The sequence below is a fragment of the Massilia suwonensis genome (assembly GCF_042655665.1).
Taxonomy (GTDB): domain Bacteria; phylum Pseudomonadota; class Gammaproteobacteria; order Burkholderiales; family Burkholderiaceae_D; genus Telluria; species Telluria suwonensis.
In genome coordinates this window covers 171259-227760 of the sequence record NZ_JBHSMR010000008.1, presented here as the reverse complement: position 1 = coordinate 227760, position 56502 = coordinate 171259, and the positions used below count along the sequence as shown (strand labels likewise).

Sequence of the window (56502 nt, the reverse complement as noted above, 5' to 3'; positions counted from 1 at the left end):
GCGCGGTGCGGCTGTGCGCCACGTTGATGTGGACGTCGGCGTCGGTCAGCAATTTCGCCAGCGCGCCGCCGTCCTTGCCGGTGAAGGCGACGATGCGCATCTCGCGCTCGAGCGCCGCCTCGACGGCGGCCAGCACGTTGCCCGAATTGCCCGAGGTCGAGATCGCCAGCAGGATGTCGCCGGCCTGGCCGAAGGCCTGCACCTGCTTCGAGAAGATCTCGCGGTAGCTGTAGTCGTTGGCGACGGCCGTCAGGATCGAAGTATCCGTGGTCAGCGCGATGGCGGGCAGCGGAAAGCGCTCGCGCTCGAAACGGCCGACCAGCTCGGCAGCAAAGTGCTGGCAGTCGGCGGCGGAACCGCCGTTACCGCAGGCCAGGATCTTGTTGCCGTTGGACAGGGCGCTGAACATCAGTTCAATCGCCTGCGAAATGGGTTGAGACAGAGCCGCGGCCGACTTCAGTTTCAGGTCGGCGCTCTCCTGGAAGTGAGCGAGGATGCGTTGAGTGTTCATAGCCGACGATTATAGTGTAGTAGGGAGTCCGGGCGGCAAAGCAATGTAAAGTTTGCTTACAAAACCGGAGTGGATTGTCAAACTTGAATCGCGTCGCGCAGCCATTCGAGCTGTTCGCCGTCGATGGCGACGACGTCGAAGCGGCAGGGCGGCACATGGGGCAGGCGCTGCAGGTAGACCTGGGCGGCCTTGACCAGCCTGCGAATTTTCTGGGGGGTGATGCTGGCGGCGGCCCCGCCGTGACGGCGGTCGGCGCGCTGGCGCACTTCGACGAAGACGAGCGACTCGCCATCGCGCATGATCAAATCGATCTCGCCGCCTTTACAGGTGAAATTGGCTGCGACCAGCACCAGGCCGTGGCGGCGCAGGTAGCGCAGCGCGGTCTGCTCCCAATCTCGGCCTTGCGCCTGCTTCTCGGAGAGCTTGAGCGCAGCCATGTCCGCACCGTTTATTTCCAGACGACCGTTTCGTAGCCGACGCCGTCACGGTAGACGGCGGCCGCTTCTTCGCGCTGCAGCGACCAGGCGCCATTGTTCTGGCGGACCGACAGGCGCCCGGTGACGCCGTCCAGCGTGAAATTCGTGCCCGGCTGCTGGGACAGGGTACGCGCCACCTGGAAGGCGTCGATGCCGAGCGCGTACAGGCGCTGCATGTCGAGCGAATCGCTGTCCACGGGGCGCGGATAGACCATCACGGCCGGGTGGTCCGGCTGCACGGTCCAGGGCAGGTCGACCAGGCGCACGCCGTCGAGTTCCGGCACCGACAGACCCGGGGAACGGCCCGGATTGGCCGCCGAGATCGCATAGGTCGGCAAGGAGGTGCCGAGCGCGCTGCGCACCTGGCGCAGGGCGCCGGCGTCGAGTGCGGCGAACACGAGTTCAGGACGGTCGATCGCCAGGCGCGAACGCAGCTCGGCCAGGGCCGTGGCGTCCACATAACCGTCCAGGATCGGCAATTCGGCCGTCGCGTTATTGCGTCCCAAACGGGCCCAGCGCGCTGCAAAGGCGCCGGCGGTGCGCTGCTGCCAGGCGGCTTTGCCGCTCAGCACGATAGCGCGTCCCATCGGATGTTCCTGTGCGGCCCAGTCGGCCACCTGCCGCGCTTCTTCTTCCACCGACAGGCCGACCACCAGCATCTGCGGCGGCAGCGGGCGTTCCGTCTGCGGGTGATTCAGGGCAATGGTCGGTTTGACGACCGCATTGCTGGCGACGATCGCCGCCACGCTCGAGCGCGCCAAGGGACCGACGACGATGTCGTTCTGCTGGGCCGCACGCGCATAGGCTTCCAGGGTCGACTCGGGCGAATCGCCGCTTGCTACCACGTTGACTTCGATGCCGTTGCGGTCGCGCTCGTGGCCGGCCATGAAACCGGCGCGCACGGCCTCGGCGGCCTGGCCGAGGGCGGGCGACTGCAGCGGCAGCAGCAGGGCGATGCGCGCCGTGCCGGCCGCTGGCCGGGCCTGGGATTGCGGCGTGCCGGTGCCCGGATACAATTCCACCGGAGAAGTGCGGGTTTCCGATGCCGGCGGTTCTACCGGCGGCGGCGGCGGCGCGGGTGGCTGCACCCTTGTGTTTGGCTCGGCGGGCGCGCACAATCCGCCCGGTACGCCGCAACCCAGGTCGGGCGGCATCGGGCTGGTGCAGCCTGCCAACATGCCCACCGCGCCGACCGCCAGCAGGCTCCTCATCAGATTTGAATTAAGACTTTTTACGAGCATCGTATCCTCAACATGACCGACAACCAGTCCATCGATATCGCCCAGCTCCCCGTGATGGCCGAGGCAGCTCAACAGTCTTATCCTACAGCAACATTGTATGTGGTGGCCACTCCGATCGGGAACGCCACCGACATCACGCTGCGCGCGCTGCACCTGCTGGCGCTGGCCGACGTGGTCGCCTGTGAGGATACCCGCAAAACCGGCGCCTTGCTCACCCGTTACGGCTTGAACAAGCAGATGGTCGCGGCACATCAGCATAACGAACGCGAAGCGGCCGACAAGCTGATTGCCCGCCTGCGTGCCGGCGAACGTGTCGCTTTGGTGTCGGATGCCGGCACGCCCGCCGTCTCGGACCCGGGCGCGCGCATCGTCGACGCCGTGCGCGAGGCCGGCCTGCGCGTGCTCCCGCTGCCGGGGGCCTCGGCCTCGGTGACCGCCTTGTCCGCCTCCGGCCTGGTCAACGACCGTTTCAATTTTGTCGGCTTCTTGCCGGCCAAATCGAAGCAGCGCGAAGCGGCGTTGCAGGAACTGGTGCGCGAGCCGGCCACGCTGGTGATCTACGAGGCGCCGCACCGAATCGTCGATTGCGTCGAGGGTTTGATGAGCGTGTTCGAGCCGACGCGCCAGGTCGTGTTTGCGCGCGAGCTCACGAAATTGTTCGAAGAGGTGCACCGCTGCCGGCTGGAAGAGGCGCTGGCCTGGGTCAAGGCTGATCAACACCGCGAGCGGGGCGAGTTTGTCGTGCTGGTCGAAGGAGCGACGCTCGAGACCGATGCGCAGGATGCCGAGGCCGAGCGCATCCTGAAAATTTTATTAAGCGAATGCAGCGTCAAGCAGGCCGCGAATTTGACGGCGCAGATTACGGGGCGCAAGAAGAATGCGCTGTATGAGCGGGCCTTGCAGATCAAAGGGGAGGCGTAGGGTGGGCACTCCGTGCCCACGCGGTACGGCGGGTGAATATCGATTGCGCATATGGCGAAGCCGCGACACATCAAGCAGTGAGACGGCGTGGGCACAGAGTGCCCACCCTACGGCTCGCTCACCACTTGCACCCGCTGTCCTTCTTGTCCGCCAGGATTAACAAAGGCCCCAACAACCCTCCCGGCAAACCGTCCTTGCAATCCCTCCGCTTGGCCGCCCCGATCGCCCGCGCCGCGCGCGTTTCCGTCTCCAGCGGTTTATCGGGAAACTGACCGACCGCCGTTCCCTCCTTGGCCGGATCACGCATGTTGGCCAGCGAACGCGCCATCTGGCGCGCCGCTTCGCGGTCGAAGTGCGGCGCCTCCGGCTCGGGCTGCGGCGCCTGCTGCACCGTGAACGGTTCGGGCTGCGCCGGCGCGGAATCGACTGCGATCACGGGCTTCGGCCGCTCGGTTCTCGCACGTGGTGTCGGACGCGGCGCCGGCTGCGATGGTGGCGTCGGCGCGGCCTCCGGCGCGGGCGGCGCCGGCGGAGGCGGCTGCAAGCGCACCGCGATCGGACGCGGCGGCTCCTGCGCTTCACGCCGCCAGCCGTCACGCTGCAGGTTCAGCACCAGCGCGTGCAGCGCCAGCGAGACCGCGATCCCGGCCGCGATGCGCCGCTGCGCCCGCCCCGCATCGTCCTCGAAGACAAGTCCGCCTGTTGCTGCCAGTTTCACAATGCCGTCATCCTTGTTGCACGAAAACTCCACAAATTTCAAACGCGACCTTGACCGATGGGCCTGCAGCGGCTATGATGTGTGTCTTCGGAGTGTAGCGCAGCCCGGTAGCGCATCTGGTTTGGGACCAGAGGGTCCAAGGTTCGAATCCTTGTACTCCGACCAGTATTAAGAAGAAAGCCGACAGCGTAAGCTGTCGGCTTTTTTCGTTTACGTCCGCCGAAAAATGAAGAAAGCGCCCGTCGAATAGCCTTCGACCGGGCGCTTGTGCGTTGGTTCAACCCAGGCGCTTCGCCGCGATCGCATTCCCCGCGCGGCTCGACCCCTTGCGACCGAGCTGCTGCGAGATGAACTGGCCCGCATCAACCACCTGGTCGAGATCGATCCCGGTCTCGATGCCCAGGCCGTGCAGCAGGTACAGCACGTCCTCGGTCGCCACGTTGCCGGTCGCGCCTTTCGCGTACGGGCAGCCGCCCAGGCCCGACACCGACGAGTGGAAAATCTGCACGCCTACTTCCAGGCTGGCGTAGATGTTGGCCAGCGCCTGGCCATAGGTGTCGTGGAAGTGGCCCGACAGCTGCTGCAGCGGGAATTCGCGCGCGGCCGCCAGCATCACTTCCTGCGTCTTGCGCGCGGTCGAGACGCCGATGGTGTCGGCGATGTCGATCTCGTCGCAGCCGAGGTCGCGCATGCGGCGCACCACGTCGGCCACCGCATCCAATGGCACCTCGCCCTGGTAGGGGCAGCCGAAAGCCGTGCTGATGCTGCCGCGCAGGCGCAGGCCGTTGGACTTGGCCGCTTTCGCCACCGGCTCGAAGCGCGCGATCGATTCGGCGATCGAGCAGTTGATGTTCTTTTGCGAGAAAGCCTCCGAAGCCGAACCGAAGATCACGACTTCGTCGGCTTTCGCGGCCAGTGCCGCTTCGAAGCCCTGCATGTTCGGGGTCAGCGCCGAATAGATCGTGCCCGGCAGGCGCGTGATGCGTGCCATCACCTCGGTGCTGGTCGCCATCTGCGGCACCCATTTCGGCGACACGAAGGAGGCCGCTTCGACATTGCTGAAACCGGCGCGTGACAGACGGTCGACCAGCTCGATTTTCACGTCCGCGCTGATCGTTTCCTTTTCGTTCTGCAGGCCGTCGCGCGGACCGACTTCGACGATTTTGACTTTCTTCGGCAGGGTGCTCATCTCAGTATCCCAGGTTGCGGTCGACGATATCGTCCACCGGTTGGCCGCTTTCGAAGGCGGCGATTTTAAAGGCGATCTGGCGTACGGCTTCATCACGCAGGGTCACTGCGGAGATGTGCGGCGTGATCGTGATGCGCGGCTCGTCCCAGAACGGGTGCGGCGCCGGCAGCGGTTCGTTGCGGAACACGTCGAGCGTAGCGCCGGCGATGTGGCCCGAGCGGATCAGCGCCAGCAGATCCGGCTCGGCCACCTGCGCGCCGCGCGCGACGTTGATGACGTAGGCGCCCTGCGGCAGCGTCGCCAGCCGGCGGCGGTCGAGCAGGTTGTTGGTGTCGGGCGTCAGCGGCAGCAGCGAGACCAGCACGCGCGTGCCGCTTAAAAACGCGTCGAGCGATTCGAGACCGGCGAAGCACTCGACGCCCGGTAAATCCTTCGGCGTGCGGCTCCAGCCGCGCACGGGAAAGCCGAAGCCGCGCATGGTTTCCACCACCCGCAGGCCAAGCTTGCCGAGGCCCATGACGCCGACCGTAAAATCTTCCTTCGCATAGCTTGGGAGCGGCGACCACAGGCCATGTCGCGCCTGCTGCTCGTACTCGTCGAAGCGGCGGAAGTAGCGCAGCGTCGCATACGTCACGTATTCCGCCATCTGCACCGCCATGCCGGCGTCGCCCAGGCGCACGAGCGGCACGTCCGGCAGCGACTCGCCGAATTTGAGAATCGCATCCGCACCGGCGCCCATCAGGAACACGGCTTTTACGTGGCCCAGCTGCGCCAGCAGCGCCGCGGGAGGCGCCCACAGTACCGCGTAGTCGCAAGTGCCGAGGGTCTCTCCTTCCTGCCAGCTGAGGGTCTCGGCACCCGGCAGCACCCGCGCGAAGTCCTCGACCCAGCCGCCGGTCTGGCCATCGCCGCGATACAGCAGGATGCGCATTTGTTATGCCGCCTTGAAGGCCAGCAGCGGCGCGCCGTCCGCCACCTGGTCGCCCACCGCGTACAGCACCTCTTCGACCAGGCCGTCCGACGGCGCCGCGATCGTGTGCTCCATCTTCATCGCTTCCATGATCACCAGCGGCTCGCCCTTTTTCACCGTTTGGCCGCCCTCGACCATCACGGCCACGACCTTGCCCGGCATCGGCGCGGTCAGGCGTCCGCCGGCCGCCTCGGCTTCGCCGGCATGCGCCATCGGGTCGTTGTAGGTAAAGTTATGGTGTTCGCCGTTGGTGAACACGTGGAACAGGTCGCCATCGCGGCGCACCGCGCCGTGCATCGATTGCTCGCCGAGGCGGATCGACAGCGTCGCACCGTCATGGCCGCTGACGCTCAAGGGCTGCTTCACGCCGCCGACGTCCAGTTCCCAGCCCTGCGGGTGGTACACCACGCCGACCTGGTAGGCACCGCCTTCGAGACCGGCCGCGTGCTCGTCGGCGAAGGAGAGTTGACGGCGATAGTCGCCGTTCAGGCGCCAGCCCTGCGCCTGGCCCCACGGGTCGGCCGCAACGCGCGAGGCGCCGCTCGAGCGCTTTTTCTCGGACTCGATCAGCGCCACCGCCGCCAATGCCAGCGCACCGGCGGGCGCCGCTTTCGACGGCGGGAACAGGGTCGCGCCGTTACGCTCGATCAGGCCCGTATCCAGGTCGGCCGTCGAGAAGGCCTCGCCTTCCACGAGGCGTTTCAGGAAGGCGATGTTGGTGGCGAGACCGACGATCTGGAATTCGGAGAGTGCCTGCGACAAACGCGCCAGCGCCTGGGTGCGGTCCACGCCCCAGACGATCAGCTTGGCGATCATCGGATCGTAGAACGGAGAAATCGCATCGCCTTCGCGCACGCCCGAATCGATACGCACGCCGGCCGGTTCCACGCCGGCGACGCCGCCCAGCTCGAAGTTCACGGCGTTCGGGGTATCCATGTGGCGCAGCGTGCCGATCGACGGCAGAAAACCCTTCTCCGGATTCTCGGCATAGATGCGCGCCTCGATCGCATGGCCGTGGATGGCCAGTTCGTTCTGCTTCTTCGGCAGCGGTTCACCGAAGGCCACGCGCAGCTGCCATTCGACCAGGTCGGTCCCGGTGATCATCTCGGTGACCGGGTGCTCCACCTGCAGGCGCGTGTTCATTTCCATGAAGTAGAAGGAACCGTCCTGGTTGGCGATGAATTCGACCGTGCCGGCGCCGACGTAATTGACGGCGCGCGCCGCGTTGACGGCCGCCTCTCCCATCGCCGCGCGGCGGTCGAGCGTCATGCCCGGCGCCGGCGCTTCTTCCAGCACCTTCTGGTGGCGGCGCTGCACCGAGCAGTCGCGCTCGTGCAGGTAGACGCAGTTGCCGAGTTTGTCGGCAAACACCTGGATCTCGATGTGGCGTGGGCGCGTTAAATATTTTTCGACCAGGACCTTGTCGTCGCCGAAGGAGCTGATCGCTTCGCGCTTGCAGGAGCCGAGCGCGGCGACGAAATCTTCGCTGCGTTCGACCACGCGCATACCCTTGCCGCCGCCGCCGGCACTGGCTTTCAGCAGCACCGGATAGCCGATGCGGTCGGCCTGCTGGCGCAGGAATTCCGGATCCTGGTTGTCTCCGTGGTAGCCCGGCACCAGCGGCACGTTGGCGCCTTCCATCAGCTGCTTCGCGGCCGACTTCGAGCCCATGGCGCGCATCGAGGAACCCGGCGGGCCGATGAAGACCAGGCCGGCCTGCTCGCAGGCTTCGGCGAATTCCGCGTTCTCGGACAGGAAGCCATAGCCCGGGTGGATCGCCTGGGCGCCAGTGGTCTTCGCCACCTCGATGATTTTCTGGCCGCGCAGGTAGCTTTCCTTGGCGGCGGCAGGCCCGATCAACACCGCCTCATCGCAGACCGCAACGTGTTTCGATCCGGCGTCCGCTTCCGAATACACGGCGACGGTGCGGATACCCATGCGGCGCGCGGTGGCGGCGACACGGCAGGCGATTTCGCCACGGTTGGCGATGAGGATCTTGGTGAACATGCGTTGTCTCGCTAATTTTTTAGTGTTGATCGTATTGGAAAAGCGGGCCTGCGATCAGCAGCCGCAGCTTTCCTTCGGCGCCGATTCGAGCGTCGCCGAGCGGGTTTTCAGGCCCAGTTTCGCCAGCAGCGCGCGGTCGTCTTCCGCTTCCGGATTGCCCGTGGTGAGCAGCTTGTCGCCGTAGAAGATGGAATTCGCGCCGGCCATGAAGCACATCGCCTGCACCGCTTCGCCGAGTTGACGCCGTCCGGCCGACAGGCGCACGCGCGCTTTCGGCATGGTGATGCGTGCGACCGCGATGGTGCGCACGAATTCGAGCGGGTCGAGCGGATCGAGGCCGTGCAGCGGCGTGCCTTCGACTTGCACCAGGTGGTTGACCGGGACGGACTCCGGATACGGATTCAGGTTCGCCAGCTGGGCGATCAGGCCGGCGCGCTGCTCGCGCGTCTCTCCCATGCCGACGATGCCGCCGCAGCAGACCTTCAGGCCGGCGTTGCGCACGCGACCCAGCGTATCCAGGCGGTCCTGGTATTCGCGGGTCGAGATCACGTTGTTATAGAAATCCGGCGCGGTGTCGATGTTGTGGTTGTAGAAATCGAGGCCGGCGTTCTTCAGCTGCTCGGCCTGGCCTTCTTCCAGCATGCCCAGGGTTGCGCAGGTTTCCATGCCCAGCGCTTTCACTTCGCGCACCATCTCTTCGACCTTGGCCATGTCGCGCTCTTTCGGGCTGCGCCAGGCGGCGCCCATGCAGAAGCGGGTGGCGCCGTTGGCTTTCGCCTGGCGCGCGGCGTCGAGCACGGTATCGATGTCGAGGATCTTCTTGGCTTCGACCCCGGTGTCGTAGCGCGCCGCCTGCGGGCAGTAGCCGCAGTCCTCCTCGCAGCCGCCGGTCTTGATCGACAGCAGGGTCGCCAGTTCGACGTCGCCGTCCGGGAAGTGGGCGCGGTGCGCTTCCTGGGCGCGGAACATCAGCTCGTTGAACGGCAGTTCGAACAGGGCCAGCACGTCGGCCAGCGGCCAGGTGGCGTCAGGCCGTTCCTTGATGGCGGCGGTCGGACGGTGGAGGGCGACGGTGTGGGGAGCATTCATAATAATCCTTCAGCTTGTGTTACAGAGCCCGCGTCGACGGCCAGCCCGGCAGTCCCGCGAGATCGATGAATCGGGCCGCATTGGCGGCAGTAGGGTGTTCGAGGCGCGGCACCACGCCCAGCAGCGGGGCCGGGATGCGCGCCTCCAGCGCCTCGATGTTCTCGTCGAAAAAGCGCATGTCCGGGTCCGCCGTGTTCGCGACCCAGCCGGCCAGCACCAGGCCGCGCGCGACGATCGCTTCGATTGTCAGCAGCGCATGGCTGATGCAGCCCAGGCGCATGCCGACCACCAGGATCACCGGCAGGTTCAGCTGCTCGGCCAGGCCGGCGCTGTCGAAGGTATCGGAGAAGGGCACGCAAAAGCCGCCCACGCCTTCGACCACGACGGCGTCCGACGCGGCCAGGATCTCGGCGTAGGCGGCGATGATCGGCACCGGATCGATGGTGACGCCTTCCATGGCGGCCGCGATGTGCGGCGCGCAGGGTTCGCGCAGCATGAAGGGCGTGGTGATGTTTTGCGGCAGGTGCACGTTGCCGGCGGCGGCCAGCATATCGGCATCCTCGTTGTGGAGTTCTCCATCGCGCAGCTCGGCCCCGGCGGCGACCGGCTTCATGCCGCAGGCGCGATGGCCCGCTTCGACCAGTTTATGCAGGATGGCGCTCGAGACCAGGGTCTTGCCGATTTCGGTATCGGTGCCGGTCACGAAGCAGCAGAAGCGGCCGGGAATGCCTTCGGCGGCCAGGGCCTCGCTTGGCGCGCTGACGGGCTTTCCCTCGTTGGCGGTCAAGACGGGTGTGGGCGGAATCGCCAGTTCGACCGCCGGTTCCTGTGGATCGTTGAGGTTCTTGGTCACATGGCCTCCAGTTCGTTCAATGCCGTCACCAGCTGCGCGACTTCATCATGGGTGTGCGCGGCCGACAGCGTGACGCGCAGGCGCGCCGTCCCTTTCGGCACCGTCGGCGGACGGATCGCCGGCACCCACAATCCCTTCGCGTACAGGGCCGCCGCCACGCGCAGCGCCTCCTCGTTCTCGCCGATGAGAATCGGTTGAATTGGCGTGTGCGACTCCGGCCGCTGCCAGCGCGTCAGGCGCAGGTCGGCGTCGAGCTGGGCGATCAGTAGCTCCAGGTGGCTGCGCAGGCCGGCGCCTTCGTCGCTGGTGATGATGTCCAGGCTCGTCAGCAGGGCGTGCGCCAGCGCCGGCGGCGCGGCTGTCGTGTAGATGTATGGGCGCGCGCGCTGGATCATCAGCTCGATCACGCTGGCGTGGGCGGCGATGAAGGCGCCGCTGACGCCCGCCGCTTTTCCCAGCGTGCCGACGTACACCAGGTTCGGCGAGCGCAATCCGAAATGCTCGAGGGCGCCGCGGCCCTGGGCGCCCAGCACGCCGAAGCCGTGGGCGTCGTCGACGAACAGCCAGGCGCCATGGCGTTCGCACAGGGCCAGCAGCTGCGGCAGCGGCGCCAGGTTGCCGTCCATGCTGAAGACGCTGTCGGTGGCGACGATTTTGGTGGCCGCGCTGCTGGCCGCGAGTTGCGCCTCCAGGGCCGCGACGTCGCCGTGCGGGTAGATGCTGACGCCGGCTTTCGCCAGGCGCGCGCCGTCGATCAGCGAGGCATGGTTCAGCGCTTCCGAGAAGATGACGGCATCGCTGTCGCCGCCGAGCGCCGTCAGCACGGCGAGGTTCGCCATGTAGCCGGTGCTCAGGTACAGCGCGCGTGCATCCTCGATGTGCGGGGCGACGAATTCGGCCAGGCGTTCCTCGAGGATGGCGTGGGCGCGGCTATGCCCGCTGATCAGGTGAGAAGCGCCGCTGCCGGCGCCGTACAGCTGGGCGCCGGCACGCAGGGCTTCCACCACGCGCGGATGCGCGGCGAGACCCAGGTAGTCGTTGCTGCAAAACGCCAGCATGGCGCGCCCGTCGACCACCTGCAGCGGCGTGCAGCGCGTGTCGGCCACGCGCCGGCGGCGGATGAGACTTTGCTCGTCCAGCGCGGCCAGCTTGCGGTTGATGTTCTCGATCAGGTCCATCATCAGGCCGCGATCACGGATTCGAACACGGTTTTGACACGCACGCCGAGGAGGTCGATCTCTTCCTCGTCCAGCACATAGGGCGGCATCACGTAGACGGTGCGCCCGATCGGGCGCAGCAGCAGTTCGTTCTCGACGGCGGTCGTGAAGAAGCGCCGCGCGAAGCTCGATGCGCGTGCGGCGTCCGGCTCGATGGCGTCAAACGCGAAGATCATGCCGCGCTGGCGGAAGGCGTGCGTGCGCTCGTGTTCGGCCAGCGGCGCCAGCGCGATGGTCAGCTTCGTCGCCAGCTCGCGGTTGCGGTTCAAGACGTCGTCGTCGCGGAAGATCTGCAAAGTCGCCAGGGCCGCGCGGCAGGCCAGCGCATTGCCGGTGTAGGAGTGCGAATGCAGGAAGCCGCGCGTGATGTCTTCGCTGTAAAAGGATTGATAGATGTCGTCGGTCGTCAGCACCAGGGACAGAGGCAAGTAGCCGCCGCTGATGCCTTTCGACAGGCACAGGAAATCGGGCCAGATCGCCGCCTGCTCGCAGGCGAAGAAGGTACCGGTGCGGCCGCAGCCGACCGCGATCTCGTCGGCGATCAGGTGCACGTGGTGGCGGTCGCACAGCTCGCGCAGCAGTTCCAGGTACAGCGGGTCGTGCATCGCCATGCCGGTCGCGCACTGCACCAGCGGTTCGACGATGATCGCGGCGATTTTGTTGGCGCGTTCTTCGAACAGCCGCTCCACGTCCTTGATGGCGCGCTTTGCCACGTCCTGCGCCGATTCGCCTTCGACGGCATTCCTTGCATCGGGCGACGCCACCACGTGGGAAGCGCGCAGCAGCGGGCCGTAGGCATCCTTGAACAGCGGGACGTCGGTGACCGACAAAGCGCCGACGGTCTCGCCGTGGTAGCTGCCCTGCAGGCAGACGAATTCCTGCTTGTCGCCGTAACCCGCGTTGCGCCAGGCGTGAAAACTCATCTTCATCGCGATCTCGACCGCCGAGGCGCCGTCGGACGCGTAGAAGGCGTGGCCGAGCGCGTGGCCGGTGAGCGCGGCCAGCTGCTCCGACAGTTCGATCACCGGCTCGTGCGTAAACCCGGCCAGCATCGCGTGTTCCAGCGTGTCCAGTTGCTCTTTTAACGCTGCGTTGATGCGCGGGTTGGCGTGGCCGAACAAATTCACCCACCAGGAGCTGATCGCATCCAGGTAGCGTTTATTTTCGTGATCGTACAGCCACGGGCCCTTGGCGCGGGCGACCGCGATCAGCGGCACCTCTTCGTGGTGCTGCATCTGCGTGCAGGGGTGCCACACGCTGCGCAGGCTGCGTGCGATCCAGTCGGAAGAGGTGTGCTGCTTCAAGGTGATTCCTATTATTTAATTCAGCCAGTTCGGCTTGCGCTTCTCGAGGAAGGAAGCGACGCCTTCGCGCCCTTCGCTTGAAGCGCGAATGCCCGCGATACGCTCCGCCGTGTCGCGCAGCAGCGCATCCGTCACCGGCGCGCCGACGACTTCGCGCACCAGCTTTTTCGCTTCGACGACGGCGTTCGGGCTGTTCGACACCAACGCTTTCACCAGGCCGGCCACGGTGGTGTCGAGCGCATCGGCCGCCACCACTTCATGTGCAAAGCCCATGCGCAGCGCGCTAGCGGCGTCGAAGCGTTCGGCGGTGATGAAGTAACGGCGCGCCGCCTGTTCGCCCATCGCCTTGATGACGTAGGGAGAGATGGTCGCCGGGATCAGTCCCAGCTTCACTTCCGACAGGCAGAAGTTGACCGTGTCGGCCGCGACCACGATGTCGCAGGCTGCGACCAGGCCCATGCCGCCGGCGTAGCAGTCGCCTTGCACCTTCGCCACCGTCGGCTTCGGGCACAGGTAGATCGTGCGCAGCATGTCGGCCAGGCGCGACGCGTCGGCCAGGTTCTCGTCGTGCGAGTAGCCGGCCATTTTCTTCATCCAGTTCAGATCGGCGCCGGCGCAGAAGGCCGGGCCGTTCGCGGCCAGCACGACCGCGCGTACCAGCTCATTGCGTCCGAGTTCGTCGAAGGCGAGGGCCAGCTCGGCGATCGCCTGCTCATTGAACGCGTTGCGCAGCTCCGGGCGGTTCAGGGTGACGGTGGCGACCTTGTCGGCGATCGCGATGCTAAGGGTCTCGTAGTTCATATCCACTCCTTACATGCGGAAGACGCCGAACTTCGTCTCTTCGATCGGCGCGTTCAGCGCGGCCGACAGGCCCAGGCCCAACACCATCCGCGTATCGGCCGGATCGATGACGCCGTCGTCCCACAGGCGCGCCGACGCGTAATACGGGTGGCCCTGGTGCTCGTACTGTTCCTTGATCGGCTGCTTGAAGCTGGCTTCTTCCTCAGGCGACCACTGTCCGCCCTTGGCTTCGATGCCGTCGCGTTTGACGGTGGCGAGCACGGACGCCGCCTGGTCGCCGCCCATCACGGAAATGCGCGCGTTCGGCCACATCCACAGGAAGCGCGGCGAGAAGGCACGGCCGCACATGCCGTAGTTGCCGGCACCAAAAGAGCCGCCGATGATGACGGTGAATTTCGGCACCGAGGCAGTCGCCACCGCGGTGACCATCTTGGCGCCGTTGCGGGCGATGCCTTCGTTTTCGTACTTGCGGCCGACCATGAAGCCGGTGATGTTCTGCAGGAAGACCAATGGAATCTTGCGCTGGCAGCACAGCTCGATGAAGTGCGTCCCTTTTAAAGCCGACTCCGAGAACAGGATGCCGTTGTTCGCGATGATGCCGACTTTCACGCCGTAGATGTGGGCGAAGCCGCACACCAGCGTGGTGCCGTAGCGTGCCTTGAACTCGTCGAATTCGCTGCCGTCGACCACGCGCGCGATCACTTCGCGCACGTCGAAGGGTTTACGGGTGTCGACGGGAATCACGCCATACAGCTCTTCCGGCGCATACTTCGGTTCCACGCTTTCGCGCGTCGCGCCCTGCACCAGTTTGGTGCGATTTAAATTCGAGACGATGGTACGGGCCAGCGACAGCGCGTGCAGATCGTTCTGGGCCAGGTGGTCGACCACGCCGGACAGGCGGGTGTGGACGTCGCCGCCGCCCAGGTCTTCGGCGCTCACGACTTCGCCGGTCGCCGCTTTGACCAGCGGCGGGCCGCCCAGGAAGATGGTGCCTTGTTCCTTGACGATGATGGATTCGTCGCTCATCGCCGGCACGTAGGCGCCGCCGGCCGTGCAGGAGCCCATGACGACCGCGATCTGCGGAATGCCCTTGGCGGACAAATTCGCCTGGTTATAAAAGATGCGGCCGAAATGGTCGCGGTCCGGGAACACGTCGTCCTGGTTCGGCAGATTCGCGCCGCCGGAGTCGACCAGGTAGATGCACGGCAGGTTGTTCTGCTCGGCGATTTCTTGGGCGCGCAGGTGTTTTTTGACCGTCATCGGGTAGTAGGTGCCACCCTTCACCGTAGCGTCATTGCAGACGATCACGCATTCCTGGCCGGCCACGCGGCCGATGCCGGTGATGATGCCGGCTGCCGGCGCGGCGTTGTCGTACATGTCGTAGGCAGCCAGCTGGGAAAACTCGAGGAAGGGCGTGCCCGGGTCGAGCAGCATCTGCACGCGGTCGCGCGGCAGCAGTTTGCCGCGCGCGACGTGCTTGGCGCGTGCCGATTCGCCGCCGCCTTCGGCGATCGCGGCCACTTTCGCGCGCAGGTCGTCGACGATGGCCTGCATGGCCGCGGCGTTCGCTTTGAAATCGTCGCCACGCGGGTTGAGTTTGGTCTCGATGTGGGGCATGCCGTCCTCTATTGTTCTGTCTCGTGCTTACTTGGGAAATGTGCCGTCCAGATAGAACCAGCGGACTTCTCCGCCGAGCGCCGGATCGGGTTCGCGCAGGAAGCGGCTGACTTCGTGCAGCCGGTGCGCGCGGCCCGCCACCTTGAAACGCGCGACGAATTCGACCGTATCGCTATCTGGATGATCCGGCAATTCTGCTTTACGTTGACGTAAACGTAAAGCAGATTTTATCTCAAGGCCGAGCCAGCGAAGTTCTTCATCCGGGTCGAGGATCGCGTCCTGAGGCCGGGTGCTGGGGTGCCAGGTCGCGCGCAGGTAGTCCTCGTTGCGCTGGGTATAGGCCGTGTAGCGCGAGCGCATCAGGGCCTCCGCCGTGGGCGGCAGGGCCGTGCCGGCGAGATACGGGCCGCAGCAGCTGGCGAGCGCGGCGCCGCCGCAGGGGCAGGCGCCAGATGGGGTGGTCGGTTTGGACATCCCGCGATTATCCGCGATTTTCAAGGAGGCCGACGCTGCCGGCCAAGGTGGCTGCCTAAACAGTAGGCAGCATCACCGTAAATACGCTGCCGGCGCCCGGCCCGTCGCTCTCCGCCGTGACAGTGCCGCCATGCAGGCCGACGACATTCCTCACCAGCGCCAGGCCGATGCCGAGTCCTCCTTGCGAGCGGTCCGGCGTGCGTTCGGCCTGGGTGAACAGGTCGAACACGTGCGGCAGCAGCGCCTTGTCGATGCCGATCCCGTTGTCGCGCACGCGGATCTGCGCCTGGCCTGCCGCACAGCTGACCGTCACGTCGATGCGTCCGCCGCGCGGCGTGTACTTTGCCGCATTATTGAGCAGGTTGGCCACCACCTGCACCAGCCGGTTCGGGTCGCCCATGACCCGCGCCTCGGCCGGCACCGGCGCGACGGCCAGGGCGTGTTCGCGCGCCTCGATGAGCGGACGCGACTGCTCGACGGCGCTGCGGATCGTGGCGTCAATCTCGACTGCAAGGTGTTCCAGCTGGATCAGGCCGCGCGTGACGCGCGAGATGTCGAGCAGGTCGTCCACCAGCGAGGTCATGTGCCGCACCTGCCGGCTGATGACTTCGCTCGAGCGGCGCACCCGCTCCTCGCTGGCGATGCCGATTTTCAGCAGCTCGGCCGCCGAGGCGATCGGCGCCAGCGGATTGCGCAGCTCGTGCGCCAGCATGGCGAGGAATTCGTCCTTGCGCCGGTCCTGTTCCTTCAGCGAGCCGTACAGGCGGGCATTCTCGAAACTGTTGGCCGCGATCGAAGCGAGCTGGACGAGGATGGCTTCGTCCTGCTCCGTGAAATCTCCTTCGAACTTGTCGGACGCCTGGATCAGGCCGATGTTCTGCCCGGTACGGTCGAGCAGGGGCACGGCCAGATAGCCGCGGATCGCCGGATGTTGGGCGGCGTGGGCGCCAAAACCCTTCCAGGCCGGATGGGCTTCCAGCTCGGCCTGGGTCAGGCGCGTGACCTGGTTGGTGCGGCAGACTTCGGCGTAGATGCCGCTGCCGTCCGGCTTGACGTCGTAGCTGCGGTAGCGCGCATATTTATCCGACATCGACACCGCATTGATTTCCTGGGCGCCGCCCACATTCAGCGAGACGACCGCCTGGTGCACTTCCAGGATGGCGCGCACTTCCTCGACCAGGCCGGCGGCGATTTTCTCGGTCGACAGGGCGCTGCCGAGGCTGCGCGAAGCCTGGGCGACTTTCACCAGCAAGGCCGAATGGCGCTGCTCGCGGTCGAGGCGCTCGGCCAGTTCGGCCTGGGCCGTGACCATTTCGTGGATATCCTTGGTAGCGCCAATCCATTCGCGTACCGCGCCGTCGGCATCCGCGATCGGCACGCCTTTTACGGCCATCCAGCGATAACTGCCGTCGAGCTGGCGCAGGCGGTAAGTGGTCTCGTAGACAGAACCGCTGGCTGCGCAATCGAGCCAGGTGCGGCGCGCGGATTCGCGATCGTCCGGGTGCACGGCGTCGAGCCAGCCGTATTCCTTCCACTCGTCGTAGCTCTGGCCGGTCATTGAGCGCCAGGTCGGCGAATCCTCGAGCACGCGGCCGTCGGGCGTGGTGCTCCACACGGTCTGGGAGGTCGCCATCACGAGCGAGCGGAAACGCTGCTCGCGCTCGCGCAGGGCTTTTTCGGCGATGACGCGGTCGGTAATGTCCTCGTGCATCAGCATGACTTCGAGGATGCGGCCCTGATGATCCTTGATCGGGTGCGCGCGCGCCGTCACCCAGCGTGCGCGGCCGGTGCCGCCCAGCACCACGACGTCGTAATAGATGGCGGGGATCTCGACCGATTCCCCGTCCAGGGCCCGTTTCAGATAGCCGGCAATGCCGCTCTCGACCAGCTGCGGATCGTCCAGCAGGCGGTAGTCGCCGAGGATGTAGGTATAGAGGGGTGTGCCTTCATGGATTTGCCACAGCTGTTCCCAGGCTTTATTCACGCGCAGGGTGCGGCCGTCGGGCGCCACGATCTGGATGCTGGTCGGCGCCTGTTCGAACAGTTCCCGGAACCGGGTTTCGGAGCTGGGAGGGTGTTCGGGGATAGGATCAGGCGGCATGGGCTCCGGAGGCGCGTGTAGTTACGCGCGGCATGATGTCATAGTTTCAGCTTCTCCGCTCAACTATTCGGGGCCGCCCATCCGCCTCATTCAATGCGACTGGAACTCCTCGGTCGCCACGAACAAATCCCAGCAGGCGATGAACAGCGCGGCCACCACCGGGCCGATCACGAAGCCGTTCAGGCCGAACAGGGCCATGCCGCCCAGGGTCGACAAGAGCACCAGGTAATCCGGCATTTTCGTGTCCTTGCCGACCAGGATCGGGCGCAGCACGTTGTCGACCAGGCCGATCACCAGCACGCCGAAGGCGATCAGGACCACGCCCTGCCAGATGGCGCCCGTGACCAGGAAGTAGACCGCCACCGGCGCCCAGACGACGGCCGCGCCGATCGCCGGCAGCAGCGACAGGAAGGCCATCACCACGGCCCATAGCAGCGGCGCCTGCACGCCCAGGAACCAGAAGATCAGGCCGCCCAGCGCGCCCTGCGCCGCCGCCACCAGCACATTGCCCTTCACGGTGGCGCGGATCACGGTCGTGAAGTTGGTGAACAGGCGCTGCTTGTATTTCAGGCTGAGCGGAATGGCCTGCCGCACGCGCGTCGCCAGCGCCTGGCCGTCGCGCAGCAGGAAGAACAGCAGGTAGAGCATGACGAACATGCCGACCAGGAAATCGAAGGTCTTGCTGCCGATGGCGATCGCCTGGCGCGCCACCGTCTGGCTGACCTGGGCCGCCGCCTCCGTCATTTTCGCCTGCAGCGAAGCGAGGTCGGTCAGCTCGAAGCGTTCGAGCAGGTTCACCATCCACTGCGGCAGCGAGTGCACGATGCGCAGGAAATAGGCACCGAAATTGATCTCGCCCGAACCGATCATCTGGTACACGGCGGCCGCCTGCTTCACCAGCGAGGCGGTGATCAGGGAGACCGGCAGGATCACCATCACGATGATCAGGAACAGCGTAAGCAGGGCGGCGAGCGTCGGTTTCTGTTTGGTTTCGCGCAGCAGCTTGCGGTACAGGGGCGCGAACAGGATCGCCAGTACCACGCCCCAGAACACCGCGCCGGAATATGGCAGCAGGATGTAGATGAACGCCAGGGTGACGAAGGCGAGTAAAAGGAGGAAAAATTTTTGCTGCAGGGTGTACTGGGTCATGGGGCCGATACGCTTCTTATCATGTTGTCCACATAATAGAGCATCCGGAGCGCAGCGACGCCATGCAGGAAACGCAGGCCGAGAAAAACCCGCCGCGGATAATCTCGTCAGCGCGCCAGCGCCAGCATGTCCAGCGCAAACGGCGCCTGCTTCCCCGCCATCAGGTCGGCCAGGATACGCGCCGTGCCGGCGGCAAACGTAAACCCGAGCGGGCCGTGGCCGACGTTCAGCCACAGGTTCGACAAGGGCGTGGCGCCGATGATCGGGGCGCTGTTCGGGGTCGCCGGGCGCAGGCCGGCCCAGGCCGAGATGCGTTCGTAGTCGGCCGCATGGGGCATGGTTTCGCGCACCTGCCGGGTCAGACTGCCGATGCGTTTGGGATTCAGGCTGACGTCCTCCCCGACCATGTCGACCATGGCCGCTACGCGCAGCTGCTCGCCGATGCGCGCATATAAGACCTTGCGTTCGAAGTCGGTGACGCTGATCTCGGGCGCGGTGTCGCCCGGGCGGATCGGCGCCGTCAGGCTGTAGCCTTTCAATGGATACAGCGGCAGCTTGATGCCGGCTTGCGCGGCCAGGTTGCGGCTCTGGATGCCGGCGGCCAGCACGAAGGCGTCGCCGCCGATGGCGCCGACGTTCGTGTCCAGGCCGACGACGCGGCCGCCGTTGGAGGCGATGCGCTCCACCTCGGCCTGCACGAATCCCTTGAAACGCGGATGCGCGCGCAGGCGTTCGGCCAGCTTCACGCAAAAGGCGTAGCAGTCGGCCACGGCTTCGCCGCCGTTATAGATGCCGCCGGCCAGCAGCGAGCGCGCCGCGGCCAGCGAGGGTTCGCGCTGGGCGCATTCGGCGCCGCTCCAGATCTCGCCGGCGGTGGCTTTACCCGCCGCCTGCTCGAAGATTTTCGACGAACGGTACACCACCAGCTTGCCGGCGTCGCGCCAGGCGAAATCGTTGGGGGAGACGATGTGTTCGAGCTGCTTCATGCCGGCGCGCGACCACTCTCCCAGTTCCAGCAGTTTTGCGGTGGTGCGGCGGTTGGCGCTCGCCGTGCACTGGCCGAGGAAGCTGGCCAGCCAGGTCCACTGCCGCAGGTCGAATTCGGGCTTGAAGCGCAGCGGGCCGTGTTCCTGGAACAGCCATTCGATGGCCTTTAAAGGTACCCCGGCATCGGCCAGCGGGGAGACGTAGCGGTAGCTCAGCTGGCCGCCATTGGCGCCGCTCGCGCCCATGGCCACCTCGGGTGCACGTTCGACGACGGTCACGCCAAAGCCGGCCTCGAGCAGCCACCAGGCCGAGGTCAGGCCGACGACGCCGCCGCCGATGACGATTACTTGTTGTCCCCATTGCCCCATCCCGCTACACCATTATTCACTGACATAAGGGAAGAGCTTAGGGGCACGACGCTTTCAGGGCCAATGAAAGTGGAAGGTCACGCCATAACCGCCGGTGATGCTAGCCCGCGATGGCGTGGCGGTAGAGGCTTGTCAATATCCGTTCCTCGAAACGGGCCAGCGCCGAATACGTCCCTTTTTGCAGGCCGGGATCGCTTGAAGTGCCGCCGACGAGGACGATCACGCCGTTTCTCCGGGCGGCATCGAAGGCGAAGACCGAGCGCAGTCCATAGGCGTCGCCCAGGTGGCCGACGGCGTCAAAGCCTTCGACCAGCCTGCGGGCCGGCTGGTCGGGGAACTGGGCGTTGCCGAGGCCCCAGCAATTGAAAAAGCCGTTCAGGGTGTCGCCGTTCTTTCCGGTGCCGTCCGCCGTCCACTGGCGCGCGAACATGTTTTTCAGGGTGGCCGGCTGCAGGATGCGCGTTGCCTCGTGCACGCCGCCGTCCATCAGCATGCGCATGACGACGCCCATGTCGCGCGCCGCGATGCGCAGGCCGCCGGTCGGGCTGAAGGGCGTCGCATTCTCTCCGATGACATAGCGCTCGATGCCGGGCGGCGGCGCGGGCGGACGGATTACGTAATCGTCGGTCTGGGCGATCCAGGGGCCGTTCGGGTCCCAGATTTCGGTGTCGGTCGTGCGCTTGCGGTACAGGGTGGCCAGGTTAGCCAATGCGGTCGGCGGCAGGGCGGCGGGGTTATAGCCGGCCGTCAGGCCGAGCGGCTGCAGCAGCAATCTCTGCATCAGGCCGTCGAAGCGCTCGCCCGTCACCCGTTCCATCAGGGTGCCGATCAGGCCCCAGCCAAGGTTGCAATACGTAAAATATTCGCCGGGACCGGCCTTGCTCGCCCACATCGCGCCCTGGCCGTACAGCGCGGCGCCGGGGGTGACGAAATCCCGCAGCGCGGTGCCGGCCGGGAAGGAATAGCCGGCCTCGTCGCGCAGCGAGGAGGTGTGGGTCAGCAGGTGGCGCAGCGTGATCGCCCGTTCCGGGAAATGCGGGTTGCGCAGGCTGAAGCCGAGATAATGGGACACGTCGGCGTCCAGATTGATCCCCTTGTCTTCGACCAGGCGCATCAGGCCGAGGGTCGTCATCAGCTTCGAGATCGAGGCGATCCGGTACAGGGTGTCCCGGTTCGCGGGCAGGTCGGGTGTGATCCCGTTGCCGATCCGGCGCCGGCCGAACTGGCCTTCATAGGCGATTTGTCCGTCGCGGATCGCCAGCACCGAGAGGCTGGCCAGTTCGCAGGCGGGGTCGGCGACGATGGCGGCCAGCTCGCGCTCGAGCGCCTCAGTGCCCCGTTGCGGAGCGCCGCTCATGGGTACGGCCGCCAGCAGCGGCTCGATAGCGCCGAGCAGGGCCAGTCCGAGTACGGTGCGCCTGTGTCCATTCATGCCATTTCCTTCTGTCTTCTCCGATCAGCTTACAATCATAACCATGAACCAAGCCCTTATCGATTTCAAAATCGATCTCAACGACAACTCGCCGCTCTACATGCAGCTGGCGCGCAAGCTGACCCAGGACGTGCGCGAAGGGCGCTACCAGGCGGACCAGGCGCTGCCCTCGGAGCGCACGCTGTCCGAGCAGCTCGACGTGTCGCGCGTCACGGCCCGCAAGGCCATCGATCAATTGGTCGAGCAGGGCCTGGTGGTGCGCCGGCGCGGTTCCGGCAACTACATTGCGCCGCGCATCGAGCAGCCGCTGTCGAACCTGTCGAGCTTTTCCGAGCAGTTGCAGCAGCGCGGCTATACGCCGAATTCGCACTGGCTGCGCCGCGACACGGTCGCCGCCGACGCCGACGAGCAGCTGGCGCTGGGCCTGTCGCCCGGCGCCCGGGTGGCGCGCCTGGAGAGACTGCGCCTGGCCGACGAGGTCGTCATGGCCTATGAAACGAGCGTGATCCCGGCAACAGTCCTGCCCGATCCGCAGGCGGTGGAGTTTTCCTTGTACGCCCACCTCGAGCGCAGCGGCCAGATGCCGGTGCGCGCCCTGCAGCACATCCGCGCCATGAACGCACCAAGCGAACTGGCAAGCAAGCTGGGCGTGCCGGAAGGGCAGGCGGTATTGTTCATCACCCGCGTCGGCTACCTGGAATCGGGCGTCGCCGTGGAACTGACGCATTCGTATTGCCGCAGCGATTATTACGATTTCGTGGCCGAGCTGAGGCGCGCGCCCGCATAACTTTAGGGCATGAGCCCGGTCCTGACTTTCATGGCCGGCCTTGCTTAATTGGTATTACACTGGTTTCATCGAAAATCTGTCATACGCCGCCGCCATGCTGAAAACCGAAACCCCGGCCCAGGACCACGCCCTGCTCGACCAGTACCCGACCGCGGAACTGGTCAACGCGCTGGTGGACGACCAGCTCAATGCGGTGAACGCCGTGCGCGCCGCCGGCCCGCGCATCGCCGCCGCGGTGGCGGCCGCCCTGCCGCGCATGGAAGCGGGCGGACGCCTGATCTACGTCGGCGCCGGCACCTCGGGCCGCCTCGGCCTGCTCGACAGCGTAGAACTGTATCCGACTTTCTCCTGGCCGCATGGCCGCGCCGTCGCCCTGCTGGCGGGCGGCAGCGATGCGATGTTCGTCGCCGTCGAAGGGGCTGAGGACGATATCGGCCAGGGCGCGGCCGACCTGCGCGCCGTGGACGTGTGCAAGGACGACGTCGTCCTCCTGATTGCCGCCTCGGGCGCCACGCCTTATGTGCTGGGCGCCCTGCGCGCCGCGCGTGCCATCGGCGCATTGACGATCGGCTTTGCCAACAATACCGACGCCCCGGTCGCGGACGAAGCGGAAATCGGCGTCACCCTGGATACGGGCGCGGAAATCATTTCCGGCAGCACCCGTCTGAAAGCGGGCACCTCGCAAAAAATTGCCTTGAACACTTTTTCGAGCGCCTTGATGGTGCGTTTGAACAAGGTTTATGGCAACCTGATGGTAGACTTGAAGGCGACCAACGCCAAGCTGGTACGGCGCGCCATCCGCCTGACCTCGTTTGCCACCGGCGCCGACGAGGAAGCGGCGCGCGCGGTGCTGGAGCAGTGCGAATTCCACGTCAAGACCGCGATCGTGGCCTTGTCCAAACAAATCGATGTCGAGCAAGCACGGGCCTTGCTGGAGACGGCACGCGGAAGCGTGCGCCAGGCTTTAGCGCAGTGACGCGGTAGGTTCATTCCCCGGTCGGCGTGGCTGGCCGGCCCTTGCCCGATCACGAAAGCCGTATGCACACTTCTCAAGCAAAAAGTCCGTGGCTGTGGGTGCCCTCGCTCTACTTCGCCCAGGCCATTCCGTACGTGGTCGCGATGCAGTTGTCGGTCATCATGTACAAGGACCTGGGCGTGTCGAATTCCGACATCGCCTTCTATACCAGCCTGCTGTATTTGCCTTGGGTGATCAAGCCGCTGTGGTCGCCCGTAGTGGATATGTTCGGCACCAAGCGCCGCTGGACCGTGCTGTTGCAGCTGGTCGTCGCCGCCTCGCTGGCGGCGGTCGGCACGGTGCTGCACCTGCCTGCGTATTTTACGGTCAGCCTGGCCGTGATGTGGCTGATGGCTTTCGGTTCCGCCACCCACGACATCTCGGCCGACGGTTTTTATATGCTGGGCCTGCGCCAGAAGGACCAGGCTGCGTTCGTCGGCGTGCGCAGCACCTTTTATCGCTTGGCGACGCTGGCGGGGCAGGGACCATTGGTCGTGCTGGCAGGTTACCTGGCCGTTTCGCTGGGTGACGCGCACCAGGCCTGGTCGATCGTCTTCTTCGTGCTGGCCGGCCTGTTCGCCGCCGCTTTCGCCTGGCACCAGCTGGTGCTGCCGAAACCACAGGAAGACCACGCCGTGGCCGCCGGCAGCAACCCGCTGCGCGAATTCTTCGGCACCTTCGGTTCCTTCTTCCGCAAGCGCGACATCTGGCTGATCCTCGGCTTCATTCTGACCTTCCGCCTCGGCGAAGCGCAGTTGCTGAAACTGGTAGCACCCTTCCTCAAGGATCCATTGGAAAAAGGTGGGCTCGGTCTCAGCACGGCCCAGTACGGCATCGCCTACGGCACTATCGGCATCATCGCGCTGACCATCGGCGGCCTGGCCGGCGGCTATCTGATCTCCAAATTGGGCCTGAAGCGCTGCCTGTGGCTGATGGTGTTTGCCGTGCACTTGCCGGACCTGGTGTTCGTCTACCTGTCGCACGCGCAGCCGGCCAATTTCTACCTGATTTCCGCCTTCCTCGCGCTCGAACAGTTCGGCTACGGCTTCGGCTTCACGGCCATGATGCTGTACATGATCATGGTCGCGGAAGGCCCGCATAAAACGGCGCATTACGCGATCTGCACCGGCCTGATGGCGCTGGGCATGATGGTGCCGGGCATGTGGAGCGGCGCTTTGCAGGAATACCTGGGCTACAAACACTTCTTCGTCTGGGTGTGCATCGCGACGATTCCGGCGTTTGTGATGGCGGCGCTGGTCAGGATCGATCCGGAGTTTGGGAAGAAATAACAGTGCGAGCGTGTAAACGCGTGGGCGGCAAGCCGCCCACCTTACGGCCTATGCACGGGATGTAAGGTGGGCGGCTTTGCCGCCCACGCGTTCAACGCACGTATGAAAACCGCACCATAAAACGATGACGACACCTGCCAGCCGCCTCTCTTCACTCGACGCCTTCCGCGGCTTTACGATCGCCGCCATGGTCCTGGTGAACAACCCCGGCGACTGGAACAATCTGTACTCCCAGCTGGCCCACGCCAAATGGCACGGCTGGACTTTTACGGACACCATCTTCCCCTTCTTCCTCTTCATCGGCGGCGTCTCGATGGCGCTGTCCCTGGGCCGCCTGGCGGCCGAGGGTGCCGACAAACCGCGTCTGCTGGCAAAACTGGCGAAACGGGCAGCCCTGATCTTCCTGATCGGCTTCCTGCTGAACCTGATCCCCTATTTTAATTTCGACAAGGTGCGCATCCCGGGCGTCCTGCAGCGCATCGCCCTGTGCACCCTGCTGGCAGCACCGATCGTCGTGTACTGCGGCTGGCGCCTGCAACTCGCAATCATCGCGGCCCTGCTGACGGTCTACTCCGCCTTCATGCTCTTTTATCCGGTCCCTGGCATCGGCGCCGGCGTGCTGGAACCGGGCAAGGATTTTGGGGCCTACATCGACCGCATGTTGCTGGACGGCCACATGTGGGTGCAATCCAAGACCTGGGATCCGGAAGGCTTGTTCAGCACGCTGCCCGCCCTGTGCAGCCAGCTGTTCGGCGTGCTGGCCGGACGTTTCCTGTTGAGTGGACTCACTCGCATCGAGCAGACCGTCTGGCTGCTGCTGGCCGGTCTGCTGTTCCTGTGGCTGGGCGTGATTCTGGACGCCATCCTCATGCCGATCAACAAAAGCCTGTGGACGCCTTCCTATTGTTTCCTGATGACGGGCTGGGCTTTGCTAATATTCAGCGCCTTCTTCTGGCTGCTCGACGTGAATCCCTATGGCGCCGTGCGTGCAGCGGCGGCGCGCTGGACGCGGCCGTTCCAGATCTACGGCATGAATGCGCTGTTCATCTTCGCCTTTTCCGGCCTGGTGGCCAAGATGTTCGGCTATATAAAACTGGCGCAGCCGGATGGCGGCACGGTGTCGCTGGGGCGCACGCTGTACGCGCCGGTCCGAGACCTGCCGATCGGTGCCGTGAACACCTCGGTGCTGTACGCGCTGCTGTTCAATGCCGCCATGTTCCTGCTGGCCTGGGGCATGTGGCGCAAACGATGGTTTGTCAAAGTATAAAAATTAGGAGCGGTAGTGGTTGATTTGAAAAAACGCGCGTTGGCGCTGGCGGGTGTGGCGGGGATACTGTCCCTGAGCGGTTTCCTGGCAAGTTGCACCACGCCGCAGCAGAAGGGCGCAACGGGCCCGAAGGGCACCATCCACGCCAGCGGCAAGCTGCCGCCCGCCGCGCCGCGCGAATTCCGCGCCGCCTGGGTCTCGACGGTGGCAAATATCGACTGGCCGAGCCGCCAGAATCTGAAAGCGCCGCAGCAGCAGGCCGAGGCGATCGCCATCCTCGACCGCGCCAAGGCCATGGGCCTGAATGCGATCGTGCTGCAGGTGCGGCCCTCGGCCGATGCGATCTACGCGTCTTCGATCGAGCCCTGGTCGGAATACCTGACCGGCGCCCAGGGCCAGGCGCCGCAGCCCTGGTACGACCCCTTGAAATTCTGGGTCACCGAGGCCCATGCGCGCGGCCTCGAGCTGCACGCCTGGTTCAATCCCTACCGTGCCCGTCACGACGGCGCCCGCTCGCCGGCAGCAAGCAACCACATCACCCGCACCAATCCATCCGCCGTCAAACGCTACGGCAAGTTCATGTGGATGGACCCGGGCGAGGATGCGGCCTCGAAGCAGACCCTGGACGTGGTGCTCGACGTCGTGCGCCGCTACGACATCGACGGCGTCCACATCGACGATTATTTTTATCCCTACCCGATCGAAGCGACGACCACTGTGGCCGGCAACGAGGCCGCGCTGGACGGCAAGCCGGGCGTGAAAGCCGAGCTCGATTTTCCTGATACCCCGGCCTGGGAACGCTACCTCGCCCGTGGCGGCAAGCTCGACCGTGCTTCCTGGCGCCGCCAGAATGTGAACGAGCTGATCAAGGATATGTACGAAGGCATCCACCGCGAAAAGAGCTGGGTGCGCTTCGGCATCAGTCCCTTCGGCCTGGGCCGTCCGGATCGCCGTCCGCCGGGCATTGCCGGCTTTTCGCAGTACGACAAGCTGTACGCCGATGCCGAGCTGTGGCTGCAGAAGGGCTGGCTCGACTATTTCACGCCGCAGCTGTACTGGGCGCGCAGCCAGTCGGCGCAAGCCTATGACGTGCTGCTCGATTACTGGATCGGCCAGAACACGCAGGGCCGCCACCTGTGGCCGGGCCTGTTCACGAGCCGCATCGGCGCGCCGACCAAGGATTATCCGCCGCAGGAAATCGTCGACCAGATCGAATCGACCCGTGCGCGCCCGCAGGCCGGCGGTCACGTACACTTCAGCATGATTGCGCTGATGCAGAACCGCAAGGGCATTACCGACCAGCTGAGCAGCGGTTCCTATGCCACGCCGGCCCTGGTCCCGGCCACGCCCTGGCTCGGCAACGTGAAACCCGGCCTGCCGCGCGTGAAAGCCGTGCGCGGCGCCAAGGGCGTCGATTTGAAACTGACGGCCGGAAAGGCGAACGCGCTGTACACCGTCTGGGCGCGCCACGGCGACGAATGGCGTTTCAATGTCGTGCCCGCCTCGAAGGTGGATTGGAAGGTGATGGACGATGCCCAGCTCGGCGCGCCGGATGCCGTGTTCGTCGGCGCCGTCGATCGCCTCGGCATCGAAGGCGACCGTATCCAGGTGTGGGGAAAACCGTAAGGTGGTCGGCTCCACCGTGAACGACGCGTGCACGCGGCTAATGCGCCGCCCACGCGTTCAAAGCACGGCTGATTTGCCGATTGATTCAGTTCCCCTATTCATGTATTGACGCCCTTATTCATAACTTCCATTCATACATTGCCGGTGAGCATTCATTCGCATCATTTGCTCCTAGGACCTAAACTCGCGTCATGTTGAATTCCCACGCTCATCCAGGCATCGGCCTCGGCATCGACGCCGGCGGCACCCAGACCCGCTGGGCGCTGGCGGCGCCCGACGGTGCGATCCTGGCCGAAGGCACGGTCGCCGGTCTGTCCGCCCTGCAAATGAGCAAACCCGACGGCCGCGCCAGCGTGCGCGCCACCTTTACGGAGCTGGCGCGCGCCGTGCTCGCGCACGCGCAACCGGCGAGCGTACGCGCTGGTCTCACCGGGTTCGGCGGCGACGGCGCGCAACTGACGGCCTGGCTGGCGGAACTGCTGAACGTGGACCCCGGCGCGATTGCCATGTGCAATGACATCGACATCGCCTACCGCGCCAGTTTCAATCCCGGCGAAGGCTACCTGGTGTACGCCGGCACCGGCTCGATCGGCGCCTTCATCGATGGCGACGGAACATTCCACCGTGCCGGGGGCCGCGGCGTCGTACTCGACGATGGCGGCGGCGGTTTCTGGATCGCACGCGAAGCCCTGCGCTATATCTGGCGCATCGAAGACGAAGCCCCGGGCAGCTGGGAAAGTTCACGTATGGCGCGCGCCGTCTTCGAGCACGTCGGCGGATCGGACTGGGCATACTCGCGCCAGTTCATCTACGGCCAGGAACGCGGCGAAGTCGGCAAGCTGGCGCTGGCCGTCGCCGCCAGTGCCGGGCAAGATCCGGCCGCCGACGCCATCCTGATCGAAGCCGGCCGCGAACTCGGCCGCCTGGCGAACGCACTACTGCGCCGCTTCGGACCGCGTCCGGTGGCGCTGGCCGGCCGTGCCGCCGAGCTGCACCCGTCCATCGCGGCCAGCATGCGCGCCAGCCTGCCGCCGGATACCATCCTGACCCAGACCGCCATGCGCGCCCACCACGCCGCCGCGCGCCTGGCCGTGGCCGACGCCCATTCAGCATCCTCAACATCGAACGGACAACCATGAAATCGCTTGCAGCTACCCTCCTGATCGCCTTGCTGGCCGGTTGCGCCACCCAGGGCGGCATCGACAAGACCTATACGGCCAAGGGCCAGGCCAGCCGGGTGCGCTTCCTGGTACTGCACTACACGGTGGCCGACAAGCCGGCCTCGATCAAGATCCTGACCGAGCAGCAAGTAAGCGCCCACTATCTGCTCACCGACGATGCCAGCCCGACTGTCTATGGCCTGGTCGACGAAACCCGTTCCGCCTACCACGCCGGCATCTCCAGCTGGAAGGGCTACACGCAGCTGAACAACAGCTCGATCGGCATCGAAATCGTCAACGCCGGCTGGAAGGACACGCCGCAAGGCCGCGTCTACGCGCCCTTCCCGCAGACTCAGATCGATGCGCTGATTCCATTGGTCAAAGACATCGTCGCGCGCCACGGCATCCTGCCGGAAAACGTCCTCGGCCACAGCGACATCGCCCCGCTGCGCAAGCAGGACCCGGGTCCGATGTTCCCCTGGTACCAGCTGGCGCAGGCCGGCCTGGTCGTGTGGCCGGACGCCAACCGCGTTGCCGCCGTGCGCCAGGTATTCGACCTGCAGGTGCCGGATGCCGCTTGGTTCCAGAAGAAACTGGCGGCTCACGGCTATGGCGTGACCCAGAGCGGCATATTCGACCAGCCGACCAAAACGACGATTGCCGCCTTCCAGATGAAATACCGCCCGGCGAACATTGCCGGCGAACCGGATGCGGAAACGGCCGCCATGCTGGAAGTGCTGACCACGCCGGCGAATGCGCCGCTGCCGCCGGTGCCGCCGCCGCCGATCCCGGAGATGCGCCCCGTGCAACCGGAACAGCCGCTACAGCCGGTCCAGCCCGTACCCCCAGTGCAGCCCGTGCAACCCGTGCAACCCGTGCAACCGGTTCAGCCCCTGCCGCCCGGAACCCCGACCACCCCGCCGACGCCGCCGAACACGCCGCCGGTGGCCTTCAACGCGCCGTGATGGTCGCCGTACTATGCGTTTCGCTGTATCCTGCGGCCAGCCCGTCCTGTGCGCGGGCGTCTCGTTGAAGGATTCATAAATGCGCCTGCGCCACATCGAAGTTTTCCACGCCATCATGCAGGTCGGCACCATCAGCGGTGCCGCCCAGGTTCTCCACATCTCGCAGCCGGCGGTCACCAAGGTGCTGCAGCATGCCGAGCTGCAGCTGGGCATGCCGCTGTTCGAGCGCGTGCGCGGGAAACTGTATCCGAAGCCGGAAGCGCACCGCCTGTTCGCCGAGACCGAAAAGCTCAATCGCGATTTGCAAGGCATCCGCCGCCTCGCCGCGAGTTTGAAAGGCCGCGCGGTGGAGACCGTGCGCCTGGTGTCGACGCCGACCCTGGCGATCAGCGTGCTGCCGCAGGCGATGACGGCCTGGCGCCGCGACTTCGCCCAGACGCGGTGCGAACTGGCGACCTACCACACCAGCGAAATCGTCAACGCCCTGCGCTTGGGCGAAGCCGATCTCGCCCTATCTCTGCAGGACCCGCGCCATCCCGGCATCGTCGCCGAACCCATCGCCTCCGGCAACCTGACGGTGATGGCCCCGGCCGGCACCTGGAGCGAGGCCGAGTGCGCACAGCCGATCGGCGCCGCGGATTTGTCCGGTGAACTGATCGGCCTGGCCGACAGCGATCCGCTGGGCGAAATCGTCGTCGCCGCCTGCGAAGCCCAGGGCGTGCAACCGGTGTTCCGCACCGTGGTCCAGACCTACCAGATTGCCCGCTCGCTGGTGGAAGCGGGCGCCGGCACGGCGGTGGTCGATCCGTTCACGGCGGCCTCGGCGGCATCCGGCAAGGTCCAGCGCCGCCAGTGGGCGCCTGCGATTCCCGTGCAGCTGTATCTGCTGACCGCGAACCACGCGCCGCTGTCGCACGGCGCGCGTGAACTGGCCAATTGTATCGGCGCGACGGCCCGCGCCTGTCTCGATAAAGGTTGTGCATGAGTATCCTGACGTTTGCCAGCGAAGACATCGCCGGCAGCGACGCGTTCCGTCATCTGTCCTCGATCGCCGGCATCGCGGTCGACCTGCGTTACGCCGGCCCGAACAATTTTGTTGGCCGCGATTTGTATTCGCCCTTCGACTGCGCCTGGCTGCACGTCGAAGCGGCTGCCGCGCTCGAGGCCGCCGTGGCCTGGCTCGCCCGGCAAGCGCCCGGCCACACCCTGCTGGTGCTGGACGCCCTGCGCCCGCAGCGGGTGCAGCAGCAACTCTGGGATGCACTCGAGGGCACCGGCCTGCAGATGTATTTGGCCAATCCAGCGCGCGGCTCGATCCACTCCTATGGCATGGCGCTCGACGTCACCATCCTCGACCCGCAAGGCCGCGAGCTCGACATGGGCACCGGTTTTGATGACATGACCGATTTGTCGCACCCGGCCCTGGAAGAGGGTTTCATCAAGACCGGCCAGCTGAGCGAAGGGCAGGTCGCCAATCGCCAGTTGCTGCGCGGCGCCATGTTCGGTGCCGGCTTTGTCGGCATCAATACCGAATGGTGGCATTTCGATTGCGGCGATCGCGACCGCGTACGTGCCACCTTCCACCGCGTCCTGTAAGCGCGCTCATTCCATTTCGTTCCCCGCACACACTTGAGTTGTCTCAGCCTTTATAAGGCTTGAGCCCGAGACAATCTCCCCGTATTGACGAGAGATTGATGCCGTGGCTTGACGAGTCCGCTTTCATCTTCTCGCGCAATCATTCTTTCAACGGACGAGAGAGGTGGGCGATGAAACGAATCATCATGGCCGCGGTCGTGGGCGCGGCGCTGGCGGGTTGCGGCACGGCGGCAGGCGACCTGTTCACGGCGCGCGACCGGACGGTCGAGTATGTCCGAGTATTCGATATCAAGACCGAGGCGTCGCCGCCGGCCGTGGCGCGCGCGGCCAGCGAAGGCATCAGCCGCAACATCCAGAACGCCACGCTGGCGACCCCCCTGCCCGAAACGGAAGACCGGCTCGACCAGCCCGGGCGTTTCAAGATGGCCGATACGCCGGGCGCCGCCCGCGGCCCCAGCTGCGATGGCGCCAGCTGGACCGCTAAGGCCCGCCCCGACGTGCGCGGCAGCCAGGACGTGCACATCGTCGCCTGCCTGTACCCCTATAAAACCGGCTATCACCTCGACATGTATGCCGGCTTCACCAAGAAGGAGGGCGGCTGGCTGGCCTGGCCGCGGCGCGCCACCGGTTATGTGATGGGCACGCCCGAGAAATTCGTGGAAAAGACGATGATCGACCTGGTGCGCACGATCCGCGAAACGACGGGCGCGCAGGTGGCGCTGGTGGAGGCGAAACCGGAGCTGGCCGGGGCTCCCTGGCTGGAACCCTCGCGGCCCGGCGCGCAGGCATCGAAACCCTGATTTCTGCGCGCCGGTGAAGGCGATCGAGCTGCCGGGGGCAGCTCGATCGAAGCTGCCGGGGAAAGACAGCTCGGAGTGTACTGCTTAGAACGCCCAGTCAACCCGCGCGTACATTTGACGCCCGTTGATGCCGATCGGGCAGGTTTCCCAGCAGTGCGTAAAGCCCAGCTGCGGGAATGGCGCGGCGCGCACCTTGTCCCACTCCGTCGGGTAGGTGTCGAACAGGTTGTTCGCACCGACCGACAGGCTCAGGCGCTTGGTGAAGGCATAGCGCACGCTCAGGTCGACCAGCCATTTCGCATCCCAGGTCTGGATGAAGCCCGGCGTGAAACCCTGGCCCTGGACTTCGCCGAAGTAGCTGGCACGGGTGTTCACGTTCCACGGACCGGTCGTGTAGTCGGCGGCCACCACGTGGTGCTGGCGCGGCTGGCCGCGTTCGATCAGCGTCACCTGCGTGTTGTCGAACAGCTGGGTACCGGTCAGCACCGGCGACTGCGAATTGCGCGCCTTGACTTCGGTCTTGTTGAAGCCGAGCTGGCCGGACAGCACCAGGGTCGAACCGGGCCAGCGCGTGGTGTGCTCGGCAACGATGTCCAGGCCGCTGGTGCGGGTGTCGATCGCGTTGGTGAAGAACTGCGCCTGGCCGACCTTCAGCGGGTCGAGGATGGCGCGGATCGGGCCGGCGCCGGCTTCCGGTGCGATATTGCTCGAGAAGACGATGCGGTCGTCGATGTCGATGCGGTACAGGTCGGCCGTGACCGAGAAGTTCTGCAGCGGACGCAGCACGATGCCGACGCTGGCGTTCTTCGACGTCTCTTCCTTCAGCGGAGCGATGCCGAAGGCGCGGGTGACGGCGCTGCCTTCGCGCGCAGTCAGGGTTTCGGTCAGCACGCCGGCCGCGTTCAGGTTGGTCGAGACCGAGCTATAGAACTTTTGCTGCACCGAGGGGGCGCGGAAACCGGTCGAGATGCTGCCGCGCAGGCCGACCGTGCGCGACGGGTCGTAGCGCATCGAGAGTTTGCCGGTCGTGGTGCTGCCGAAGTCCGAATATTTTTCGTGGCGGACGGCGCCGGCGATCAGCAAGTTGTCGGTCAGATTGTGCTCGGCATCGACGTAGAGAGCGATGTTGTGGCGGCCGTCGTCGACTTCGGTCGACGGCGTGTAGCCAGGGAAGCCCTGGGCGCCCGAGGCGGCGATGCCGCCGTTCTGGTCTCGGATCACGATGGCCGGGTTGTTGGTGCGGCCATACTGGTAAGAAACCGGATCGCCCGCTTCGATCTCGTAGTTGTCGCGTCGGTATTCGAAACCGGTGGCCAGCGAAATCTTGCGTCCGCCCAGCTCGATCGGGCCACGCAGATCGGCATTGAAGGTGGTCTGGTTGAATTTCAGGGTGCCGGTGTCGGCTTCCAGCGGCGACTCGGCATAGATGCCGCCACCCGGTTTCGGTTCGTACCAGTAGCTGACGTTGATCGATTCGCGCTCGTGGAAGCCGAGCTGGCTGCGGCCGTGGTTCACGCTGACGTCGAATTTCCAGTCGTTAGCCAGGTTGCGCTTGTAGCCGACGGCGAAGGAAGCATCTTTGACGGTGGTGAGAATGTTCGGCAGGAAGCCGTTCGGATACACGGCCGGCACGTTGCGGCCATCGTCCGCGGTGCGGAAAAAGCCGGCCGAGTCGCCGGTACGCTTGGAGACGCCGCCGAAGGCGTAGAACTCGCTGTCCTTGTCGACCGGCAGGCCGGCATTCACCCACAGGAAGGCATCCTTGGCCAGGCTGTCGCCGATGCGCTGGGTCACGCGCGGCGGATCGGTGCGCGCCGTGTCGAGGCCTGCGCGGTTGGTCTCGCCGCGGCGGCGGCCTTCGGCCGTCAGGTTCACGTAGCCGCCGTCGCCGATCGCAAAGCCGGTATTCGCGCTGGCCGAGATCATGTCGCCGTCGCCCTCGGACGTGGTGCCGATCGAGCTGCTGACCTGCGTTTCCTTGACCTGCGATTTCAAGACGATGTTGATCACGCCGGCGATCGCATCGGACCCGTACTGGGCCGCGGCGCCGTCGCGCAGCACCTCGATATGATGGATCGCCGACATCGGGATCGCGTTGATGTCGGTACCGGCCGAGCCGCGGCCGATGGTCTGCTGCACGTTGACGAGCGCCTGCTGGTGGCGGCGCTTGCCGTTGACCAGCACCAGTAGCTGGTCCGGACCGAGGCCGCGCAGGGTGGCGGGACGGATGATGTCGGTGCCGTCGCTGATGAAGGTGGTCGAGAAATTAAACGACGGGTCGAGCGTCTGCAGCAGCTTGCCGAGTTCCAGCGGACCGGCGGTCTGCATGTCCTTCACGTTGATCAGGCCCACCGGCGCGGCCGTATCGAGCGCGGTCTTGGCGCTGGAACGCGAACCGAGCACGACGACGCGGGCCGGATTGTTTTCGTCGGCAACGGTGGAGGTGGCGGTGGTGGTGTCCTGGGCGCTGGCGGTGGTGAAGGCGGCGAGCAGGGCGCTGGCCAGCAGGGTGTGGCGGAAAGGATGGCTTGCAGGGTGACGCGTCATGTTCTCTCTTTTCTTGATTGTCGATACGAACCGGTCTGAAATGCACCATAACGTACGGATATGTTTCCATACGTGAAATTCATATTAACAATTGGAGATTGTCCATACAACGCGCATTGCATGAGCGTTGTATTTGCGTGTCATCACAGCAATATTGGGTGCGGAGCAAGAGAAAAGGCAGTAAGCTGGATCGCTTGTGCCCGGTTTTGGTGCGTGGCGTTGACGAGGGTACGCGACACGGCATCACGTAGGGTGGGCACTCCGTGCCCACGCGGATAAGACGTTTCCGTTCCCCACCTGCACTGAATGGCTAATCGTGAACGCTCGTCGAAGACCGCGTCGTTTTCTTGCATGCCGCGCGAGCGAAGGATCACAGCTGTTGGCTAAACAGGCGCTCGTACCGCGTGGGCACGGAGTGCCCACCCTACCTCAAGGCGTCGGCGTTGCTACGCCTGACTTCGCTACCCAATCCACCAAGGCATCGACCACGGCGCGTCCGCGTCCTTCTCCGGCCAGGTCGTCGTTGACCATGGCCACCACCACGTTCTGCACCCCGCTCGCATCCGGCACATAGCCGGCCACCGCCACCACATTGCGCAGCGTTCCCGTCTTCAAGCGGGCGCGGCCGGCGGCCGGGCTGCCGTTCAGGCGCCGGCGCATGGTGCCGTCCGTTGCCGCGATCGGCATGCTGGCCAAAAATTCCGGCGCCCAGTTGCTGCGCAGGCCGGCGCGCAGCAGGCCGCCCATCTGCACCGGGCTGATGCGCTCGATGCGCGACAGGCCGGACCCGTTTTCGATCACGAATCCGCTGTCGTCGATGCCGTGCGCGCGCATCCAGTTGCGCACCGTGGCGTCGGCGCGGGTGTACGTCGTCTGGTCCGGCGCCAAAGGCAGCGGCCGGCTGCCCAGCACCGGATCGGCTTCCAACGCGCCCAGGCTCAGGAACAGGGTCCGCGCCAGCGCATTGTCCGAGGGTTTATTGGTATCGCGCACCACTTCCGGCAGGGCGCGGGCGCGGTGCTCGGCCAGCAGGCGGGCATCCAGCGGCGCCGTGCCGGCCAGGGTCTTGCCGTCCAGCTTGCCGCCCAGCTGTTTCCACTTCAGGCGGAACAGGCCGTCGATATAGGCGTCGCGCTCGAGCACGTTGATGCTGTTGGTCCTGGCGCAGTTCTTCGGGTAGGTGCCCTGCAGCACGACCTTGATTTTATTGTCGTCCGTGTGCACGACCTGCGGCAGCTTCCAGCCGTCTTCCCATTTCGCGCAATCGGCGTCGATCAGGGTCATGCCTGAGGTGATCGTCACGCCGGACAGGGCCGGCTGCATGTCCAGCTGCATGCGCTTATCGGTCGAGCGCATGTCGATCTGCAGCATGTTCTTGTTGATCAGCAGCGCGTCGGGAATGACGTTGTAATACGCCTCGGGCGACTCGTCGAAAGGCGGCAGGCCGACGTCGAGCCGCGCCGGCTGGAACACGCCGCGGTCCAGCACCAGGTTGCCCGCGATGCGGCGGATGCCCGCATTGTGCAGGGCGCGCAGCATGCCTTCGAGTACCTCGTCGGAGAGGTCGGCGTCCGCCCCGCCGCGCAGCACCAGGTCGCCCTTTAAGACGTCCTTGTCGACCTCGCCGTTCGTCAGCAGCTCGGTCCGTCCGCGAAACACCGGGCCCAGGTGCTCGAGGCTGACCAGGGTCGTCACCAGTTTCATGGTGGAGGCCGGCTGCATCGGACGTTCCGCCAGGTGCGACAGCACGACCTGGTCGCCACGCAGCACGAGGGCGCTGACCGAGGCCGGCGTCATGCCGTGCTGCGCCAGCAGGCTTGCCACCGGTTCCGGCAGCTGCGCCTGCGCGGGCAGGCAGGAGAACAGGGCGACGGCGAGAGCGAGCGGGCGGAGCATACGTTTCCTTAACCGAAGAAGAGGTAAGCCACAAAAATGGCGGCGATCACGCCGGCGAGGTCGGCCAGCAGGCCGTAGCCGATCGCATACCGGGTCTTGCGGATGCCGACCGAGCCGAAATACAGGGCGACGATATAGAAAGTGGTATCGGCGGCGCCCTGCAGGATCGAGGCCAGGCGGCCGACGAAGGAATCGACGCCATAGGTGTTCATGGCGTCGATCATCATGGCGCGCGAGCCGCTGCCGGACAGGGGTTTCATCAATGCCGTCGGCAGGGCGCCGACGAAATCGGTGCGCAGGCCGAGGTGCTGGAACACCCATTCGAAAGCATTGACGACCATCCCGAGGATGCCGGAGTTGCGTACCACGCTGATCGCGACCAGCATGCCGACCAGGTAGGGAATGATCTTCAGCGAGGTCTCGATGCCGCCTTTCGCGCCTTCGATAAAGGCTTCGAAGACATTGACCCGCTTGCGCAGGGCCGCCACCATGAACGCGGCGATGATCGAGAACAGGATCAGGTTGGCGACCACGACCGAGAACAGTTCGATCTCGTTCTTGGCGAGATAGTTGGTCATGTAGAACACGAGGGCGCCGATGACGGCCGTCAGGCCGCCGATCCAGCCGAACACGACCGGGTGGAGCAGGTTGATGCGTTGGCGCAGGCTGACGGCCACGATGCCGGTCAGCGTCGAGCAGAAGGTCGCGATCAGGGTCGGAATGAAAATGTCGGCGGGATTGGCCGCGCCCAGGATGGCGCGCTGGGCCATGATGGCCAGCGGGATCACGGTCAGGCCGGAAGTCTGGATCACCAGGAACATGATCTGGGCGTCGCTGGCCTCGTCCTTGTGCGGATTCAGGGTCTGCAGGCTTTCCATGGCCTTCAGGCCGAAGGGCGTCGCCGCATTGTCCAGGCCGAGGATATTCGCCGAAAAATTCATCACCATGTGGCCATTGGCCGGGTGATCGCGCGGCACCCCGGGAAAAATCCGCGAGAAGAAGGGCGCGATGATGCGCGCGAACAGGTTGATGGCGCCTGCCCGTTCGCCCACGTTCATGATCCCGAGCCACAAGGTCATCACGCCGGCCAGCGGCAGGGCGATGTCCATCACCGCCATCTTGGCCGAACTAAAAGTGCCGTCGATGATGCGCTTGAAGATTTCGGTATCGCCCAGGAAGATCCACTGCCCGAGTGCGGCAACGAAGCCGACGAGGAAGAAACCAGTCCAGATGTAATTTAAAGCCATGTTCAGTCCGATAAGGCGGCAGGGCAGCGCATAAAGCTGCTGGTTCGAGGCCGCAGACGAAGTCACGGCAATCCTGCGCACGATTGTGCAGCGGAGAGTATAGGCGCAGAGCAAGCTGCACAGATGAAAGAATGCAGCCGCGCCATGCAGAAAAGTTATGAGCGCAGCGTTTCGTTTGCCTGGGGCGCATACCGCGCCTATGATACGCACGCTCAACCAGGACTTGCACCATGACACTTCGCGCCACGCTATCCGCCCTGCTGTTCGCCGCCGGCACCGCCACCTGCACGCTGCCAGCCAGCGCAGCGCCAGCTACCCCTGCCCAGGGCGAAAAAGTGCTGCACATGTTCCTGTCCACCAGCGAAACCGGCCTCGATCCGGCCGCCGCGTCCGACATCGCCACCCTGTCCCTGCTGGAAAACCTGTTCGACCCGCTGCTGCGCTACGACTACCTGGCGCGCCCCGTCAAATTGCGTCCCAACACGGCAACAAGCATGCCGGAAGTCAGCGCCGACAAGCGTACCTATACGTTTCATATTCGCCCCGGCATTTATTTCACGCCCGACCCGGCATTCAAGGGCGTCAAACGCGAGATGACGGCGCAAGACTATGTGTACAGCCTGACGCGCCTGTACGACCCGTCCTTGAAATCGCCCTGGTCGTACATGTTCGACGGCAAGCTCGAGGGCGACGAAGTCCTGAAAAAACGTTTTAGTTATGACACGTCCATCCCTGGCCTGCAGGCGCCCGACAAATACACGCTGCGCATCCGCCTGAAGGAAGCCGACAACAATTTCCTGTTTTATATGGCCACGCCGGCAACGGGCGTCGTGGCGCGCGAAGTGATCGAGGCCTATCCGGGCCAGGCCGGCAACCACCCGGTCGGCACCGGACCCTTCATGCTGGGCGACTGGAAGAGAAGCGACCGCATCGTCCTGCTTGCCAATCCCTATTCGACCGCCGTGTTCAGCGCCACGCCCGGGAATGACCCGGAAGACCGCCAGATTGCCGCCGCATTGAACGGCAAACGCCTGCCGCGGGTCGACCGCGTGGAAGTGAAAATCGCCGAGGAATTCCAGGGCCGCATGCTCGGCTTCCTGAACAACGAATACGATTACCTGGAGCAGGTGCCGGAATCGATGACGGAGATGGTGATCCGCGACGGCGAACTAAAACCGGAACTGCAGGCGCGCGGCATGCGCCTGTCGCGCTTTCCCGTGCTGCAGACCTATTACATGTGGATGAACATGAACGATCCGGTGCTGGGCGGCTATGCGAAGGACCGGATCGCCCTGCGCCGCGCCATCTCGCTGGCCTACAACAGCGCCGAAGACATTGCGCTTTTAAAAAAGGGCTTTGCGATCAAGGCCGAGTCGCCGCTGCCGCCCAACGTGCTCGGCTACGACCCGAGCTATCGCAGCCCGGTGCCCTACGACCCGGCGCTGGCCAACGCCTTACTCGACCGCCACGGCTACGCCAAGCGCGATGAAGAGGGCTTCCGCCGTGCGCCGGACGGCAAGCCGCTGACCCTGACCATGCACAGCGAAGCGACGGTCGGCGGCCGCCTGCGCGACGAGCTGTGGCGCAAATGCCTGAACGCGATCGGGCTGCGTGTCGTCTTCAAATCGGACAAGAAGACCGAGATCATCAAGGCCTCGCGCCTGGGCAAGGTGACCATGTTCGAGAGTAACTGGATCGCCGACTTCCCCGACGGCGACAATTTTTACCAGCTGCTGTATGGCCCGAATGCGGGACGCGCCAACTACGCCCGTTTCAATTTGCCGGCCTATAACAGCCGCTACGAACAGGCGCGCCAATTGAGCGACGGGCCGGCGCGCCAGCAGCTGTATGGCGAAATGAACCAGCTCATTCACGCCTACAATCCCTGGGTGCCGCTGACCCATGCGGTATCGGCCGACATCCGCCATTCGTGGTTAAAAAACTACAAGCGTCATCCGGTCGAATTCACGTCCTGGCGTTATCTGGATGTCGATGTTGCGGAAAGAGCACGCGCTGCCCAGCGCGCGCGTTAGAAAGTGATAGATTTCCGCTTATAAACATTCCTCGAAGTTATACTTCTCGCCAGTTATTTCATTGGCTGGCGCCCCATGCGCGGCGTAGTCTCGGAACGACTCATAACGTAATGCCGTGACATTACACATAAGCGACATAGTGCGCATTGTTGACAAGTTTGACGGAACCCTTAGGAGAGACGCGTGAAGTTAAAGAAATTAGCCCATCTGATTGCATTGATCGGGGTGGCAAGCCCGGTAGTTGCACAACAGCTGCAACCGAATACACCGATGGCACGCGTCGAGGTCACCGGTTCGAGCATCAAGCGCATCGCCAAGGAAGGCGCGCTCCCGGTCCAGACCATCACCTTCGAGCAGATCGAAAAGCAGGGCATCACCACGACCGAAGAGCTGGTCCGCACCATCTCCGCCAACGGCACCGGCGCCGACAACATGACCTCCGGTAACAACGTGTTCGGCGCCGACGCCGACCGCGTCAGCGGCGGCGCTTCCTTCGCCTCGCTGCGCGGCCTGGGTCCGAACAGCACCCTGGTGCTGCTGAACGGCCGCCGCATCGCTACCCACGGCGGCAGCGGCAAGGCGGTCGACCTGAACTCGATCCCGCTCTCCGCCATTTCCCGCGTCGAGATCCTGAAAGACGGCGCCTCGGCCATCTACGGTACCGACGCGGTCGGCGGCGTGGTCAACTTCATCCTGCGCACCAACTACCAGGGCCTTGAGGCCTCGGCCACCGCCAACGTCACCGAAGCCGGCGGCGGCACCACCCGCCGCGCCACCCTGCTGGCTGGCCATGGCGACCTGGAAAACGATCGCTTCAACGTGATGGCAGCCGTCACCGTCGACAAGAACGACATGCTGCACTCGCACGACCGCGATTTCGCCAATGGCTTCCAGCCTTCCCGCGGCCTGTCGCCGGACACCACCGGCACGCCGTTCGCGAACCAGCTGACCGGCGCCGGTACTGCCCTCGGCTCGAATTTTACGGTCCCGGGCGATGCCACCAAATACCTGCAGGCCAACCTGCTGAGCTTCCAGAACAAGTGCGATTCGATTCCCTACATGTCGCAGTACCAGAGCGAGCTGTGGAAGGATGTCACGCCGGTCACGCGTACCCGCTTCTCGTGCGCGTATGACTACGGCGCCGACTACGTCATGATGCCGCCGGCCGAGCGCGCCAACGCGATCGCCCGCGGTTCCTTCCAGATCGCACCAGGCCACCGCCTGTTCGTCGAAGGCATGGCCTCGCGTTCGAAAGTGACGTCGATCCTGACCCCGCTGCAGATCTCGACTTCGCTGGCGAACGGTAACGCCTACCCGGTCAACGGCCCGTACTACCAGGACCTGTCGCAGTACATCTCGACCTTCGACAAGACCAAGCCGATCATCTACAAGTGGCGCGCCACCGATTGGGGCAACCGCACGATGGACAACACCACCGAGAGCGCCCGCCTGCTGGTCGGTCTCGAGGGCACGCTGGATCGCTGGGACTACAAACTCGGCCTGTCGCGCGCGATGAGCAAGACGCAGACCGCGCTGACGGACGGCTACGGCTACACCACGCAGATCTACCAGGCGCTGGGCAGCGGCAAGATCAACCCATGGCTCGCCCCGGGCCAGACCCAGACCGCCGAAGCGATGGCGCTGATCGAGTCGACCAAGTTCCGCGGCGACCTGCAGCACGGCCGTACCACGCTGACCCAGCTCGACGGCTCGATCTCGGGTGAGGTGTTCGACCTGCCGGCCGGCGCTGTCGCCGCCGCGGTCGGCTTCGACCTGCGCCGCGAAGGCTACGAATACGGCCAGGACGCCGATGCCACCCAGATCCTGCTGGCGCCGGGCAATGCCGCGCTGAAGGAAGCGACGCGCGACATCAAGGCCGTGTACGCCGAATTGATCATTCCTGTCGTAAAAGACCTCGAAGTCCAGCTGGCGGTGCGCCGCGACGACTACAGCGTGATCGGCGCGACCACCAATCCGAAGATCGCCTTCCGCTACCAGCCGGCCAACTGGCTGCTGTTCCGCGGTTCGGCCAACAAGGGCTTCCTGGCGCCTAGCTTCACCCAGCTGTATTCGGCGTCGCTCGACCAGGAACTGCCGAACGGCACGATCGATCCGGTCGGCTGCCCGCTCAATCCGGGTAATCCCGACTACTGCGCGATCCCACGCCTGGACTACAAGAGCGGCGGCAATTCGAACCTGAAGCCGGAAACCTCGAAGCAGGGCACGCTGGGCATGGTGGTCGAGCCGTTCAAGGGCTTCTCCGCTTCGCTCGACTACTGGATCATCAACACCCAGGACAAGATCCTGAACCGCACGCCGCAGATCATCCTGGCCAACCAGCCGGGCCTGGCAGCGAACGTGATCCGTAATCCGGCCAACGGCAGCGGCGTCGGCACCATCGACTACGTGCAGGCGGGCTGGATCAATGCCGGCGGCGTCAAGACCCGCGGCGCCGACCTCGGCCTGCGCGCCGACGGCAAGGTAACGGACGTCAAATGGAGCGCAGCGCTGGACGGCACCTGGACCCAGAGCTACAAGTTCGCCGAACTGGCCGGCCAGCCGTTCAAGGAATACGTCGGCCAGTTCTTCACGCGCGACCTGTACCTGCGCTGGAAGCACAGCGCGACGCTGACCGTCAGCCGTGGCGACTGGAGCGGCATGCTGAGCCAGTACTTCGCCAGCGGTTACAAGGACCAGCTGCCGAACAAGGGCATCGGCGCACCGCCGGCCGGCTTCGATCCTGACGTGTCGAGCTACACCCGCTTCGGCCTGTCGACGACCTACACCGGCTTCAAGAACACGTCGATCACCTTCGGCATCCAGAACCTGTTCGACCGCGATCCGCCGTTCACGGCGCACAACGTCGACGAAGTGGTCGGTGCCGGCTGGGATCCACGCGTAGCCGATCCACGTGGCCGTTCGTACTCGCTGACGCTGAAGCACAAGTTCTTCTGATCGACCGTGAGACAATCTGCAGCCCCGGGAAGCGCCAGCGCGTTTCCCGGGGCTGTTTTTTCTATTAAACCAAGCCGCATGAGCATCAGCCGCCGCGCCTTTTCTTCCCTGCTTGCTGCTGCCGCATTGCTGCCGGCCGCCGCGCTGGCCGCGCCGCGCAAGCGCCCCTCGATCCGCCCCCGCATGAAAACCCTGATCAAACCTCCCCGCCTGCAGCCGGGCGACACCGTCGGCCTGATCGCCCCCGGCGGCTACGCCACCGAAAAATCGATCGCGAAAGCCCGCCGCAACATCGAGGCCCTCGGTTTCAGGGTGCGCGAAGGCGCGTCCCTGCGCGAAGTGAACGGCAATTATGGCGGCACCGTGCCGCAGCGGCTGGCCGACCTGCACGCCATGTTCGGCGACCCGGAGGTCAAGATGATCTGGCCGGTGCGCGGCGGTTCGGGCTGTATCTCGCTGCTGGCCCGTCTCGATTTCAAGCTGATCCGGGATAACCCGAAAATTTTATTGGGCTATTCCGACATCACGGCGCTGCACCTGGCGATCCTCAAGCACGCGGGACTGGTCACTTTCCACGGGCCGGTGGCCTCGTCGACCATGACCGATTATTCAATCGAACACATGATGGCGGTGCTGTCCGGCCCGCAGCCGACGTACACGATCCCGATGGCGCTGGAAAACAGCCGGCGCGCGTTGGAAAAGCCGCATTTCGCGATGCGTACCGTGCACGGCGGCGTGGCGACTGGCCCCCTGATCGGCGGCAACCTGAGCCTGGTCGCGGCCCTGGCCGGCACGCCCTACGCGCTTGATTTCAAGGACGGCATCCTGTTCCTGGAAGAGGTGAACGAAGCGCCCTACCGGATCGACCGCTGGATGACCCAGCTCGATCTATCGGTCGGCTTTTCGAAGGCGGCCGGGGTCATGATCGGGATTTGCGAAGACTGCGGACCCGAGCACGAAGACATTTCGCTCACGCTCGACGAGACGCTGGACATGCACTTGCAGCCGCTGTCGATTCCGGCCGTGACGGGCTACTCGATCGGGCATATCCGCGACCAGTTCACGATTCCGATGGGGATCCGCGCCACCATCGATACGCAGCGGCAGACGGTGACCTTGCTGGAGCCGGCGGTCAGCTGAGGTCGCGTCCTTCAGGTTGCGTCGGCGACCGAAAAACTGTAGTGGAGCGGATAGACCATGTCGCAGGGCTCGCCCCTGCACAGCGCCGGCTTGAATCGCTCCAGCATCAACTGCGTCGACAGTGCGCGTACGAAGGTGGCGCTGGGCGCGCCATAGGCCGTCACGCTGAGCGGCTTGCCATCCTTGCCGACCAGGACGTGTACCAGCAGCTCGCCCTTGACCAGGCCGAAGGTGTAGTTCATGCGCTGCACCGTGTCGAACAGCGGACCCTGGCCCTTGGCCGGAAACGGCGGCTCGTCGCCGGCTTCCAGCGCCGGATAGCCCATGCGGACGACGTTTTTCTGACCCGGCGTCAGCTCATCCCAGCGTGCATTCATGGGCAGCGCGGAAGTGGTCCCCTCGTAGTTAGCGGGACTCCACCTCATGCCGCCGGTGGTGCGGTAAAGGCCTTTCTCGACCTGCGCTGCGGGCAGGCCGGCGACGCGGCCATCCTGGAACAGCCCTTCGTACTTGTGGCCGGCGCCGGCGTAGACGATGGTGCCCTGGCCGTCGAATACGTCGTTCTTCCAGCTGCCGGTATAGCTGCCGCCGGTGGTAAACGTCGCTTCCCCCTGGCCGTGGCGCACGCCCTGAATCCAATCGCCCGTGTAACGCGAGCGGTTGACCGTCAGGTGCGTGCCCTTGCCATGCGGTGCGCCCTTGACGAACGCGCCTTCGTACCAGCCCCAGTCTTCCACCTGCAGGTAGCCCTGGCCTTCCGGCAAGCCGTTTCGGGTCGTACCCTCGTAGATCGCCTTGCCGAACTTGAGAACCGCCTCGCCGCTTGCCGCGCCGCGCACCAGCGTCGCGTCGAGCATCGCCATGCCGAAGGCCGCATTGGTCCAGGTGAGTACCCCTTTGCCGCTGGCATAACCGTCGACACAGCCGCCCGTCCACTTCACTTCGCTGGTTGGTGCCGGTTCGAGCGGCGCAATGCGGCAGTCGGCCGCGCCGAGCCAGGCCGGCTCCGTGGCCAGGGCAGGGGCGCCTGCTGCGGCGAGCGAGGCGAAGAATACGGCGAGGGAAGGGCAAAGACGACGAATGTGCATGACAGAGACTCGATGGGGAAAAACGATGCTTGAATGCATCATTATGCGTCTTTCCTCTGTTGCAAGTAAAGCAATATAGGACGGGGAGCGCCTGTCAGAGCTTGTGCACCATGTACACATACCCATGCTGCTCGCCATCGATACGGAACAGGTCGGGCAATTCGCCGGCGAAGACGAAGCCGCAGCGCTCGTACAGGCGGCGCGCCGGCGCGTTGTTCGACAAGACTTCGAGGTCGACCCAGTCGAGACCTGGCTGGGAACGCGCCCAGTCGAGCGCCGCCGCCAGCAGGCGCTCGCCCAGTCCCTGGCGGCGCCAGTCGCGGTGTACGCCCATGCCGAGCAGGCAGCGGTGGGCGGCGGCCCGTTCGGGCCGCGCGCGCAGGTCGACGTGGCCGGCAATGGCGCCGTCCGCATCGAGCGCCATCCAGGCACGGCGCCAGCCCGGCGCGCCGACCTCCGCATTCAGGCCGATGGCAAACGCCGCGCGCTTGTCGACGGGGAAGCGCGAATCGGCGCGCGCCATCGGCTGGAACAGGGGCGTGCCGGCGCGGCCGTTGTCCTGCAGGTGCTCGTCCAGGTAGACGAACAGGGCCGGCAGGTCGGCCGGCGCGACGGCCTGGATCGCAGGTGGCGCCGCGCCGCTCATCTCAGAGTGCCCGTGCAATCAGGATCTTCTGGATGTCGCTGGTGCCTTCGTAGATCTGGCAGACGCGCACGTCGCGATAAATGCGCTCGATCGGGAAATCGGCCACATAACCGTAGCCGCCGAAGACCTGCATGGCGCTGGAAACAACGCGCTCGGCCATCTCGGAAGCGAACAGCTTCGCCATCGCCGCTTCCTTCAGGCAGGGCACGCCCGCGTCTTTCAAGGAAGCCGCATGCAGGATCAGCTGGCGCGCCGCTTCGATCTGCATCGCCATCTCCGACAGGCGGAACTGCACGGACTGGTGCTCGAAGATCGGCTTGCCGAAGCTCTCGCGCTCTTTGGCGTAGCTCAGCGCCGCCTCGAAGGCCGCGCGCGCCATGCCGACCGATTGCGAGGCGATGCCGATGCGCCCGCCTTCCAGGCCGGACAGGGCGATTTTATAGCCCATGCCTTCTTCGCCGATCAGGTTACGCGCCGGGATGCGGCAGTTCTCGAATACGATCTGCGCCGTGTCCGACGAATGCTGGCCCATCTTGTGTTCCAGGCCGGCGACGATGTAGCCGGGGGTGTCGATCGGTACCCAGAAGGCGCTGATGCCCTCCTTGCCGGCCGCCTTGTCGGTCACCGCCATGACGATGGCGACGTCTCCGTATTTGCCGCTGGTGATGAACTGCTTGGTGCCGTTGATGACGTATTCGTCGCCGTCGCGCGTGGCGGTAGTGCGCAGGGCCGATGCATCGCTGCCCGTGTGCGGTTCCGTCAGCGCGAAGGCGCCCAGCATCTCGCCTTGCGCCAGCGGGCGCAGGAAGCGTTCTTTCTGCTCCTCGTTCGCGTACATCATGGCGATCGAGCACACCGGGCAGTTGTTGACCGAGATGATGGTCGAGATGCCGCCGTCGCCGGCCGCGATTTCTTCCAGCACCAGCGCCAGCGACACGTAGTCGAGGCCCGCGCCGCCGTATTGTTCCGGCACCGCCACGCCGAAGGCGCCGAGCTGGGCCAGTTCCTTCAGTTCGGCTTTCGGGAAATAGTGTTCCTTGTCCCAGCGGGCGGCCTGCGGGGCCAGGCGCTCCTGCGCAAAGCTGCGCAGGGCGTCGCGGATCATCTGGTGTTCTTCGGTCAGGATCATGGTGTCTCGTATGTTGTTGTGTGATCGGCTTACCAGGGAATCGGGGCGCCGTCGTGGTTCAGGAAAGTGCCATTCGCATCCGGCTGCGCGTTCGCCAGCGTGGTGCGCAGGTCGCGCACACTGTCTTCGACCGATAGCGCGGCGCCGGCGCCGCCCATGTCGGTCTGGACCCAGCCCGGATGAAAGGCGATGCAGGTGGCGCCTTGCGGGCCGAACGTGATGGCCGTGTCGCGCAGCACCGAGTTCAGGGCCGCCTTGCTGGCGCGGTAGAGCGAGCCGTTGGCGCTGTGGCGCCCGCCGATCGATCCCATCTGCGAGGACAGCACGCCGAGTTTGCCGCGCGTGAGAGCGACCAGCGGCGCGACGATCGGCAGCAGGCGCATCGCGGCCAGCACGTTGGTGTGCATCACGGCGTCGAAATCCTGCTGGGTAGGAAAACCGTCGTGGCGCGGGCCGTACAGGCCAGCGACCAGCCAGGCGGTGTCGATCTTTTCGTCGTCGAGCTTCCAGCCCAGGCCGGCGATGGCCTCGGTATTCGTGACGTCGAGCTCGTGCGGCTCGGCGCCCAGTTGTTTCAGTTCTTCGAGGTCTTGCGGCTTGCGGGCGGTGGCGATCACGCGCCAGCCGTCAGCACGGTATTGACGCGCCAGTTCGTGGCCGATGCCCCGCGAGGCGCCGATGATCAAAGCGGTAGGCATGATGTTGTCCCTATGAGTTCGTAGGGTGGACGGCTCTGCCGTCCACGCGTTCAAGCACCAGAAGAATAACCGCAATGCGATTGCAAACACGTGCGTTGAACGCGTGGACGGAAATCCGTCCACCCTACGAGAGGCTTTACACCATCTCGATCGCCATCGCGGTGGCTTCACCGCCGCCGATGCAGAGCGAGGCCACGCCACGCTTGCCGCCGGTCTTCTTCAGCGCGCCCAGCAGGGTAACGATGATACGCGCGCCCGAGGCGCCGATCGGGTGGCCCAGCGCGCAGGCGCCGCCGTGGATGTTGACTTTCGAATGCGGGATGTCGAGGTCGCGCATGGCGGCCATCGGCACGGCAGCAAAAGCTTCGTTGATCTCGAACAGGTCGACATCGTTCGGCATCCAGCCGGTCTTTTTAAAGAGCTTCTGCATCGCGCCGATCGGAGCGGTCGTGAACAGGTTCGGTTCCTGGGCGTGGGTGGCGTGGCCGATCACGCGCGCGATCGGGGTGAGACCGAGTTCCTTGGCCTTCGATTCGCGCATCATCACGAGGGCTGCGGCGCCGTCGTTGATCGACGAGGACGAAGCGGCCGTGACGGTGCCTTCTTTTTTAAATGCAGGCTTCAGCGACGGGATCTTGTCGATCTTGGCCTTCATCGGGCCTTCGTCCTTCTCGACCACCAGCTCGCCGGTGCGGGTCGCCAGCGTGACCGGGGCGACTTCCCAGCCGAAGCTGCCGTCGTTGTTGGCCGCCTGCGCGCGTTTCACCGATTCGATCGCGAAATTATCCTGCTCCTCGCGCGTAAACTGGTACGTGGCCACGCATTCTTCGGCGAAGGTGCCCATCGAGCGGCCTTCGCCGGTCTTTTCGTTGCGCGAGTAGGCGTCTTCCAGGCCGTCGAGCATCATGTGGTCGAACATCGGCGCGTGGCCGATGCGGTAGCCGCCGCGTGCCTTCGGGATCAGGTAAGGGGCGTTGGTCATCGACTCCATGCCGCCGGCGACGACGACGTCGGCGCTGCCGGCGACCAGCTGGTCATGGGCGAAGATCGCGGCCTGCATGGCCGAGCCGCACATTTTAGAGAGGGTCACGGCGCCGGTCGACAGCGGCAGGCCGGCCTTGATCAGGGCCTGGCGTGCAGGGGCCTGGCCTTGTCCCGCCATCAGGCAGTTGCCGAAGTAGACGTGCTCGACCGATTGCGGATCGACGCCGGCGCGCTCGACCGCGGCCTTGATTGCCACCGCACCGAGGTCGCTCGCCGATTTCGACGAGAAATCGCCCTGGAAGGCGCCCATCGGGGTACGGGCGGCGCCGACGATAACGACTGGATCATTCATTGTTGGTTCTCCAAAAGGGATGGCGCTTCGCTTGTCTGCGCCGGGGTGGTGAGCGGGTGGTGAAAACGGATGTGCTGCGGGTACGGAAAAATATCCTGGACTTCGCCGGCCAGGATGCGGTCCTTGTGCGCCTGCCACCAGGCGCGCGTCAGCAAGTCCGCGTGGTGCTGCATAAAGTAGTGGCGAATCTTCGGATTTCCAAGAAGGAAACGGCCGAATTGTTCGGGAAAGACATCGTGTTTGCCGATCGGGTACCAGGGCTCGGCCGCCATTTCCTCTTCCTCAGTGCGCGCCTCTGGTACGTCGCGGAATACGCAATCGGTCAGATATTCGATCTCGTCGTAGTCGTAGAACACGACCCGGTTCTGGCGCGTCAGCCCGAAATTTTTATACAGCATATCGCCTGGAAAAATATTCGCGGCGACCAGGTCGCGAATCGCATTCCCATATTCGAGGATGCCGTGCTCCAGGCGTTCGTCGTCGTTCGCCTGTCCGGCCGCGGCCAGGAACATGTTCAGCGGCACCATGCGCCGTTCGATGTACAGGTGCTTGACGATGAGGTGCTCGCCCTCGATCTCGATGAGGGAGGGCGCATGCTGGCGCAGTTCGGCCAGCAGCGCTTCGCTGAAGCGGTGCAAGGGAAAGGCGACGTCGGAATACTCGAGCGTATCGGCCATGCGCCCGACCCGGTCGTGGTGTTTCACCAATAAATACTTCTCTTTGACCTGGGCGCGGGTCGTCTCCTTCGGCGGCGGATAGAAATCCTTGATCACCTTGAACACATAGGGAAAGGAGGGCAGCTCGAAGACGAGCATGACCAGGCCGCGGATGCCGGGCGCGCTCTGGAACTGGTCGGAGCTGTGTTTTAAATGCTGCAGGTAATCGCGGTAGAACAGGGTCTTGCCCTGTTTCTGCAGGCCGAGCAGCGTATAGATCTCGCTCTTGGGCTTGCGGGGCAGCAGGCTGCGCAGGAATTGCACATAGGCCGAGGGCACTTCCATGTCGACCAAAAAGTATGCGCGCGTAAACGAGAACAGGACGGCGATCTGGCGCGGGTCGGTCAGTACCGTATCGAGCACCAGTTCGCCGCGCCGGTTGTGCAGCAGGGGAATCACGAACGGATAGTCGCGCGCGCCGTTGATCGCGCGGCCGACGATGTAGGCGCCTTTGTTACGGAAGAACAGGTTCGACAAGACCTGGAATTGCTGGTTCGGTTCGGCCTGGTCGAGACCGAAAGCTTCGCTCATGCGCGTTTCGACCAAACGCACGTCGCGGTCCAGGTCGGCGAAGGGGCAGTCGAGCTGGAAGTTGGTGACGATGCGTTTTAGCGCGAAACGCAGGCCGTCGGCCGCCGGGTAATACACGCGGTAGGTTGGCAGCAGCTCGTCGGTCTCGATGTATTCGGTCGAGATCACCGGGCGCACGAACAGGAAATCGTTGTGGTAATAGCTGCGGTGCAGGATGCGGCAGCTGACGGAATTAAAAAAGGTCTCGGCCAGTTCCGGCTGCTTGTGGCCGGACAGCAGGCCGATGTAGTGGAGCTTGGTTTCGCGCCAGACAGCGTCGCCCAGCTCGTCGGCCGTGTAGGCGTCTTCCAGGGCGGCGACGGTTTCCTGGACGCGCTGGTCGTAGTAGTCGATGCGCTCGCGCGCGGCGCGCTGGGCGACGGGCCAGCTGGCGGTCTCGAAATGGCGTTTCGCCGCCTGGCTGGCCGCGCGGAACAGGCGGTAGTGCTTGTCGAAGCCGTCCAGGATGGTGCGCGCGATGTCGAATGCGATCTGGGAAGACAGCATTTTGGGGAACGCAACTTGTGTCATCGTTCGTCTCGCGCGGGGGCCTTATTGAACGGCTATTTTATTGCAAGTAAGGTGGGCGGGTTTCCCGCCCACGCGGTGGTAGTTAGCTGCAAGATCATCCGGTCCGATATCGGAGCCGGTAACGATCACCGCGTGGGCGGCAAAGCCGCCCACCTTACATCCTTCCGTTCCAGTTCGCCCTATTACATCGTCTCGCCAAACAACTCGCGGCCGATCAGCATGCGGCGGATTTCGCTGGTGCCGGCGCCGATTTCGTAGAGCTTCGCATCGCGCCAGAGACGACCGACCGGATACTCGTTGATATACCCATTGCCGCCCAGGGTCTGGATCGCTTCGCCCGCCATCCAGGTCGCCTTTTCGGCGCTGTACAGGATGGCGCCGGCGGCGTCCTTGCGCAGGGCGCGCACCTGCTCAGGCGAGGTCGCGCGGTCGCAGGCCTGGCCGACGGCATACACGTAGGCGCGGCACGCCATCATGGTCGAATACATGTCGGCGATCTTGCCTTGCATGAGCTGGAATTCGCCGATCGCCTGGCCGAACTGCTTGCGCTCGTGAATGTAAGGGACGACCGAATCCATGCAGGCCGACATGATGCCCAGCGGACCGCCGGACAGGACGGTGCGCTCGAAGTCCAGGCCCGACATCAGGACATTGACGCCCTTGCCGACGCCGCCCAGCACGTTCTCGACCGGCACTTCGCAATCCTGGAACACCAGTTCGCCCGTGTGCGAGCCGCGCATGCCGAGCTTGTCGAGCTTTTGCGCGATCGAGAACCCTTTAAAACCTTTTTCGATCAGGAAGGCGGTCATGCCGCGCGGGCCGGCTTCCAGGTCGGTCTTGGCGTAGACGACCAGGGTGTCGGCGTCCGGACCGTTGGTGATCCACATTTTCGTGCCGTTCAGGACGTAGCGGTCGCCCTTCAGTTCGGCTTTCAGCTTCATGCTGACGACGTCCGAGCCGGCGTTCGGTTCCGACATCGCCAGTGCACCGACGTGCTCGCCCGAGATCAGCTTCGGCAGGTACTTGCGCTTCTGCTCTTCGTTACCGTTGCGCTTGATCTGGTTGACGCACAGGTTCGAGTGGGCGCCGTAGGACAAGCCGACCGAGGCGGAGGCGCGCGAGATTTCTTCCATCGCGACGATGTGGGCCAGGTAGCCCATGTTGGCGCCGCCGTATTCCTCGCTCACGGTGATGCCGAGTAAGCCCAGTTCGCCCATCTTCTTCCACAAATCCATCGGGAACTGGTCGGTACGATCGATCTCGGCAGCGCGCGGGGCGATCTCGCTCGCCGCGAACTGTTGGACTGCTTCGCGCAGCGCGGCGATGTCTTCGCCATGGTCAAAGGTCAAGCCTGGAAGATGCAGCATGGTCGTCCTCTCGGTGAACGGGGTTGTTGAGCACTGTGCATGATACTCGCGTGTGACGTTAACGTAAACGTCAAGTAGAGAGTAAAGGAAGCCGGCCGGCTTCCGTGGGAATCAGGCGGCCTTGCTGTCCAGCGAAACACCGCCCGCGGCGCTGTCGGCCAGCAGGCGCCGGCATTCTTCCTCGTGCGCGGAAATTTCCTCCAGCGCCATCTCGATGTCGGCGCGCTGTTGTTCCAGCGTCTCGCGCTGGTGGGCCAGTACGCCCAGGAAGCGGTCGATCTGCGCTTGGGTGTCCTTCGGCGACTCGTACATGTCGACGATGCTCTTGATTTCCGACAGGGTCAGGCCGAGGCGCTTGCCGCGCAGCGTCAGCTTCAAACGGGTGCGGTCGCGCGGCGTGTAGACGCGGTTGCGTCCGCCGACGCCTTCGCGGCTGGGGCTGAGTAAGCCCTGATCTTCATAGAAGCGGATCGCGCGCGCAGTGATGTCGAATTCGCGGGCCAGTTCGGCGATGGTGTAGGTCGTGGGCATTTCCGGTAGCACTGAAGCGGCTGAAAGTGGCAGATCGTGGAATCGCTTAGAATCTTCTAACGCGTTTTCCGTTTACGTCAACGTCAAACGCATTGTAGCGCGCACGACCCATCCCGAATACGAAAGATTGTCGAACATGAATCCGCTCGAATCCGAACTGTCCTATCCCTTCGCCGAGCTGCTGCCGGCGCCCGGCAGCGTAGAGGAGGTCGCGCCCGGCGTCGGCTGGCTGCGCATGCCGCTGCCGTTCGCGCTAGACCACATCAACCTGTGGCTGCTGCGCGACGAACGCGAAGGGAAGAGCGGCTACACGGTGATCGATTGCGGCGTGGCCACCGACGCCACCCGCGCCAACTGGGAGCAGGTGTTGGCGGGCGCCATGGACAATCAACCCGTGCTGCGCGTGCTGGCCACCCACTGCCATCCGGACCACGTCGGCCTGTCGCACTGGCTGTGCGAGCGTTTTAATGCGCCGTTCTGGCTGACGGCCGGCGAATTCGGCTTCGCACGCATGATGGCAGCCGCCCTGCCGGGCGTGGACGGGCCCTCGGCCATTCCCCATTTCGAGCGCCACGGCCTGCGCGACCCGGCCATGCTCGAGCAGATGCGCAGCCGCCGCAATTACTATCCGTCGCTGGTGCCCGCCGTGCCCGCCGCGTATTCGCGCCTGCAGGATGGCCAGAAAGTTGCGATCGGCGCTGCGGCCTGGCGCGTGATCACCGGTTTCGGCCACTCGCCGGAACACGCCTCGCTGTACTCGGAAGAATTGAATGTGCTGGTGTCGGGCGACATGGTCTTGCCGCGCATTTCGACGAACGTGTCCGTGTTCGCCGTCGAGCCGGAGGGCAACCCGCTGCAGCAATACCTCGATTCGCTGGATAAATTCGCCGACCTGCCGGACGACGTGCTGGTGCTGCCCTCGCACGGCAAACCCTTCCGCGGCCTGCACACCCGGATCGCCCAGCTGCGCGCCCATCACGTGGCGCGCCTGGCCGAGGTGCTGGAAGCCTGCCGCACGCCGCAGAGCGCGATGGACATCGTGCCCATCATGTTCCGGCGCCAGCTCGACGCCCACCAGCTCAGTTTCGCCCTTGGCGAGGCGCTCGCGCACCTGCACAAACTCTGGAACGATGGTATGTTAAGGCGTGTAACCGGGGACGATGGCGTCGTCCGGTTCGCACTGACCTGAACGCTTCAGGCCGGGTCCGCCCTGGATCCGGCGCCACGGCAACGCCGGCCCGTCTCGCACACGCGACGACTCTTTGTTTCTGTACGGCTACAGATACGATACATTCATGCTTTTTGGAAATTTTGTGGCATGATGCATCCCATCCGGGAAAAATCTCTTCAATTTCCACTTCTTTGTTAAGCCATCGGCCTGCCGAGTGTCACAAGTGGTCTTTACAGGCCGCTAACTGACTTTTATGGTCGAGCATGAAATAGTGCCATCATGAATTCCACGAATGAACGGGAGAGCTTCAGTGAGCGTCTCCAGCAGGCCCTGAAAAACGCCCATTACTCGCCGGACAGCCCGACCCGCCTGGCACGCGAATTTAACATTCGCTTCGAAGGCCGCCCGATCACGGTCCACGCCGCCCGCAAATGGCTGGTCGGCGAAGCCATTCCGACCCAGGAAAAACTGCGCATGATCGCCCAATGGCTGGGCGTGCCTGCCGACTGGCTGCGTTTCGGCGGCGCCGAGGCGCCCGGGGCGCAGGCCGACGGTGGCGCCAGCGCGCGCTTCGAATCGGCCGACGTCAAGCTGATTGCCGACCTGCAGCGCCTGGATGAGCACCACCGCCAGCTGGCACGCGAATTCATCCGCATGCTGGTACGGATGAACCACCCGGCCCCCTCGAAGTAAGCCGCCGCCTTCTTCCGGACAGCGTTTCCGCTTACAAATTTTCTTCCGAGTCAGGTAGTCCAAATTGCCGCAACTTGGCGCATAATCGATTTCTCACAGCCGAGGATCGTGCGCCTATGAAAAGCAATTACATGAACACCGCCCAGCTGAAAGAACTCATGACCGCGCCGCCGATGTCGGCCGCGCGCCATGCCGAAGTGATGCGCAAGCGCATTGCCCAGCGCAGGATGCTGGAGGAAGCCAGGGAATTGAAGAAGGCCGGCGACAGCGACCATTTGAAGCGCTAATCCAGCGATAAGCGCTGCCGTTCAGCCCGCTGGCGTGTCCGGCGTGCCGCGCATGCCGGACCAGCGTGGCGCGGCGGTATTTTCCAGGCCTAATAGATCCAGCACGCGGTCGAGCGTGTGGTCGACCATCTCGTCGATGCTCGCCGGCCGGTGATAAAAGCTAGGCAGGGGCGGAAACACGATGCCGCCCATTTCCGTGACCGCCGTCATATTGCGCAGGTGCGCCAGGTTGAGCGGCGTTTCGCGCACCATCAGCACCAGGCGCCGGCGTTCCTTCAGGATCACGTCGGCCGCGCGTGCGACCAGGTTGTCCGCCAGGCCATGCGCCACGGCGGCCAGTGTCTTCATCGAGCAGGGCGCGATCACCATGCCGTCGGTCTGGAACGAGCCGCTGGCAATCGATGCACCGATTTCCCGATTTTTATGGACGACGTGGGCCAGCGCCTCGACCTCGCGCCGCTGCATGCCGACTTCCTGGTGCAGCGTGAGGGAGGCGGCGTCGGACATCACGAGGTGGGTCTCGACGCCTTCGACCGCTTTCAATCGTTGCAGCAGGCGCACGCCATAGACCGCGCCGGTCGCGCCGGTGATGGCGACGACGATACGACGCGGTCGTGGGCTACTCATTACTTCTTGAACATCGCCTGCAGTTCGCCCGACTCGAACATCTCGTTCATGATGTCGGAGCCGCCGATGAACTCGCCGTTCACGTAGAGCTGCGGGATGGTCGGCCAGTTCGAGAAGTCCTTGATGCCCTGGCGCACTTCCGGATCTTCCAGCACGTTGACGGTGGCGATGTTATCGACGCCGCAGGCTTTCAGGATCTGGATGGCGCGGCCGGAGAAGCCGCATTGCGGGAATTGTGCGGTGCCCTTCATGAACAGCACGACCGGAGTGTTGGTCACGGTGTCTTTGATCCAGGTTTGTACGTCGCTCATGTGTGTGCCTTCGGTGGAGATGAGATAGATGGCGCCATTCTATAAGAAATCGCCCGCGCCGGTGCGGCGCCGGGCCCGGCGATTGCGGTATCATCCCGGGTTTATTTTGTGCTAACCAGTCAGGATTTGCTCATGCAACAACGACCCGCCGCCGCGCCTTCGGCCGCTTTCAATTTCATCATGGCTGCCGTGCTCGGCTTCCTGGGCCTGTTCGACCTGGTCGTCGGTGCGCGCGGCGATGGCGCCGGGGTGTTCATCACCGGTCTCGCCATGACGATCTACGCGGCCATGTTGCTGCGGGACGCGCTGCACATCAAGAAGACCGGCCGGCCGGCCATGAGCCGGGCGCGCATGAACAAGATCGGGCTGGCGTGCCTGGCCTTGTATGTGGTTGGTGTGCTGGTGAAACGGGTGCCGGAGCTGGCCCAGTTCTTCGGCTGATTTTGTGGGGCGATGCGTTGCGGTTCGCATCGGCACGACCGCGTGGGCACGGAGTGCCCGATGAAACCGTGGCCGAGGCCATTGGCCTCGACCACCCCTACGATCTATTGAAGCCGCTTGCCGAGGCAGGCGGATTCTTCCCGTCCTACATACCTGCCATAATGTGCGACCGGCAGATAGCCATTGCGCGCATAAAACGCCAGCGCCCGCTGGTTGACGCAGCGCGTCGACAGCCACAATTCGCGGTAGCCGAAGGCGAGCGCCTGCGCTTCCAGCGCCTTCAATAACGCCAGCCCGGCGCCGCTGCCTGGCCTGGCATACATCCTTTTCAGTTCCGCCACGCCCGGCGCCAGCGGCCGTACGGCACCGCAACCGAGCGCCAGGCCATCTCCGTCTCTCGCGATCAGAAAGACCGAACACGGCCCGCGCACGTCGGCCGGATCGAAGGAGCCCGAGCCGCTGTCGCCGCAAATCGCAGCCAGCGCGGCATCGAGTTCCTTGACCAGCACCCGCGCCTCAGGACTGTCCGGATCGGCGGGTGCGCACTGCATTTTATTTGCGCAGCTTGGCAAAGGCCGCCGCCATCGCGCCGCCCGCATCCTGGCTTGGGCG

General features: G+C 64.8%; 50 protein-coding genes, 1 tRNA gene and 1 pseudogene (2 of these 52 cut by a window edge). 19 read left to right on the top strand and 33 right to left on the bottom strand.

Features of this window, described 5'->3' with window-relative positions; all coding sequences use genetic code 11:
- From ACFPQ5_RS04485 to ACFPQ5_RS04475, 3 genes are all read right to left on the bottom strand, one after another.
- On the bottom strand, positions 1 to 511 hold the 5' portion of the coding sequence (locus ACFPQ5_RS04485) for a phosphoheptose isomerase (protein ID WP_379752074.1). 86 nt of this gene lie to the left of the window's left edge; the window shows 511 of its 597 coding nt (coding positions 1-511); the start codon lies at positions 509 to 511; its stop codon lies off the left edge, out of view.
- Positions 512 to 588: 77 nt separating this feature from the next.
- A complete protein-coding gene (locus ACFPQ5_RS04480; protein ID WP_379752073.1) occupies positions 589 to 948 on the bottom strand; it encodes a YraN family protein in 360 nt (119 codons plus the stop codon).
- A gap of 11 nt (positions 949 to 959) precedes the next feature.
- Positions 960 to 2198, bottom strand: a complete 1239-nt coding sequence (locus ACFPQ5_RS04475) for a penicillin-binding protein activator (RefSeq protein WP_379752071.1) — start codon at positions 2196 to 2198, stop codon at positions 960 to 962.
- A gap of 42 nt (positions 2199 to 2240) precedes the next feature.
- Between ACFPQ5_RS04475 and rsmI the strand changes: the two genes are divergently transcribed.
- A complete protein-coding gene (gene rsmI / locus ACFPQ5_RS04470; protein WP_379752069.1) occupies positions 2241 to 3149 on the top strand; it encodes a 16S rRNA (cytidine(1402)-2'-O)-methyltransferase in 909 nt (302 codons plus the stop codon).
- A 118-nt stretch (positions 3150 to 3267) separates the two neighbouring features.
- Here rsmI and ACFPQ5_RS04465 read toward each other — a convergent pair whose 3' ends face one another.
- Positions 3268 to 3867: a hypothetical protein gene (locus ACFPQ5_RS04465; RefSeq protein ID WP_379752068.1), complete on the bottom strand. Its 600-nt coding sequence runs from the start codon at positions 3865 to 3867 to the stop codon at positions 3268 to 3270.
- 88 nt (positions 3868 to 3955) lie between these two features.
- Between ACFPQ5_RS04465 and ACFPQ5_RS04460 the strand changes: the two genes are divergently transcribed.
- A tRNA-Pro gene (locus ACFPQ5_RS04460) sits at positions 3956 to 4032 on the top strand.
- 112 nt (positions 4033 to 4144) lie between these two features.
- Here ACFPQ5_RS04460 and ACFPQ5_RS04455 read toward each other — a convergent pair.
- The 14 genes from ACFPQ5_RS04455 to ACFPQ5_RS04390 form a co-directional block, all read right to left on the bottom strand.
- Entirely contained in the window at positions 4145 to 5056 is a 912-nt protein-coding gene (locus tag ACFPQ5_RS04455; RefSeq protein ID WP_379752067.1) for a hydroxymethylglutaryl-CoA lyase, read from the bottom strand.
- A gap of 1 nt (position 5057) precedes the next feature.
- Positions 5058 to 5987, bottom strand: a complete 930-nt coding sequence (locus tag ACFPQ5_RS04450; RefSeq protein WP_379752066.1) for a 2-hydroxyacid dehydrogenase — start codon at positions 5985 to 5987, stop codon at positions 5058 to 5060.
- A 3-nt stretch (positions 5988 to 5990) separates the two neighbouring features.
- Positions 5991 to 8033, bottom strand: a complete 2043-nt coding sequence (locus ACFPQ5_RS04445; protein ID WP_379752065.1) for an acetyl/propionyl/methylcrotonyl-CoA carboxylase subunit alpha — start codon at positions 8031 to 8033, stop codon at positions 5991 to 5993.
- A 54-nt stretch (positions 8034 to 8087) separates the two neighbouring features.
- The gene (gene bioB, locus ACFPQ5_RS04440) at positions 8088 to 9122 is read right to left on the bottom strand and encodes a biotin synthase BioB (RefSeq protein WP_379752064.1); all 1035 of its coding nucleotides are present in this window, start codon (positions 9120 to 9122) and stop codon (positions 8088 to 8090) included.
- 19 nt (positions 9123 to 9141) lie between these two features.
- Positions 9142 to 9849, bottom strand: a complete 708-nt coding sequence (gene bioD / locus ACFPQ5_RS04435; protein ID WP_379752392.1) for a dethiobiotin synthase — start codon at positions 9847 to 9849, stop codon at positions 9142 to 9144.
- Positions 9850 to 9971: 122 nt separating this feature from the next.
- Entirely contained in the window at positions 9972 to 11153 is a 1182-nt protein-coding gene (gene bioF, locus ACFPQ5_RS04430; RefSeq protein ID WP_379752391.1) for an 8-amino-7-oxononanoate synthase, read from the bottom strand.
- Between the two features lie 2 nt (positions 11154 to 11155).
- Positions 11156 to 12496, bottom strand: a complete 1341-nt coding sequence (bioA, locus tag ACFPQ5_RS04425; protein WP_379752063.1) for an adenosylmethionine--8-amino-7-oxononanoate transaminase — start codon at positions 12494 to 12496, stop codon at positions 11156 to 11158.
- A gap of 15 nt (positions 12497 to 12511) precedes the next feature.
- Positions 12512 to 13297, bottom strand: coding sequence for an enoyl-CoA hydratase/isomerase family protein (locus ACFPQ5_RS04420; RefSeq protein WP_379752062.1), 786 nt, complete (start codon positions 13295 to 13297; stop codon positions 12512 to 12514).
- A 9-nt stretch (positions 13298 to 13306) separates the two neighbouring features.
- Complete coding sequence (locus ACFPQ5_RS04415; protein WP_379752061.1) at positions 13307 to 14914, bottom strand: carboxyl transferase domain-containing protein; 1608 nt, start codon at positions 14912 to 14914, stop codon at positions 13307 to 13309.
- Positions 14915 to 14941: 27 nt separating this feature from the next.
- The gene (locus ACFPQ5_RS04410) at positions 14942 to 15388 is read right to left on the bottom strand and encodes a YchJ family protein (RefSeq protein WP_379752060.1); all 447 of its coding nucleotides are present in this window, start codon (positions 15386 to 15388) and stop codon (positions 14942 to 14944) included.
- A gap of 55 nt (positions 15389 to 15443) precedes the next feature.
- Positions 15444 to 17489, bottom strand: a complete 2046-nt coding sequence (locus ACFPQ5_RS04405) for a PAS domain-containing sensor histidine kinase (RefSeq protein ID WP_379752059.1) — start codon at positions 17487 to 17489, stop codon at positions 15444 to 15446.
- 90 nt (positions 17490 to 17579) lie between these two features.
- Positions 17580 to 18638: an AI-2E family transporter gene (locus ACFPQ5_RS04400; protein ID WP_379752057.1), complete on the bottom strand. Its 1059-nt coding sequence runs from the start codon at positions 18636 to 18638 to the stop codon at positions 17580 to 17582.
- Between the two features lie 107 nt (positions 18639 to 18745).
- Positions 18746 to 19993 carry a D-amino acid dehydrogenase gene (locus ACFPQ5_RS04395; protein WP_379752055.1) on the bottom strand — a complete coding sequence of 416 codons (1248 nt, stop codon included), beginning with the start codon at positions 19991 to 19993 and terminating at the stop codon, positions 18746 to 18748.
- Between the two features lie 100 nt (positions 19994 to 20093).
- Positions 20094 to 21425 (bottom strand): serine hydrolase domain-containing protein, encoded by a 1332-nt coding sequence (locus ACFPQ5_RS04390; RefSeq protein WP_379752053.1) that lies wholly within the window; start codon positions 21423 to 21425, stop codon positions 20094 to 20096.
- Positions 21426 to 21468: 43 nt separating this feature from the next.
- On the opposite strand from ACFPQ5_RS04390, the gene ACFPQ5_RS04385 reads away from it, so the two are divergent.
- The 10 genes and pseudogenes from ACFPQ5_RS04385 (at position 21469) to ACFPQ5_RS04340 (ending at position 31930) form a co-directional block, all read left to right on the top strand.
- A complete protein-coding gene (locus ACFPQ5_RS04385) occupies positions 21469 to 22212 on the top strand; it encodes a GntR family transcriptional regulator (protein ID WP_379752052.1) in 744 nt (247 codons plus the stop codon).
- Between the two features lie 94 nt (positions 22213 to 22306).
- On the top strand, positions 22307 to 23188 hold the full coding sequence (locus ACFPQ5_RS04380) for an N-acetylmuramic acid 6-phosphate etherase (protein WP_379752050.1): 882 nt from the start codon (positions 22307 to 22309) through the stop codon (positions 23186 to 23188).
- 62 nt (positions 23189 to 23250) lie between these two features.
- Positions 23251 to 24516: an MFS transporter gene (locus ACFPQ5_RS04375; protein ID WP_379752049.1), complete on the top strand. Its 1266-nt coding sequence runs from the start codon at positions 23251 to 23253 to the stop codon at positions 24514 to 24516.
- A gap of 124 nt (positions 24517 to 24640) precedes the next feature.
- On the top strand, positions 24641 to 25783 hold the full coding sequence (locus ACFPQ5_RS04370; RefSeq protein ID WP_379752047.1) for an acyltransferase family protein: 1143 nt from the start codon (positions 24641 to 24643) through the stop codon (positions 25781 to 25783).
- Positions 25784 to 25798: 15 nt separating this feature from the next.
- A complete protein-coding gene (locus tag ACFPQ5_RS04365) occupies positions 25799 to 27409 on the top strand; it encodes a glycoside hydrolase family 10-like protein (protein WP_379752046.1) in 1611 nt (536 codons plus the stop codon).
- Between the two features lie 191 nt (positions 27410 to 27600).
- Positions 27601 to 28548, top strand: a complete 948-nt coding sequence (locus ACFPQ5_RS04360) for an N-acetylglucosamine kinase (protein WP_379752045.1) — start codon at positions 27601 to 27603, stop codon at positions 28546 to 28548.
- A pseudogene (locus tag ACFPQ5_RS04355) lies at positions 28545 to 29309 on the top strand (N-acetylmuramoyl-L-alanine amidase); the annotation flags it as partial. The gene ACFPQ5_RS04360 and the pseudogene ACFPQ5_RS04355, both read left to right, overlap by 4 nt.
- A 304-nt stretch (positions 29310 to 29613) precedes the next feature.
- Positions 29614 to 30519, top strand: coding sequence for a LysR family transcriptional regulator (locus ACFPQ5_RS04350; protein WP_379752044.1), 906 nt, complete (start codon positions 29614 to 29616; stop codon positions 30517 to 30519).
- The gene (locus ACFPQ5_RS04345) at positions 30516 to 31130 is read left to right on the top strand and encodes a M15 family metallopeptidase (protein WP_379752043.1); all 615 of its coding nucleotides are present in this window, start codon (positions 30516 to 30518) and stop codon (positions 31128 to 31130) included. The genes ACFPQ5_RS04350 and ACFPQ5_RS04345 overlap by 4 nt, the downstream gene beginning before the upstream one ends.
- A gap of 170 nt (positions 31131 to 31300) precedes the next feature.
- Positions 31301 to 31930 (top strand): hypothetical protein, encoded by a 630-nt coding sequence (locus tag ACFPQ5_RS04340; protein ID WP_379752042.1) that lies wholly within the window; start codon positions 31301 to 31303, stop codon positions 31928 to 31930.
- An 84-nt stretch (positions 31931 to 32014) separates the two neighbouring features.
- Here ACFPQ5_RS04340 and ACFPQ5_RS04335 read toward each other — a convergent pair whose 3' ends face one another.
- From ACFPQ5_RS04335 to ACFPQ5_RS04325, 3 genes are all read right to left on the bottom strand, one after another.
- Complete coding sequence (locus tag ACFPQ5_RS04335; protein WP_379752041.1) at positions 32015 to 34477, bottom strand: TonB-dependent receptor plug domain-containing protein; 2463 nt, start codon at positions 34475 to 34477, stop codon at positions 32015 to 32017.
- A gap of 429 nt (positions 34478 to 34906) precedes the next feature.
- Complete coding sequence (dacB, locus tag ACFPQ5_RS04330) at positions 34907 to 36373, bottom strand: D-alanyl-D-alanine carboxypeptidase/D-alanyl-D-alanine endopeptidase (protein ID WP_379752040.1); 1467 nt, start codon at positions 36371 to 36373, stop codon at positions 34907 to 34909.
- Between the two features lie 8 nt (positions 36374 to 36381).
- Positions 36382 to 37620, bottom strand: coding sequence for a nucleoside recognition domain-containing protein (locus tag ACFPQ5_RS04325; protein ID WP_379752039.1), 1239 nt, complete (start codon positions 37618 to 37620; stop codon positions 36382 to 36384).
- Positions 37621 to 37850: 230 nt separating this feature from the next.
- Between ACFPQ5_RS04325 and ACFPQ5_RS04320 the strand changes: the two genes are divergently transcribed.
- The 3 genes from ACFPQ5_RS04320 to ACFPQ5_RS04310 all read left to right on the top strand — a co-directional run bounded on the left by ACFPQ5_RS04320 (position 37851) and on the right by ACFPQ5_RS04310 (position 43748).
- Positions 37851 to 39653: an ABC transporter substrate-binding protein gene (locus tag ACFPQ5_RS04320; protein WP_379752038.1), complete on the top strand. Its 1803-nt coding sequence runs from the start codon at positions 37851 to 37853 to the stop codon at positions 39651 to 39653.
- Positions 39654 to 39923: 270 nt separating this feature from the next.
- Complete coding sequence (locus tag ACFPQ5_RS04315) at positions 39924 to 42608, top strand: TonB-dependent receptor (protein ID WP_379752037.1); 2685 nt, start codon at positions 39924 to 39926, stop codon at positions 42606 to 42608.
- Positions 42609 to 42686: 78 nt separating this feature from the next.
- Positions 42687 to 43748, top strand: coding sequence for a S66 peptidase family protein (locus ACFPQ5_RS04310; protein WP_379752036.1), 1062 nt, complete (start codon positions 42687 to 42689; stop codon positions 43746 to 43748).
- A gap of 11 nt (positions 43749 to 43759) precedes the next feature.
- Here the strand turns inward: ACFPQ5_RS04310 and ACFPQ5_RS04305 are convergent, their stop codons facing one another.
- The 8 genes from ACFPQ5_RS04305 to ACFPQ5_RS04270 form a co-directional block, all read right to left on the bottom strand.
- Complete coding sequence (locus ACFPQ5_RS04305; RefSeq protein ID WP_379752035.1) at positions 43760 to 44836, bottom strand: MORN repeat-containing protein; 1077 nt, start codon at positions 44834 to 44836, stop codon at positions 43760 to 43762.
- Between the two features lie 94 nt (positions 44837 to 44930).
- Positions 44931 to 45500 carry a GNAT family N-acetyltransferase gene (locus tag ACFPQ5_RS04300; RefSeq protein WP_379752034.1) on the bottom strand — a complete coding sequence of 190 codons (570 nt, stop codon included), beginning with the start codon at positions 45498 to 45500 and terminating at the stop codon, positions 44931 to 44933.
- Positions 45484 to 46611 carry an acyl-CoA dehydrogenase family protein gene (locus ACFPQ5_RS04295; protein ID WP_379752033.1) on the bottom strand — a complete coding sequence of 376 codons (1128 nt, stop codon included), beginning with the start codon at positions 46609 to 46611 and terminating at the stop codon, positions 45484 to 45486. Before ACFPQ5_RS04295 ends, ACFPQ5_RS04300 begins: the two co-directional genes overlap by 17 nt.
- 29 nt (positions 46612 to 46640) lie before the next feature.
- Positions 46641 to 47309 carry an SDR family oxidoreductase gene (locus tag ACFPQ5_RS04290; protein ID WP_379752032.1) on the bottom strand — a complete coding sequence of 223 codons (669 nt, stop codon included), beginning with the start codon at positions 47307 to 47309 and terminating at the stop codon, positions 46641 to 46643.
- A 136-nt stretch (positions 47310 to 47445) separates the two neighbouring features.
- Positions 47446 to 48645 (bottom strand): acetyl-CoA C-acyltransferase, encoded by a 1200-nt coding sequence (locus tag ACFPQ5_RS04285; protein ID WP_379752031.1) that lies wholly within the window; start codon positions 48643 to 48645, stop codon positions 47446 to 47448.
- Positions 48642 to 50462 (bottom strand): bifunctional isocitrate dehydrogenase kinase/phosphatase, encoded by a 1821-nt coding sequence (gene aceK, locus ACFPQ5_RS04280; protein ID WP_379752030.1) that lies wholly within the window; start codon positions 50460 to 50462, stop codon positions 48642 to 48644. Before aceK ends, ACFPQ5_RS04285 begins: the two co-directional genes overlap by 4 nt.
- Positions 50463 to 50644: 182 nt before the next feature.
- The gene (locus tag ACFPQ5_RS04275) at positions 50645 to 51829 is read right to left on the bottom strand and encodes an isovaleryl-CoA dehydrogenase (protein WP_056340963.1); all 1185 of its coding nucleotides are present in this window, start codon (positions 51827 to 51829) and stop codon (positions 50645 to 50647) included.
- Between the two features lie 111 nt (positions 51830 to 51940).
- Positions 51941 to 52360, bottom strand: a complete 420-nt coding sequence (locus tag ACFPQ5_RS04270; RefSeq protein ID WP_379752029.1) for a MerR family transcriptional regulator — start codon at positions 52358 to 52360, stop codon at positions 51941 to 51943.
- Positions 52361 to 52496: 136 nt separating this feature from the next.
- On the opposite strand from ACFPQ5_RS04270, the gene ACFPQ5_RS04265 reads away from it, so the two are divergent.
- The 3 genes from ACFPQ5_RS04265 to ACFPQ5_RS04255 all read left to right on the top strand — a co-directional run bounded on the left by ACFPQ5_RS04265 (position 52497) and on the right by ACFPQ5_RS04255 (position 54511).
- Positions 52497 to 53549 carry an MBL fold metallo-hydrolase gene (locus ACFPQ5_RS04265; protein WP_379752028.1) on the top strand — a complete coding sequence of 351 codons (1053 nt, stop codon included), beginning with the start codon at positions 52497 to 52499 and terminating at the stop codon, positions 53547 to 53549.
- A gap of 261 nt (positions 53550 to 53810) precedes the next feature.
- Positions 53811 to 54224, top strand: coding sequence for a hypothetical protein (locus ACFPQ5_RS04260; RefSeq protein WP_379752027.1), 414 nt, complete (start codon positions 53811 to 53813; stop codon positions 54222 to 54224).
- 116 nt (positions 54225 to 54340) lie between these two features.
- Positions 54341 to 54511 carry a hypothetical protein gene (locus tag ACFPQ5_RS04255; RefSeq protein ID WP_168710053.1) on the top strand — a complete coding sequence of 57 codons (171 nt, stop codon included), beginning with the start codon at positions 54341 to 54343 and terminating at the stop codon, positions 54509 to 54511.
- A gap of 21 nt (positions 54512 to 54532) precedes the next feature.
- On the opposite strand, the gene ACFPQ5_RS04250 is transcribed toward ACFPQ5_RS04255, so the two are convergent.
- Positions 54533 to 55138, bottom strand: coding sequence for a UbiX family flavin prenyltransferase (locus ACFPQ5_RS04250; protein ID WP_379752026.1), 606 nt, complete (start codon positions 55136 to 55138; stop codon positions 54533 to 54535).
- Positions 55138 to 55449, bottom strand: a complete 312-nt coding sequence (gene grxD, locus ACFPQ5_RS04245; protein ID WP_312548751.1) for a Grx4 family monothiol glutaredoxin — start codon at positions 55447 to 55449, stop codon at positions 55138 to 55140. Before grxD ends, ACFPQ5_RS04250 begins: the two co-directional genes overlap by 1 nt.
- A gap of 132 nt (positions 55450 to 55581) precedes the next feature.
- On the opposite strand from grxD, the gene ACFPQ5_RS04240 reads away from it, so the two are divergent.
- The gene (locus ACFPQ5_RS04240) at positions 55582 to 55890 is read left to right on the top strand and encodes a hypothetical protein (RefSeq protein ID WP_379752025.1); all 309 of its coding nucleotides are present in this window, start codon (positions 55582 to 55584) and stop codon (positions 55888 to 55890) included.
- 104 nt (positions 55891 to 55994) lie between these two features.
- On the opposite strand, the gene ACFPQ5_RS04235 is transcribed toward ACFPQ5_RS04240, so the two are convergent.
- The gene (locus tag ACFPQ5_RS04235; protein ID WP_379752024.1) at positions 55995 to 56441 is read right to left on the bottom strand and encodes a GNAT family N-acetyltransferase; all 447 of its coding nucleotides are present in this window, start codon (positions 56439 to 56441) and stop codon (positions 55995 to 55997) included.
- 1 nt (position 56442) lies between these two features.
- A protein-coding gene (locus ACFPQ5_RS04230; RefSeq protein ID WP_379752023.1) for a Tex family protein crosses the window boundary here: on the bottom strand, positions 56443 to 56502 show its final stretch. Its footprint extends 2292 nt past the window's final position; only the last 60 of its 2352 coding nucleotides appear in the window; its start codon lies off the right edge, out of view — the gene reads right to left on this strand; it ends in the stop codon at positions 56443 to 56445.

Excerpts from the sequence above, each read along its gene's own strand:
- ACFPQ5_RS04480 (WP_379752073.1), bottom strand. The coding sequence starts at position 948 with ATGGCTGCGCTCAAGCTCTCCGAGAAGCAGGCGCAAGGCCGAGATTGG.
- ACFPQ5_RS04475 (WP_379752071.1), bottom strand. The coding sequence starts at position 2,198 with ATGAGGAGCCTGCTGGCGGTCGGCGCGGTGGGCATGTTGGCAGGCTGC.
- rsmI (WP_379752069.1), top strand. The coding sequence starts at position 2,241 with ATGACCGACAACCAGTCCATCGATATCGCCCAGCTCCCCGTGATGGCC.
- ACFPQ5_RS04455 (WP_379752067.1), bottom strand. The coding sequence starts at position 5,056 with ATGAGCACCCTGCCGAAGAAAGTCAAAATCGTCGAAGTCGGTCCGCGC.
- ACFPQ5_RS04450 (WP_379752066.1), bottom strand. The coding sequence starts at position 5,987 with ATGCGCATCCTGCTGTATCGCGGCGATGGCCAGACCGGCGGCTGGGTC.
- ACFPQ5_RS04445 (WP_379752065.1), bottom strand. The coding sequence starts at position 8,033 with ATGTTCACCAAGATCCTCATCGCCAACCGTGGCGAAATCGCCTGCCGT.
- bioB (WP_379752064.1), bottom strand. The coding sequence starts at position 9,122 with ATGAATGCTCCCCACACCGTCGCCCTCCACCGTCCGACCGCCGCCATC.
- bioF (WP_379752391.1), bottom strand. The coding sequence starts at position 11,153 with ATGGACCTGATCGAGAACATCAACCGCAAGCTGGCCGCGCTGGACGAG.
- ACFPQ5_RS04420 (WP_379752062.1), bottom strand. The coding sequence starts at position 13,297 with ATGAACTACGAGACCCTTAGCATCGCGATCGCCGACAAGGTCGCCACC.
- ACFPQ5_RS04415 (WP_379752061.1), bottom strand. The coding sequence starts at position 14,914 with ATGCCCCACATCGAGACCAAACTCAACCCGCGTGGCGACGATTTCAAA.
- ACFPQ5_RS04410 (WP_379752060.1), bottom strand. The coding sequence starts at position 15,388 with ATGTCCAAACCGACCACCCCATCTGGCGCCTGCCCCTGCGGCGGCGCC.
- ACFPQ5_RS04405 (WP_379752059.1), bottom strand. The coding sequence starts at position 17,489 with ATGCCGCCTGATCCTATCCCCGAACACCCTCCCAGCTCCGAAACCCGG.
- ACFPQ5_RS04400 (WP_379752057.1), bottom strand. The coding sequence starts at position 18,638 with ATGACCCAGTACACCCTGCAGCAAAAATTTTTCCTCCTTTTACTCGCC.
- ACFPQ5_RS04395 (WP_379752055.1), bottom strand. The coding sequence starts at position 19,993 with ATGGGGCAATGGGGACAACAAGTAATCGTCATCGGCGGCGGCGTCGTC.
- ACFPQ5_RS04390 (WP_379752053.1), bottom strand. The coding sequence starts at position 21,425 with ATGAATGGACACAGGCGCACCGTACTCGGACTGGCCCTGCTCGGCGCT.
- ACFPQ5_RS04385 (WP_379752052.1), top strand. The coding sequence starts at position 21,469 with ATGAACCAAGCCCTTATCGATTTCAAAATCGATCTCAACGACAACTCG.
- ACFPQ5_RS04380 (WP_379752050.1), top strand. The coding sequence starts at position 22,307 with ATGCTGAAAACCGAAACCCCGGCCCAGGACCACGCCCTGCTCGACCAG.
- ACFPQ5_RS04375 (WP_379752049.1), top strand. The coding sequence starts at position 23,251 with ATGCACACTTCTCAAGCAAAAAGTCCGTGGCTGTGGGTGCCCTCGCTC.
- ACFPQ5_RS04370 (WP_379752047.1), top strand. The coding sequence starts at position 24,641 with ATGACGACACCTGCCAGCCGCCTCTCTTCACTCGACGCCTTCCGCGGC.
- ACFPQ5_RS04360 (WP_379752045.1), top strand. The coding sequence starts at position 27,601 with ATGTTGAATTCCCACGCTCATCCAGGCATCGGCCTCGGCATCGACGCC.
- ACFPQ5_RS04350 (WP_379752044.1), top strand. The coding sequence starts at position 29,614 with ATGCGCCTGCGCCACATCGAAGTTTTCCACGCCATCATGCAGGTCGGC.
- ACFPQ5_RS04345 (WP_379752043.1), top strand. The coding sequence starts at position 30,516 with ATGAGTATCCTGACGTTTGCCAGCGAAGACATCGCCGGCAGCGACGCG.
- ACFPQ5_RS04340 (WP_379752042.1), top strand. The coding sequence starts at position 31,301 with ATGAAACGAATCATCATGGCCGCGGTCGTGGGCGCGGCGCTGGCGGGT.
- ACFPQ5_RS04335 (WP_379752041.1), bottom strand. The coding sequence starts at position 34,477 with ATGACGCGTCACCCTGCAAGCCATCCTTTCCGCCACACCCTGCTGGCC.
- dacB (WP_379752040.1), bottom strand. The coding sequence starts at position 36,373 with ATGCTCCGCCCGCTCGCTCTCGCCGTCGCCCTGTTCTCCTGCCTGCCC.
- ACFPQ5_RS04325 (WP_379752039.1), bottom strand. The coding sequence starts at position 37,620 with ATGGCTTTAAATTACATCTGGACTGGTTTCTTCCTCGTCGGCTTCGTT.
- ACFPQ5_RS04320 (WP_379752038.1), top strand. The coding sequence starts at position 37,851 with ATGACACTTCGCGCCACGCTATCCGCCCTGCTGTTCGCCGCCGGCACC.
- ACFPQ5_RS04315 (WP_379752037.1), top strand. The coding sequence starts at position 39,924 with ATGGCACGCGTCGAGGTCACCGGTTCGAGCATCAAGCGCATCGCCAAG.
- ACFPQ5_RS04310 (WP_379752036.1), top strand. The coding sequence starts at position 42,687 with ATGAGCATCAGCCGCCGCGCCTTTTCTTCCCTGCTTGCTGCTGCCGCA.
- ACFPQ5_RS04305 (WP_379752035.1), bottom strand. The coding sequence starts at position 44,836 with ATGCACATTCGTCGTCTTTGCCCTTCCCTCGCCGTATTCTTCGCCTCG.
- ACFPQ5_RS04295 (WP_379752033.1), bottom strand. The coding sequence starts at position 46,611 with ATGATCCTGACCGAAGAACACCAGATGATCCGCGACGCCCTGCGCAGC.
- ACFPQ5_RS04290 (WP_379752032.1), bottom strand. The coding sequence starts at position 47,309 with ATGCCTACCGCTTTGATCATCGGCGCCTCGCGGGGCATCGGCCACGAA.
- ACFPQ5_RS04285 (WP_379752031.1), bottom strand. The coding sequence starts at position 48,645 with ATGAATGATCCAGTCGTTATCGTCGGCGCCGCCCGTACCCCGATGGGC.
- aceK (WP_379752030.1), bottom strand. The coding sequence starts at position 50,462 with ATGACACAAGTTGCGTTCCCCAAAATGCTGTCTTCCCAGATCGCATTC.
- ACFPQ5_RS04275 (WP_056340963.1), bottom strand. The coding sequence starts at position 51,829 with ATGCTGCATCTTCCAGGCTTGACCTTTGACCATGGCGAAGACATCGCC.
- ACFPQ5_RS04270 (WP_379752029.1), bottom strand. The coding sequence starts at position 52,360 with ATGCCCACGACCTACACCATCGCCGAACTGGCCCGCGAATTCGACATC.
- ACFPQ5_RS04265 (WP_379752028.1), top strand. The coding sequence starts at position 52,497 with ATGAATCCGCTCGAATCCGAACTGTCCTATCCCTTCGCCGAGCTGCTG.
- ACFPQ5_RS04260 (WP_379752027.1), top strand. The coding sequence starts at position 53,811 with ATGAATTCCACGAATGAACGGGAGAGCTTCAGTGAGCGTCTCCAGCAG.
- ACFPQ5_RS04255 (WP_168710053.1), top strand. The coding sequence starts at position 54,341 with ATGAAAAGCAATTACATGAACACCGCCCAGCTGAAAGAACTCATGACC.
- ACFPQ5_RS04250 (WP_379752026.1), bottom strand. The coding sequence starts at position 55,138 with ATGAGTAGCCCACGACCGCGTCGTATCGTCGTCGCCATCACCGGCGCG.
- grxD (WP_312548751.1), bottom strand. The coding sequence starts at position 55,449 with ATGAGCGACGTACAAACCTGGATCAAAGACACCGTGACCAACACTCCG.
- ACFPQ5_RS04240 (WP_379752025.1), top strand. The coding sequence starts at position 55,582 with ATGCAACAACGACCCGCCGCCGCGCCTTCGGCCGCTTTCAATTTCATC.
- ACFPQ5_RS04235 (WP_379752024.1), bottom strand. The coding sequence starts at position 56,441 with ATGCAGTGCGCACCCGCCGATCCGGACAGTCCTGAGGCGCGGGTGCTG.